Below are 57,671 nucleotides of genomic sequence, written 5' to 3' on the forward strand. Positions count from 1 at the left end.
GAGAAGTCTTTTTACGACACGGTGGCGCGCGGCGCGAAACCAGCCATAGAACCCAAGACGCTGCAGGATGAGCACGGCGAGGTGAAAATCTCCGCCATCCACACTTACGGCGAAACCATCCATACTTTTGTGGAGCGCAGCAACTACAACGGCCCATTTATGCCGGGTTATATAGCCAAAACATCAGCGCTGGAGGTAAAGCCGCTGGGCCTGAAATACGTGGACCACTGCGTGGGCAATGTGGAGCTGGGCCGCATGAACGAGTGGGTGGCGTTTTATGAGAAAGTGATGGGCTTTAACCTGCTGATTACGTTTGATGATAAAGACATCAGTACCGAATACACGGCCCTCATGTCGAAGGTGGTGTCGAACGGCAACGGCTACGTAAAGTTCCCGATCAACGAGCCGGCCAAGGGCAAGAAGAAGTCGCAGATAGACGAGTACCTGGAGTTTTACCGTGGGGCCGGTGTGCAGCACATCGCCATCGCCACCGACGACATTTTATATACCGTGGCGGAGTTGCGCCGCCGTGGCGTCGAGTTTTTATACGTGCCGGAAACTTACTACGAAACGCTGTTCGACCGCGTAGGCAAAATCGACGAGGAGATGGAGGCCCTGAAGGCGCAGAACATACTGGTAGACCGCGACGAGGAAGGCTACCTGCTGCAGATTTTCACAAAGCCCGTAGAAGACAGGCCAACAGTATTTTATGAGATCATCCAGCGCAAGGGAGCCAAATCGTTTGGGAAGGGAAATTTCAAGGCACTGTTCGAATCCATTGAGCGGGAGCAGGCGCTGCGAGGCAACCTTTGAGCAGAAAATGAAGTAAATGCGCGAGTAAAACGGCTTAAATTGCTTTATTTTGATATTGCTATACGTCACACCAGTTCTTTCATTGTACCTCGGGTGTAAAAGAGCTGGTGTGATGCATTTTATATAAAACTCACCAGTACATTTACAAGCATTAAAACTATGATAGACCAATCTATACAAACCAAAATTGACCAGTGGCTGTCCGGCAGCTACGACGAGGCCACGAAAGCAGAAATAAAAGACTTGCAGGCGCGCGGGGAGCAGGACGCGCTGGCGGACGCCTTTTACAGGAACCTGGAGTTTGGCACCGGCGGCCTCCGCGGCATTATGGGCGCGGGCAGCAACCGCATGAACCGGTACACGCTCGGCATGGCCACGCAGGGCCTCTGCAATTACCTGAAGCAGAACTTCCCTAATCAGTCCATAAGCGTCGCCATCGCCCACGACAGCCGTAACAACTCCGACAAGTTTGCCCGCGAGACGGCTGCCATTTTCTCTGCCAACGACATCAAGGTATACCTGTTCGAGGCGCTGCGCCCAACCCCGGAGCTGTCGTTTGCCATCCGCCACCTGGGCTGCCAGAGCGGCGTGGTGATCACGGCCTCGCACAACCCGAAAGAATACAATGGCTACAAAGCCTATTGGAACGACGGTGGGCAGGTAACGGCCCCGCATGACAAGAACATCATTGCGGAAGTAAATAAAATTACCTCTATTGATGAGGTGAAGTTTGAGGCGAAGCCGGAGAACATCCAGATGATCGGCGCGGAAGTGGACGAGGCCTATATGAAGGCGGTGCTGGGACTTTCCATCTCGCAGGAGGCCATTCAGCGCCAGCACGACCTGAAGATCGTTTTCACGCCGATTCACGGCACCGGCATCACACTGGTGCCTGAAATCCTGAAGCGCTACGGCTTCACGAATGTGCACGTGGTAGAAGAGCAGGCAGAGCCAAACGGTAACTTCCCGACGGTGGTGTACCCAAACCCGGAGGAGAAAGATGCCATGACGCTGGCAATACAGAAAGCCGAGGTAATTGACGGCGACCTCGTGCTGGCCACCGACCCCGACGCCGACCGCGTGGGCATTGCGGTGAAAAACCTGAAGGGCGAGTTTGTGCTCCTGAACGGAAACCAGACCGGATCGCTGCTCATCAACTACCTGCTGCAGGCGTGGCAGAAAGCCGGCAAACTGACAGGCAAAGAGTTCGTGGTGAAAACCATCGTGACCACCGACCTGATCAAGAAGATTGCAGACAGCTACAACGTGACGATGTACGAAACCCTGACAGGCTTTAAGTATATAGCCGAGGTGATCCGGGAGTTGGAGGGCAAGGAAACCTATATAGCCGGCGGCGAGGAAAGCTACGGCTACCTGGCCGGCGACTTCGTGCGCGACAAAGACGCCATCTCGTCCTGCGCCCTGATAGCTGAAATGGCGGCGGTGGCCAAAGACAACGGCCAGAGCCTGTTTGAGATGATGGTGGAGATGTACACCAAATACGGCTTCTACAAAGAAGAACTGGTGTCTATCACGAAGAAGGGCATGCGCGGCGCGGAGGAGATTCAGCAGATGATGGCGGAGATGCGCAGCAACCCACCGCAGACCATCGCGGGCTCAAAAGTAGTGGAAGTGCGTGATTACAAGTCCGGCACCCGCAAAAACCTGCTGACGGGCGAAGAGGGCAAGTTGAACCTGGAAAGCTCAAACGTGCTGCAGTACCTCACCGAAGACGGCAGCAAGATCTCTGCCCGTCCGTCCGGCACCGAGCCTAAAATCAAGTTTTACGTGAGCGTGAACGAGCCGCTGCCTTCCAAGGCGGACTATGATGCCACGGCCCAAAAACTGAATCAGAAGATACAGCAGACTTTGACTGACCTGAAGCTGAAATAGGCAAAGCCTCTAAACCAAAAAAACCAGCTTAAGAAATTAAGCTGGCTTTTTTATGCCTCCTTCAGTCGTTGCTCAAGCTTTGAGAGCACATTTAGAAAACGGTCGGATTGCATCTCGATGCTTTTGAGCCCGTCGTGCGCCGCGTCTATCTTGCCGCCCTTGTAGAGCCTGTACAGGTCCAGCGTGGTGGCCTCCAGTTCCCGGTGTACTTTTGCCAGTTCCGCCAGTTCAAACTCGTTTGCATAGCGCTTGGAGCCAATGGTACTGAACCATATGCCAATGGGGCCGGAACGGGAGAAGAAAACCTCATCAAAGGCTCCGCCATATAGCATAGAGCGCACCTTCGATTTGTAGAGGATGTGCTTAATCCGGAGTTGTTGGAAGTCTATCTGGGCTACATTCATATATCGCCGTGCCCCCTACTGAGGTAAGTTTGCGCTTTCATGTTACGCCTGGCCCAGTTGCTGCAGCTTCATCCGGAAAAGCACCTGCTGTGTCACATCGTAGGCGAACACCAGTATACCCGCCACCTGTTCCGCCTCATATAGCGGCTGGTATATAAAGTTGAGGTATACATCCTGCAGTTGCCCGTTGTCCTGGCGGTCAAGCCTGATGAGCACCTCTTCTGCAATAAACTCCTTGCCGGTGCTGTATACATTGTCCAGCAGTTGCACAAAGCCCTGTTCAATTACTTCGGGCAGTGCCTCTACTACGGTCAGGCCCTGCAACTGCCTCTTCGGGAACAGTTGCTGGTATTGGGTATTCACCAGTTCAAAGCGATGCTCCGGCCCTTTTAGAATACAAAACATGGCAGGAGCCTGCATGATCAGCCGCTCCAGCTTTTTGCGCTCATTTTCTGCCTTCATATAGGCCACCTGCACCTGGTCCGACAGGGCGGACATCTGCTCATTGGCCTCCAGCAGTTCCTGCACCATGATCCTGGTGTCGTGAATATCCGTGGAGCTTCCCACCCACATCAGAATGTTGCCCTTCTCATCTTTCATCGGAAGGGTGCGGCAAAGGTGCCACCGGTATACGCCGTCTTTGTCGCGCTTGCGCAACTCTAACTGCATGTCGGTGCCCTTCTCAAAGCTTTCCTCCCACTTAGCTGCCACTATCGGCATGTCTTCCGGGTGAATGACATCCTGCCACCCGTCTTTCAGAAGCTCTTCTATCGGAATGCCCGTGAAGCTTTCCCACCGCTTGTTCAGGTATGTGAGTTTGCCTGTGGCATCTGTCGTGAAGATGAGCTGCGGCATGGCCTCAGCCATAAACCTGAATTTCTCTTCGCTCTCCGAAAGGGCAAGCTTAGCCAGTTCCCGCTCCGTTACATCCGAGGTATGCTGAATCAGAAACTCTACGTTGCCTTCCTCATCCAGCACAGGGGTATGGGAGGCTTCCCAATACCGCACATCGTAACCGCCTCCCGCTGATTCCGGTTTGGGCAAATCGTACCGGATCACGTCAAGGTATTCCACCTTTTTGCTTTGCAACGCTTTATCCAGGGACACCCTTACCGGATTCTCCTCATAAGAGAGTTCCTTGTCCGGAAACGCCTCGAGCAGGAAATGCTTCCCTAAGATCTGCGCTCTTGTTCGCATGGTTATCTGCAGGTAAGCTTCAGTGGCAGCCAGTATCTTGTAGTCCGGAGACAGTACCACCATGGCAGCGGGGATATGGCTGAAAAATTTTTTGTAGTCCATTATCTGTTGGGGCAGAATCAGCGTTTTAGAATTAAATCAAAGATAAGCGTATTCGAATATCTTTCCTCTTTCAGATGAGGTGGTTTCTGAACATCCTATCGCTTGTAAGCTGAAATTAACTGTTACTATACTTAAAAGCACAGTATTGTGTTAACCTTAAGTTATTTATCCCGGGGTTGATTATTTTTGGCCTATATACCCCTTGCGGCGCACTTAAAGCCGTAGCGGGAGAGAAAAACCATACATAAAACCGACGATATTTTACATGAACGATCCATTCTCAGCCATACAGGAAGTCATCCAAAACAGGAGAACCGTGAAGCCGGCGCAAATGAACGGGCAGCAGGTGCCAGACGAGCAGGTAAAGCAAGTCATCGCCTTAGTTGACTGGGCCCCGACACATGGCCACACCGAGCCGTGGCGCTTCCGGGTATATGCCAACGATAAGGTAAAATCATTTTGCCTGGCGCATGCTCGGCTATATAAAGCGCATACAGCACCCGAGAAATTCCTGCAGGAGAAATACGACAAGCTACTGCATATGGGCGACCTGGCCTCTCACCTAATCGTGGCCATCATGCAGCGAGGTAATCTCCCCAAAATACCTGCTCTCGAGGAAATTGCCGCCACCTCCTCCGCGGTACAGAACCTGCTGCTGGGTGCCACGGCCTTGGGCATCGCCAGCTACTGGGGCTCCGGCGGCATGGCCTACCACCCTGCCATGAAAGAAATGCTGCAGCTTCGGGAAGAGGACCTGGTGCTGGGGATTCTATATCTTGGCTACACCGACAAGCCTGTTCTAGAAGGCAAGCGCGTGATACCGCTGGAGGAGAAAGTGGAGTGGAACGGATGAATTTTTAACAGGATGTTATGCAAACCCTTTTACAGCCTCATATATTAAAGACTATGGTGGAAGGTATTGATGGTCAATCAAACTCATCATATGTAACTATATAGCTACATGATTGAGATTGTATAGCTATAAACTTGATGCAAGAAAGAAGAAGGAGTAAGAAAACTCCCCTCCCTGTAAAAGAGGGACCAGGGGTGGTTGGATCGGGTAGATCGAAAGCAATAAATTTTACCAAAGCGAATTCCAGTTACTCGCTGTTGCGTATTATCGTCAGAAATAAGAAAAGCCGCTGGTTAATGACGCAGCGGCTAATCCTCCTTTGGCTTATCTTCTTTCTCTTTCAGGTTCCTTAAAACGGCGGCTCTTCATCAAAGTTGGATGACGGGAAGCCCCCGCCGCCGTTTCCACCGTCGTTCATGCGGCTGCCCAAACGGATGGAACCAGGTGCATCCGCATCGAAGGTACTGTTAGGCAGCGCGTTGAAACCTCCCATGGAATCTCCGCTGTAGTCGTGATCCAGGTTCGTGAATTTTGTGTATTTACCAATAAATTTCAGTTGCACGTTCTCCAGTGAGCCGTTACGGTGCTTGGCAATAATCACTTCGCCTACGCCGGCGGTTGGGTTGCCCATCTCGTCTTCCGTGATGCCGTAATACTCCGGGCGGTACAGGAAGAGCACCATGTCGGCGTCCTGCTCGATCGAACCGGATTCACGAAGGTCAGACAGCTGCGGGCGCTTGTCGCCCCCGCGCGTTTCCACGGCACGGCTCAGCTGCGACAGCGCGATCACTGGCACGCTCAGCTCCTTGGCCAGCATCTTCAGGGCACGCGAAATGGAGGCAATCTCCTGCTCCCGGTTACCGCCACCCTTGCCGTCTGTGTTACCTGTCATCAGCTGCAGGTAGTCGATAATGATCATCTGGATATCGAACTGTGCCTTCAGGCGGCGGCACTTGGTGCGCAGTTCCCGGATGGAAAGGCCCGGCGTATCGTCGATGAAGATGGGGGCCTCGGTCAGCTTGGATATCTTATGGTTGAGCTGCGCCCACTCATGGTCCACCAGGTTGCCCTTTTTGATTTTCTCTGAATCCAGCTCCGCCTCTGAAGAGATCAGGCGGTTCACGAGCTGCAGCGACGACATCTCCAGTGAGAAAATGGCCACTCCCTTTTTGAAATCGACGGCGGCGTTGCGCATGCACGAAAGCACGAAAGCCGTTTTACCCATCGCAGGGCGGGCTGCCAAGATCACCAGGTCAGACTTCTGCCAGCCGGAGGTCACGCGGTCCAGGGCGGCGAGCCCGCTCGGTACCCCTGTCAAACCATCCGCCTGCTTGCGCTTCTCCTCCAGTTCCTTGATAGCCGAATGCATCAGCGAGCGCATGTCGTCAAAGTTCTTGCGGATGTTGGATTCCGACACTTCATATAGCCGGGCCTCGGTCTTGTCGAGCAGGTCGAATACGTCGGTGGTGTCTTCGAAGGCGCTGGAGAGCACTTCGGAGGAGATAGAGATCAGGTCTCTTTTGATGGAGTTCTCCGTGATGATACGGGCGTGGTACTCGATGTTAGCCGCGGAGTTCACGCGCGTGGTCAGCTGCGTGACGTAGTAGGCGCCGCCTGCCAGCTCCAGTTCCCCGTGCTCGCGCAGCTCGTGCGTTACCGTCAGAATATCGATCGGCTCCGATTTATCGAACAGGCCGATGATGGCCTTGAAAATGCGCTGGTGCGCTTCTTTGTAAAAACTCTGGGGCCGCAGAATATCGATCACAGACGTCAGGGCATCCTTCTCCAACATCAGCGCGCCCAGCACAGCTTCCTCTAGATCAAGGGCTTGTGGTGGTTTTTTACCCAACTCCGAAACGGCTGGGGCTTTCTTCTGCCAGCTGTTTCGATTGCCCGCAGGCCGCACGTTCATTTTCATCTCCTCCATAGTCACAAATTTAAAAAACCTGATAGGCAAGTAATCCACATACGTGGGTGAGTAATCCACAATCATCTATTAGATATCAACATATTAGGAGGCGCCTATTTTATATTTGGGAAGGTCTTCTAACTTTGCCTGATGGCAATCTTATTGCTGAGCATATGGAGAAGAAGGAATTACAATACATACACCTGATTGCGGTTGGCGGAAGCATCATGCACAACCTGGCCCTGGCGCTGCACGACAAACGCCTGATGGTCACGGGCTCGGACGACGAAATCTTTGAGCCGGCCAAGAGCAGGCTGGCAGCCGCCGGCCTCCTGCCCGAAAAGGAAGGCTGGTTCCCGGAGAAGATCAACGCCGGGCTGGATGCCGTGATCCTGGGCATGCACGCCCGCCCCGACAACCCGGAGCTGAAGCGCGCGCAGGAGCTGAACATCCCGATCTACTCCTTCCCCGAGTTTATATATGAGCAGAGCCGCGATAAGCAGCGCATCGTGATCGGCGGGAGCCACGGCAAGACATCCATCACCTCCATCATCATGCACGTGCTGCAGCATGTCGGGCGCAAGTTCGATTATGCCGTCGGCGCGCAGCTGGAGGGCTTTGACCGCATGGTGAAACTCACGGATGACGCGCCCATTATCATCATTGAGGGGGATGAGTACCTCTCCGACCCGATCAAGCGCATCCCGAAGTTCCACCTGTACCACCACCACATCGCTGTGATCAGCGGCATCAGCTGGGACCATATCAACGTGTTCCCGGACCCGGAAATGTACCGCGAGCAGTTCCGCATTTTCGCGGAGATGACGCCCAAAGCGGGCACGCTCATATATAACCAGGACGATGAGCAGGTGCAGTTGGTGGCAGTGCCGCGCAACCCCGCTGACATTGCCTATGTGGGATACAGCGTGCATGACCACAGCATCCGCAACGGCAAAACCATCCTGCACACCAAGAAAGACGGCGACGTGGAGATTCCGCTGTTCGGGGAGCACAACCTGCGCAACATCAGCGCGGCGAAGGAAGTGTGCAAGCAGATCGGGGTGAAGGCGCACGATTTCTACGAGGCGCTGCAAACGTTTAAAGGGGCCGCCAAGCGCCTGGAGAAGATCGGGGAATCGGGCGACAGCATTGTTTTCCGCGACTTCGCCCACGCCCCCTCCAAAGTAAAAGCCACGACGAAGGCCGTGAAGTCCCAGTACCCGCAGCGGGAGCTGGTGGCCGTTTTGGAGCTGCACACCTTCAGCAGCCTGAACCGGAATTTCCTGCCGCAGTACGCTGGCGCCCTGGACAAAGCCGACGAGGCCATCGTGTATTTCAACCCCAAAACGGTGGAGCACAAGAAGATGGAGATGCTGACGGAGGCGGAACTGAAGGAGGCTTTCGCTAACCCGAAGCTGCAGGTATATACGGACGCGGAGGCGCTGGAGCAGCATCTTACCAATCGGAGCTGGAAAAACGCCAACCTATTGCTGATGAGCTCGGGCAACTATAACAACATGAACCTGGAGGCGCTAACGAAGGCGGTTCTTTAAATTAACTTATAAACCCTGGCCATGAAGCTGAACCTGAAGCGCCCCATCGTCTTTTTTGACCTTGAAACCACCGGCACCGACATTTGTAAAGACCGGATTGTAGAGTATAGCCTGCTGAAGGTGATGCCCGACGGCGAGGAGATCCTCCGCACGCGCCGGATCAACCCAACCATTCCGATTCCGCTGGAGTCGAGCCTGATCCACAAGATATATGACGTGGACGTGAAGGACTGTTCTACCTTTAAGCAGGTGGCCCGGGACCTGGAGCAGTTCCTAAAAGGCTGTGACCTGGGAGGCTACAACCTGCTGCGCTTCGACATTCCGCTGCTGGCGGAGGAGTTCCTGCGCTGCGACATCGACTTCGACATCGACAACCGGAACGTGATCGACGCCTGCCGCATTTTCCACCAGATGGAGCAACGCACCTTGTCTGCGGCATATAAATACTACTGTGATAAGAAGCTGGAGAACGCCCACAGCGCCGAGGCCGACACCGTCGCCACGTACCACATTCTGATGGCCCAGCTGGACCGTTACCAACATACACCAATCGAAATATCGGAAGGCGTGGAGGAATACCCGGTGCAGAACGACATGGAGCAACTGCACAAGTTCACGGTGCAGAAAACGGCCGACTTATCAGGCCGGATCGTCTATAACAATGCGGGGCAGGAAGTATTCAATTTCGGGAAGCACAAGAACGTGCCGGTGGAGGAAGTGCTGCAGAAAGAGCCCGGCTATTACGACTGGATGATGAAAAGCGAGTTCCCGCTCCAGACGAAAAAAGTGCTTACCCGCATCCGCCTGCGTAAGGTTCAGCTGTTTTAGCTGTTATTATTGTACATTATACCTTATTCCATTTGCCATATATAAATGTCAATCATTCTGGTAGTCTCTACTCGACGGCAGTGGTCAAGCCTCCTGACACTAAAGGCAGGGATTAACAAGCCTCCTCCTCTATTTCACCTTTTCTCGTCCCGGGGCTGGTTGCGCAGCTGCACGTCTTTCAGCAGGTTGTTGCCTTCCGAGAACTTGTGGGAGCAGTTGTTTCCAGTCGATCGCGAGCCGCACTCGCACCCGGTGATCTCGTTGCCGGAGAAGGTGAAAAAGCAGAAGTTACAGCCTGCCGAGGCCTGGCATATATGCTTCGCCCCTTTGCTGCTCAGGTACAGGCTGTTGTCCGCCGCCAAATCCAGGCTTAAAGCCATCGAGCGGAAGGCGCCGTTCCGGATGCCTAAACCCACCAGGTAATAAGCCGGCTTATCCTCTTTTGTCTCCTGCACTTTCCGGATCATGATCTTGTCTACCACAGTTCCGTCGCCGAACTCGCGTATAAAGGGCTGCATCAGTTCCTGGTGGGGCATGATGTATTCTACGGTGTCGAAAATAACCTGCGCCAGCAGTTTGCCGTCATAAGCCGCTACGGGCACCTCCTCTAACCCCTCTTCCATTCCCATGTCGCTCTCTTCGCTGATCACCTCGCGGCCTGAGCAGGCGCCTGCAAGAAACAGGATGAATATAAAAGCACTTGTAACTTTAACTTTCCTGAGAACGCTGGAAAGGAAGCGGGCATAAGAGGTATAGGTCATAGATTAGGGTTGGTTTATTTTCCTTTATAGTACTGCAGCGCCTCCGGCATCCACTTCTGCAGATCGCTCTGGCGTGTGCCTGCGCTTGGGTGGGTTGAGAGAAACTCAGGAGGAGCCTGCCCGCCGCCCTGCGCTTCCATGCGCTTCCAGAATGGCACGGCCGCCTGCGGGTCATAGCCTGCCATGGCCATAAAGATCAAGCCGAGCCGGTCTGCCTCCGACTCCTGGTTGCGGCCATACTTTAACATGCCCAACTGCGAGCCCACCCCATAAACAGACATGATCAGGCTGGAGGCAGCGCCCGGCTGTGCGCCCGCAAGCGCAGAAAGCGTCTGGCCACCGAACTGCTGCGCCAGCGCCTGGCTCATCCGCTCGTTACCATGCTTGGCAATGGCGTGGGCAATCTCGTGCCCCATTACCACGGCAAGTCCTGTCTCGTTCTGCGCAACAGGCAAAATACCGCTGTACACCACCGTTTTTCCGCCCGCCATCGCAAAGGCATTCACCTGTTCGTCCTGCACAAGGTTAAATTCCCAATCAAACCCCGCCAGTTCCTGCTGCATGTTGTTGGCCGCCATATATTGCTCCACGGCGCGCTGAATCCGCTGCCCTACCCTTTTTACCATGGCCGTAGCCTGGGCATCCCTGGATAGTTTGTGTTCGCTCAGAAACTGATCGTAGGCAGCGTAGCTCTGCTGCTGCATCTCAGCGTCAGATACCAAACTGAGTTGTCGGCGACCGGTAATGGGTACCGTCGTACAGGCCACCATCATCACGGAGGCAATTGCGAAAGCAGTTATTTTCTTATACATCTTCTTAAAGTTAAGGTGGATTCTAAGCCGGTTCAAATTTTGAACCATTCTTGTTAAAACCCGGGATAATTTACACTAAAATTAGCAAAGCACTATATATTAACGGCAGCAATAAAAAATTGTTTTTCGCCTCGCCGTCACCTTTGTTTAGTTGCACGGCTTATACGTCAGCCATCCATTGATTTGTTTTACAGCCGAAAATATAATATCAGGGCTTTAAGTGCAGTTGTTTTGAGGGGGAAGAGGCATTGCCGGCTTGGCTCATGCCACACACCAAATGCGTAATATTTCCAGATTTTTTACTGGACCGCAATGTTAGAACCCCTATTTTTGACAATCAGAACATCTATTCGTAAATTACATGAAGATAGTAGCCATCGGTAGAAACTACGCTGCGCATATCGCCGAATTAAAAAACGAGGTGCCGGACGAGCCGGTCATTTTCTTTAAGCCTGACACGGCGGTACTCCGCAACAACGAGCCGTTCTACTATCCCGATTACACCACCGATGTGCATTACGAGGCAGAGCTTATCCTGCGCATCGGGCGGGAGGGCAAGAACATCGACCGGAAGTTCGCACACAAGTATTTCGACGCCATCGGCCTGGGAATCGATTTCACGGCACGCGACTTGCAGTCAAAAGCGAAGGCAAAGGGCCTGCCCTGGGCGTTGGCTAAAGGCTTCAACGGCTCCGCTCCTATCTCGGAGTTTCTGCCTTTAGACCAGTTCCCCGACCTGCAGCATATTAATTTCAGGCTGGAGGTGAACGGGGAGACGAAGCAACAGGGCAACTCAGAAATGATGCTGCACAAGTTTGACGACATCATCGCCTACATCTCCCGTTTTGTCACGTTAAAAACAGGAGACATTATTTTCACCGGCACCCCGGAGGGTGTTGGTCCAGTACAGATAGGAGACAGATTAGTAGGGTATGTTGAAGATAGAAAATTACTTGACTTCGAAGTTAAATAAGAAGCGGCTTTCGCTTGCAGTGCTTGCGTTTGTCACCTCTTTTGGTGCAGCCGCGCAAATGGCCCCGGAGCCTATAGATTTCCTGTTTCCGATAAAGCCGGGGGAGCGGAACTACCTGTCAGGAACCATGGGAGAGATACGCTCCAACCATTTTCATGGGGGGCTGGATATAAAAACCGACCAGCGCGAGGGCTTGCAGGTGTATGCCGCCGCGGATGGGTATATCTCGCGGGTAAAGCAGTCTACCTACGGTTACGGCAACATCATATTTGTAACGCACCCCAACGGGTTGGTCACCACTTACGCGCACCTCTCTGCTTTCGGGCAACCGCTGACGGATTATATACTGAAGCAGCAGTACGAGAAAAAAAGCTTTGAGCTGGAGCTTTTCCCGGAAAAGGGGATGTTCCCTGTGAAGCGCGGGGAAGTGATCGGTTTGTCGGGCAATACCGGAGGCTCGGGGGGACCGCACCTGCATTTCGAGATCAGGGATGGAAACGACCGCCTCTACAACCCGCTGAAGTATAAGTTCCAGGAGGTGATAGACACTACCCCGCCGGAGATATTCACTTTGGGCATCACGCCGCTGCGCATCCAGTCCCGGGTGAACAATGAGTTCCGGAGGGCGGAATACCGCACCACGCAGAAAGGCAACACTTACACCATTACCGACACGGTATACGCCAATGGCCTGCTGGGGCTGGAACTGCAGACGATCGATAAGCTTGACGGTGCCGCCAACAAGAACGGCACGCAGGAAGTGACGCTGCTTGTCAACGGCAAGCAGGTATATAACCATTACATCGACCAGGTGCCGTTTGAGCTTTCCAGGCAGGTGTCGCAGCACATCAACTACAACATATACAAGCGCGAAGGACGCACCTTTCAGAAAGCCTACGTGGACAACGGCAACGACCTGCCCCTGTACAATGCCACCAACGGGCGCCAGGGCCGCATCAACGTGCACCCCGACTCCACCTACCGGGTACAGCTTGTGGCGCGCGACTCCTATAACAACGCCTCTACCCTCAGCTTTGTGGTGAAGGGGGAGCAGCCCACTTTCACAAAGACGCTGGCCAAGTCCGTCAAAAAGACGTCGCTTGATTATGAGCTGATCGGCAATATCCTCAAGATCATGGCCACCGACACCAGCAGCACCCCGCAGAACATCGAGTTGCTGAAGGGCGGCAAATCCCTGGTGCTGGTGCCGAGCTATATGAAGAACTCCCAGTCGGTAGGCCTTTTCGACCTGCGTGCCGGGTTACCGGACTCTGTGCGGTTCTGTGGCGTTACCGTGCCGTTTCATTTTGAAAAGCTGGTTCCGGCCGGGCAGGAAATGGCTTTCGCGAACAGCTACCTGAAAGTGCTCTTCGACAAGCGCTCCCTGTATGACACCCTGTACTTGCAGACGAAACTGGAGGACAACGTATTCACCGTCGGCGACTTTTTTACGCCGTTGCTGCAGCCTATCAAAGTCACCATCAAACCGGATATGACCGCCGTAAAGGACAAGTCGAAGGCGGCCGTGTACTTCCTGGGTACCGGGCGCGGCAGGGGCTTCATGGGCGGCACCTGGGGCGAGGACAACACCATTACCTTCAGCACCAAAAACATGGGTAAATTTAAGGTGCTGGAAGACACCAAAGCGCCCACTATACGCTTATTGAGCAAGAGCCGCGAACAGATCAGCTTCAGGATCGGCGACGACCTCTCGGGCCTTAACTCCTATAACGCCTATATAAACGGGGAATGGCTCCTGATGAAGTACGAGCACAAAAAGGCGACCATCTGGTCCGAAAAGTTAAATAAAGACCTACCTTTGTCCGGTGAAGTTGTATTGAAGGTGAAGGACAATGCAGGCAACGAAGCCACCTATACCACCACCATCTGACAAAACGCATGGAATTGAATATTGGAGACAAAGCCCCTGATTTCGAAGGCAAAGACCAGCACGGCAACACCATCAGGCTAAGCGACTACCGGGGCAAAAAAGTGATCCTCTACTTTTACCCGAAGGACAACACATCCGGCTGCACCGCCCAGGCCTGCAACCTCCGCGACAATTACAGCGATCTGTTCCAGAAAGGCTTCGAAGTTATCGGCGTTAGCACCGACAGCGAGAAGTCACACCAGAACTTCATCAGCAAGTACGACCTGCCCTTTACGCTGATTGCAGATACTGAGAAGCAGATAGTGGAGCAATACGGGGTGTGGCAGGAGAAATCGATGTATGGCCGCAAGTATATGGGCACCATGCGGTACACCTTTGTGATTGATGAACAAGGAGTGATCCGGGACATCATCAAAAAGGTAAAAACTGCTGACCATTCCAGCCAGATTCTGACAAATTAGACTATAAACGCAGCTGCCCGCAAAGCAGCTGCGTTTATACTTTTAAGCCGGAGAAAGATTTTATATCACTTTCTGTTTCTCTTTCTCATAATAAGTGTTTATTTTACATTTATATAGAGGTCTCTGCATCTCACCCTATACAGCATTCTTCCAGGCTGGCTATTAAGGGGGTTGATGTTTGCGGCAAAACAGATTAATTGCGTATTATTACTGAAATTGATAACTCATAACCAGATTAAAGTGAATCCACACAACAAGAGCATTGAAGAGCTGAAGCAAATAGCGGCACAGGTACGCCGGGATATCGTGCGCATGGTGCATGCCGTAAACTCCGGCCATCCGGGCGGCTCCCTCGGCTGCACCGACTATTTCGTGTCGCTGTACTTTAAAGTGATGAACTACAGCACCGACTTTGACATGAACGGCGAAGGCGAAGACCTGTTCTTCCTGTCGAACGGTCATATATCCCCGGTATTTTACAGCACGTTGGCCCGTGCAGGCTTTTTTGAAGTGAAAGAGCTGGCTACTTTCCGTAAGCTGAACTCGCGGCTACAGGGGCACCCAGCCACCGAAGAGGGCTTGCCCGGCATTCGTGTGGCCTCGGGTTCGCTCGGCCAGGGCCTGTCAGTTGCCATCGGGGCCGCGCAGGCAAAGAAGCTTAACAAGGACAAGAGCCTTATCTATGTGCTGATGGGTGACGGCGAACTGGAGGAAGGTCAGGTTTGGGAAGCCACCATGTACGCCGGTGCCAAAAAAGTAGACAACCTGATTGCCACTGTTGACCGGAACGGACAACAGATAGACGGCTCCACCGAGGAAGTTATGCCGCTGGGCGACCTGCGCGCTAAGTTCGAAGCGTTTGGATGGCACGTGATGGAGGCAGACGGCAACAACTTCGAGACACTGCTGCCTGCCCTGGACCAGGCAAAAGCCGCCACCGGCAAAGGCAAGCCTGTGATGATCCTGATGGATACGCAGATGGGGTATGGCGTGGACTTTATGATGGGATCACACAAATGGCACGGCGTGGCACCGAACGACGAGCAGCTTCAGATTGCGCTGCAACAGCTGGCCGTTCAGAAGGCTGCTGATTACTAAGACATCCCCAACCGCACCAGGCAGACGCTGCAGGGGGCGGCAGGTTTATAGATAGGTTTGGCTTTAGCACCTTTGCATGCTACCCTGGAGCAAATTATTCGCGGCAATTTCCCTGTTGCTGATACTCTCAGCAACAGGGTCTGCCTTGGGCCAGGGAGAGCAGAAAGCAAAGCCTAAGACACGTATCCTTTTTCTGCTGGATGCTTCGGGCAGCATGCTGGCCAAGTGGGAAAAAAGCGACCGCATATCGGTGGCAAAAGACCTGCTGGCCCACCTCGTGGACTCGTTGGAGCGCCACGAGAACGTGGAAGTCGCCTTGCGGGTATACGGGCACCAGTTTGGACGCGAGCGCAACGACTGCAAAGACACGCGGCTGGAGGTGCCCTTTTCCGGCAACAGCACAGACGCCATCAAAAAGAAGCTGGCGGAGATTGTGCCGCGTGGCAACACGCCTATTACGTACTCGCTGCAGCAGGCGGCGGGAGACTTTCCGGAGGAAAAGACGCGAAACGTGATCATCCTGATAACTGACGGGCTGGAGTCCTGCGGCGGCGATCCCTGTGCCATGTCGCTGGCGCTGCAGAAGAAGCGCATCTTCCTTCGCCCCTTCGTTATCGGCATCGGCATTGAGCCGGAGCATGAGAAACAGCTCAGCTGCATCGGTGAGTATTACAATGCCGCCGATGTGGAGACATTCCAGTCGGTGCTGACGGAGATCGTGACGCAAGCGCTGAGCCAGACCACGGTGAGCGTGGAGCTGCTGAATGACCAGGGCAAGCCGGTGGAGACGAACGTGAACATGACCTTCCTCAACGCCCTGACGGGCCAGCCGGAATACAACTATGTGCACTACCAGAGCACGGAGGGGAAACCCGACATGCTGGACATCGACGCCCTGCTTTCTTACGACCTGGTGGTGAATACTGTACCGGCTGTCGTGGAGCGGAACATCAGCATAAAGCCGGGCATGCACAACGTGATCAGGGTAAAGGCGCCGCAGGGCATTTTGCACCTGCGCCAGGACGGCCCCTCCCCTTACGGCACCTTAGCTGCGCTTGTAAGGCGGCAGGGTTCTCCACAGACGCTGCATGTGCAGGTGTTCGGGGAGCAGCAGAAGTACCTGGCCGGTATATACGACCTAGAGGTGCTGACGGTGCCGCGCATATACCTGCAGGATGTGGAGATAAAACAGGGGCAGACGAACGCCATTGCCATTCCGCCACCGGGGCAGGTGGCCATTTCATCGCAGATGAAAGGCTACGGGAGTATCTACCTGATGGAGGAAGGCGGCGGGCAGCGCTGGCTCAGCAATTTGCCAGAGGAAAACAGCAAAATAACCATGGCCCTGCAGCCAGGGAATTACAGATTGGTTTACCGCATCAAAAATGCCCAGGCGAGTAAATTCACTGAAGTAAAGGATTTTAATATTAAATCGGGCGCAACTACAACCGTAAAAATTTTCAACAGATAGATGAAAGAGTACACGTATACCGAGAAAAAAGACACACGTTCCGGCTTTGGTGCCGGCCTGCTGGAGCTTGGCCGCACAAACCCCAATGTAGTAGCCCTTTGTGCCGACCTCGTCGGCTCGCTGAAGATGGGGGATTTTATCAAAGAGAACCCGGAGCGCTTTTTCCAGATAGGCATTGCCGAGGCCAACATGATGGGCATTGCCGCCGGCCTGACCATTGGCGGTAAGATACCGTTCACTGGTACGTTTGCCAATTTCTCGACAGGCCGCGTCTATGACCAGATCCGACAGTCCATTGCCTACTCGGGTAAGAACGTGAAGATATGTGCCTCACACGCAGGCGTTACACTGGGCGAGGACGGTGCCACGCATCAGATTCTCGAAGACATCGGCATGATGAAAATGCTGCCGCACATGACCGTCATCAACCCGTGCGACTACAACCAGACCAAGGCCGCCACCATCGCCATCGCTGAGCACGAAGGCCCGGTGTACCTGCGCTTTGGTCGCCCGGTTATCCCTGTTTTCACGGACCCGAACCAGAAGTTTGAGATCGGGAAAGCCTGGATGGTGAACGAAGGGACGGATGTCAGCATCTTTGCTACCGGCCACCTCGTTTGGAAAGCCATCTTAGCGGGCCATATACTGGCAGAGAAAGGTATTTCTGCCGAGATCATCAACATCCACACCATCAAACCGCTGGATGAAGAAGCGATCCTGAAGTCAGTGGCGAAGACAAAATGCGTGGTGAGCGCCGAAGAGCACAACCGCCTCGGTGGCCTGGGCGACAGCATTGCGCAGCTGCTCGTGAAGACGAATCCGCTGCCCATGGAATACGTGGCGGTAGACGACTCTTTTGGCGAGTCCGGCACACCGGAGGAACTGATGGAGAAGTACGGCCTGTCTGAGAACGACATTGTGGCTGCCGCTCAGCGCGTCATCAGCAGAAAGCAGCAGTAGACCGAATTTAACAGATTATATATGGAAGGGGCTGTGCGCATGTAGTACAGCCTCTTTATATTAACCCCTTCATGCACCTGCCTTCGGCTCCCTGAAAACTGTGAAGTGGAAGACAAAGAGCTTTTAGAAAAATTCTCCCAGCCTGAGAGCCGAAACCTGGCCTTTAACCAGCTTGTCCGGAAGTACCAGCAGAAAGTGTACTGGCATATCCGCAAAATGGTGATCGACCACGACGATGCTGACGACCTCACCCAGGAGGTTTTCATCAAGATATGGAAGAACCTCGAAAACTTCCGGAAAGATGCCCAGCTCTACACCTGGATCTACCGCATCGCCACCAATGAGTGCCTCTCTTTCCTGTCCAGCAAAAAGAGGAAATTCTTCCTGCCCATACACGACATCACCTCCGAACTGACGGAAAAGCTTGTCTCCTCCCCCGACATTGCCGGCGATGAGGTGCAGCTGAAACTGCAGAAGGCCATCCTGCGCCTGCCCGACAAGCAGCGCCTGGTGTTCAACATGAAATATTTCGACGAGCTTAAGTACGAGGAAATGTCCGAAATACTGGGAACTTCCGTAGGGGCATTAAAAGCGTCCTATCATATAGCCGCTAAAAAAATCGAAGAATATCTGCAACAGGATTAAACTATAGCACGGGTATTGCATCTAACCTAAAGAAGACGAGGAACATGAAGAAGGAACTTAGAATCAGCGACATTCCGAAGCACAATGTGCACCGGGTACCCGAGGGATACTTCGACCGGCTGCCCATGCGCATCATGGAACGCACCGCAGCCCGGGAGCATATCGCCTCCACTCCGTGGCAGGCACGGCTTTGGCGGCCGGTTCGTTATGCCATGGCTCCGCTCCTGCTGCTGCTCCTTTTTGCCGGCACCTTCTTATTCAGCATGCAACAGGCTCCCCAACAGGAAAAGCTGACGGTCGCGACGCTCTCTGACCAGGAAATCATGAACTACCTGAACGCCTACGCGCAGATGGAGACAGCTGACCTGGAGGAATACCTGGCCGCTGACCAGGAACTTGCCGCTGACTTCCTGAATGTAAGTCCAACAGCTGCTGAAGAAGAGCTGCTTTATTATAAACTCGACGATTTAGACTATTAAACCACCCATGAAGCATTACGCTCTATTAGTACTTCTATTCTGTGCCTTCACCCTTAGCGGCACAGCTGCCCTTGCGCAGGACAGACACAGTCACGAACGAAAGGAAAACGTAGAAGCCGCGAAAGTTGCTTACCTGACCGATAAGATGGGCCTTACCCCCGAGCAGGCGCAGAAATTCTGGCCGATCTATAACGAGCATGAGGCCAAGCGCCGCGAACTGGTAAAGGGGTACCGCATCGACTTCCGGCAGGATGTAGATGCCCTCACTGACGAGCAGGTACAGGCCCGCGTCGATAAGATTTTTGACCTGAAAGCAAAGGAACTGGCCCTGGACAAGGAGTATTCCTACAAATACCAGAAGGTCATATCCGTAAAGCAGCTCGTTAAGCTATACCGCGGCGAACGCGCCTTCACCAAGCTCCTGCTACGCAGGTTGGATGATAAGAAGATAAACCAGTAGATCAAGTTTAGCTGAATTAAAAAAGCGCTACCGTTATGGTAGCGCTTTTTTTGTGATATAGACTATAGGCCAGGGCTATGCAAGCAATAATAGGAGAAAGAGAACAAGGCAGGACAAAGCCCATTACCTGACGGCTTTCTTTTGCAGGTTCATTCATGGTAAAGACCAGTAAGCTAACAATCGATTTATATATAAATCTCGGTATCCTATAAGTCATCATCCGCTCTCTCAATACGCCTCCAGCAGAAAGTTGATATCATCGCCAGGGGCAAACTCCATCGGCTTCTCCCCTTGCAGGAATATACGCGCCGTAAGCGGGCCTTTTAGTGTTATATGATCCCCTTGCACACGCAGCATGCTTCCTTCCCGCAGGCCCACCACCGGCTGGCGGTTGTGGTGATGGAATTCAGCGATGCGTGTTTCACGAGTTTCGCCCATATGGGTGGAGTGTTCTACCGGGTCCTGGTAATGCGGGTTGATGTTAAACGGCACCAACTGTAGCGCATCAAAGGTTTTGACGTGCACGATCGGCATGTCGTTGGTGGTGCCGATGGTTTTGCCGGCCACGTTGGTGCCTGCGCTGGTCCCCATATAGGGCATGCCCTTGAGCACCCGCTGCTGCAATGGAGCCACCAGCTTATTCGCATAAAGATTGCGTAGCAGCACAAAAGTGTTGCCTCCACCAATAAACACGGCCTCCGCCTCATGCACCGCCTTCACCGGGTCATCGGATGCATGCACCCCGGTTACGTTTATGTCCCATTTCGCAAAGGCCTCGCGCACGGTGGCGGTGTAGTCGCTATGCGAGATGCCGCCCGGGCGGGCATAAGGTATAAACAAAAGATTTTTCTTCCCTTCTAAGAGTGCTCTGACTTCCTCCGCTGCATGTTCCAGATAGCCGGTGCCGTGTGTGGTGGAGGTGCTGATCAATAGTAGATTTCTGCTCATGCACGAAAATATGAATTTTGAATGAGGGGATAAGCAAGGGACTTCAGCTTAACCCAAAATAGGCTCACATGCCGTATAGAAACGCGATTTTCCATACACATACCAGCAAGCCCCAGACTCAGGAAACTACTCTTTGTTAATCAGGGCCAGCTTTAGTTTGATGGTATCGAGGTAGGGCTCCAGATGCGCGTAGTCGGTGAGGGCACGTACAAGCCCGATGCTTTTCAGGTCATATAGAAACCACAGCTCCACGTAAAAATCATGCAGCCAGTACAGGTCTATCTTGCACCAGCCCCGGATGCGGTGATGCAGGTAATGACCCTGCTCCAGCACCAGCTCGGCCTGCAGGTGCGGCGGCAATTCGTTAAATTCTTCTGCACGTATCATATCCATCAGGCACTTACTAACACAATATAGCAAAAAAAAGGCTGCACGCGGCAGCCTTGTAAATTAAACGATCTTTTCCTGATTTTGGTCTAATTCAGGTGAAGGGTATACATTTCGAAGCGCGTGGAAGCAAAGCTCCAGTGCGATGGAGATGGGTGAATTTCAACGCCGTCCTCGTCCATAATCGTGACAGCAAACCCTTCGCCCTGGTTCAAAGGTTCCGTGAAATGCTTCACAGGATACACCTTTCCTTCCTCTATCCACTCTTCCGGATCAAAGGCAGGCATGGTCGCGTCCACACATTTCGCATAAACGGCCATATAGCTGGGGGGTATAAATAGATTAACCATAATAGAATAACTTTCCAGTTAGATAAAAGATTCCTGTCGCTCAGGAAATCATGCCAACCCAAATTTTACAGGGCCACATGCAAGGTTCCAAATAACATGCCTTAGATAAATAACAGCAAAAATCGGCAGACATAAAACAACAACCGCCAAAAAATATTAAAGTTTAGGATTCTATGGATTCGGGCAGCCTCTTTAACGTGTACCTCGTAGTTAAAAAGCTGAATCTGTTCCTAAAAAATAATCCCATCTCATATGGAAGCATCTAAACCCAAATATTACGCCGGCAAAAGAGAAACCTTTGCTGTGGCGCCCCGGGTATGGGGGCTGAAAACAATCTTCGTAAATTTATTTTTCATTGCTAACCCCGACGGGTCGTGGGTGCTGGTGGATGCGGGCGTGCCGGGTTCCACGGCAAAGATCCGACGGGCGGCAGACGCGTTGTTCGGCGACGAATCCAGGCCTAAGGCCATCCTGCTCACACACGGGCACTTCGATCATATCGGCGCTGTGAAGGACTTGGCCCAGGAGTGGGATGTGCCGGTATATGCCCACCCGATGGAACTGCCTTACCTCACCGGACTCTCCAGCTACCCACCACCCGACTCAAGCGTGGGCGGCGGCGGAATGGCCTATATGGCCTTTGCCTATCCTAAAAAACCGATCAACATCAGAAATCATATCGAGTTATTGCCCGGGGATGGCTCTGTGCCTGGCCTGGAAGGCTGGCGCTGGCTACACACGCCGGGCCATACCGCCGGCCACGTTTCATTTTTCAGGGAGGAGGACCGTGTGCTGGTGTTGGGCGATGCCTTTACCACACGCGATGCTGAGTCGGCGATTGCGGTGATGACAGAGAAGCGCGAAGTGCATGGGCCACCTTCCTACTTCACCCCGGATTGGGCGGCCGCCCACCGTTCTGTTGAGATCCTGGCGGACCTCAACCCTGAAGTGGCGGCGTCCGGGCACGGCATGCCGATGGTGGGCCATGAGCTCCGCCGGCAGTTAGATGACCTGGTGAAGAACTTCTGGGTGGTGGCCGTGCCCAACAAAGGGCGCTATGTACACGAGCCGGCCATTACGGATGAACGCGGCGTGGTGTCGGTGCCGCCTCCGGTGGGCAACTCGGTGCCCAAGATCGTAGCGATAGCGGGGGCGGTGGCACTGGTAGGCATGGCGCTTTCAGTTTTGGGCAAGCGCAGTTCCGACAAGTCCGCCCGGCGGAAAAGCAAAAGGCCTTATTCGCACAACAGGGTCGCTTCCGGCTTGCACCCTACCGTAGATCCGGACCACGACGACCCGAACGGACACACAAACAACTATCCTTAAAATCAAAAACGGCCAGCTGAGTATGTCAGCTGGCCGTTTTTTTTAGAGGCTATTTTCCCTTGTGGTTGGCCCTTCCGGAGCCGCTCTTTTTGCCCCCGCCATCCTGCATGTTCACGGTGGCCCAGGCCCTTTTCTCAGCTTCTTCCGGACTCACACCTCGATCCTCATAGCTCTCTTCTATATGCTGCGCTTTGCGCTTCTGCTTGTCTGTGTAAGCAGATTTATCTCCTTGTGGCATATTTCCTCCTTCTGGTTTTGGTGAAACATATATGGCCCCTGGCCCAGCTCATTTTACGGCGCAGCCTACTCTGAGTATCGATCAGCCCCCGTATTTTTTCGTGCCGCAACCGATCGCAGAGGTGACAGCAGGCTATGGTTGGACGCCTTTAATTGTGTAAATTAACGGCAGCACCCGCTTTAGCCAAGCCCGCTCTGTTATTCCGCTTGATTTTTTAGGTGGCAGCATATCGTTGCCAGCTATTTCTTTTCCCTTTACAGGTATATAAAAAAGTTTTAACCACTTAATTAATTGTTTTGCAACCATGAGAAAAATACTGCTACTTGGACTAAGCTGTATCCTGCTTTCGGCCTGCGATCAAAAACCTAATCGCTCAGCCACCTTGCAGGAGAGCCCTGCTTCAGGTTTGCCGGCCGAAGCGGGGATCCAGCGCATTGTGTGTTTTAAGTTTAAGCCCGGTACGACCCCGGAAGCTATTCAGCAGCACATGCGTGGCTTTGCCAACCTAAAGGATAGCATCTCCTACATCTTGTCTTACCATGCCGGTCCCACGGTAATGGGAGACCTGACCACGGCGCCGGAGTACGATGTCATGCATTACACCACTTACCGGAACGAGGAAGAAATAAAGCTTTATTCGGTTCACCCCGTGCACCAGCGCTTTATAGCAGAGAACAAAGCCATATGGGATAAGGTGCTTGTCATCAACTCCAGGGTGCGCCCCTGAGGCCGGCCATCAAATCCCGAATCCAGCCATTCATAAAGAAGCGCAGCAGCCCCGTGGCTGCTGCGCTTCTTTATGCTGAGCATGCCCCCTGCTTTCCCTGCTGTTCGCCTCAGGCTGCCCCTGATCCTGCTGCTGCAAACCTCGTACATCAGAATACACAACAGCAGATATAAACCTTAATCAGAATCAAAAGATGAAGCAGCGAAGAATTGGCCAAAGTGACTTATATGTTTTCCCGATCGGGCTGGGCGCCATGGGCATGTCTGACTTTTACGGGCAGCCAGACGAGCAGGAATCCATCAGGACTTTACACACAGCCCTGGAGCACGGGGTGAATTTTATTGATACCGCCGATATGTACGGCGTGGGCCGGAACGAAGAGCTCCTGCAAAAGGCCTTGCACGACCGCTGGGACCAGGTGGTGCTGGCCACCAAGTTCGGAATTGTCCGGGAGCCCGGCTCCACACGGTCCAGCGGCATCAGCGGCAAGCCGGACTATGTAAAGAAAGCGTGCGAAGCCAGCCTGAAGCGCCTGGGCCGCGACAGGATCGACCTCTACTACCTCCACCGCGTGGACCCCGAAACGCCCATCGAAGAAACGGTGCAGGCGATGGCCGAACTGGTACAGGAAGGCAAAGTGCGCTATATCGGCATTTCAGAAGCCTCCGGCGAAACCTTAAAAAGGGCGCACGCCATCCACCCGATAACGGCCATCCAAAGCGAATATTCACTCTGGAGCCAGGATGTGGAGGAAACGACGCTGCCCGCCTGCCGCGAACTGGGCGTCGGTTTTGTAGCCTACAGTCCGCTGGGCCGTGGGTTCCTGACAGGCAGCATCAAAAGCTTCGATGACCTGGACCCCAACGACTACCGCCGCACCTCGCCGCGTTTCATGGGTGATAACTTTCAGAAGAACCTGGATTTGGTGAAGAAAGTGGAGCAGATAGCCGAGGCCAAGCAATGCACGCCTTCTCAACTGGCCCTTGCCTGGCTGCTGTACCAGGGGGAGGACATCATCCCCATCCCCGGAACGACGAAGGTAAAGCATCTGCTCACTAACATTGAAGCCGTAAACGTGGCGCTTTCGGAAGAAGATCTCCTGGAAATAGGTCAGGTTATGAAAAATATCCACGGAAGCCGCTACGACGAAAAAGGCATGCGCCTCGTCAATGCCTGAGATATATATCCCTGCTTCTGTATGTTCTATAAACCCGGAGGCAGGGATATATAACTGCCTGTCCTGGCCATCACTTTCAGGCGCTGTTCTTCCCCCGCTTCAGTGTTGATCGGGTTCCTGACTTAACTCAAGTTGCGCTATATAGAATTGTTTGGGATTTTATGGCAGAGAACCCACCCCCAACCCCTCCGTTAACATGGGGTTGGGGGTGAGTCTTGTTTCAACAGGGAAAATAAATCGCACCTTTGGTTACTTATATTAACTTTCTATATATCAAATTTTTATATATGTGAAGAAGATAGATAGATAATAATTTTTCATATTTTAATTCAATTTGCTAAACTATATATAAAAGAATAAGTATCTTTCAGTAGCGCCTTGCTGTTGCTGCAGCCAACGATGCGCAAACCGAAACTTACAAATTCTTTGTACATGAAAAAGCTCCTTTGCGCCCTCCTGCTGATTGGCGGCACTGCTACCTCCGGCTACACCCAGACAAGCCCGCTTGAAGACCAGATCAACCAAGGCATTTTGCTCTATGAGGAAGGGGACTACAAGGCCGCGCTGGAGCACTACCAGCAGGTGCTGCAACAGAACCGGCGAAGCCCGGAGCTGAACTACGAACTCTCGCTCACTTACTTCGCCCTGCACGACATGCCCAATACGATTAGGTACAGCACAGCGGCGATTAAGTCGATTAACGCCAGCCCTGAACTGAAAGCGCAGGCGCACGTGAACCGGGGCAGTGCGCTCGATTTAACGGGCAAACCGGAGCAGGCCATCAAAGAATATAAGAAAGCCATGAAGCTGGACCCGGCTTACCATATGGCATATTACAACATGGGGCTGACGCTCTATAATCAGGAGAAGTTCAGCGAGGCGGAGCAGGCACTCGTGCAGGCGGTGCAATTAAAGCCGGGGCATAGCAGCAGCCATTTGCTGTTAGGTTATATCAAGCAGGCGCAGCACCAGCGCGTGCAGAGTCTGCTCGCATTTTATAACTTCCTGCTGCTGGAGCCGAAGACAGAACGGGCCGCCGGCGCGTTTAAAACACTGCAGCAAATGCAGCAGGAGGGCGTTTCGAAAGGAGAAGGCAACACTGTCAACATTTTAGTGAGCGCTGATAAAATGGAGGACAACCCGTTTTCAGCTGCAGAGCTGATGCTTTCGATGATGCAGGCCTCAAACCAAATCGAGGCAAAGGAAGGCAAAACTCCGGAACAGCTTTTCTTCGAGAATACGCAGTCTTTCTTTAACATTTTAGGCGAGCTGAGGGAAGACCGGCAGGACTTCTGGTGGCGCTACTATGTGGAGTTCTTCCACGAAATGTCGCTGGATAAGAATGTGGAGGCCTTCAGTTACTCCATCCTCCAGAGCAAGGCCTCTGAAAGCTGGTTAAGCGAGCACCCTGCCCAGGTAGAGCAACTCGCCAAGTGGTACCAGAACTACAAACGCTAGCGCTGTTGCAGGCAGGGTAACAGAGGCACCGGAAGTGCAGAAACAGAAGGCCACCCGCATTCTTTCAGTGCTAATTGTTACCTTTGCAGCATGATTTCACAGAGGCAATTGTTCCTGCAGCACGTAGCGCAGACATCTGACTTCCCGTTGCTGATTGAGGTGGAGAAGGCTGAGGGAGTATATATGTACGGGCGGGAAGGCCGGCGCTACCTCGACCTGATTTCGGGTATTGGCGTAAGCAATGTGGGCCACCGCCATCCGCGTGTGCTGGAGGCCATATATGGGCAACTGGATAAATACATGCACCTGATGGTATACGGGGAGTTTGTGCAGGCCCCGCAGGCGCAGTTGGCCCACGCCTTGAGCAAGACCTTGCCTCCGCGCCTCAACAATACGTACTTCCTGAACTCCGGCACAGAAGCGGTGGAGGGCGCCATGAAACTGGCCAAGCGCCACACCGGCCGCACTGAGCTGATCTCCTGCTACAACGCCTACCACGGCTCCACCCAGGGCGCCCTCTCCATGAACGGCAGCGAGGGCTTCAAAAACGCCTTTCGCCCGCTGCTGCCCGACGTGCGCCATATCCTGTACAATAGCTTCGATGACCTGCAGTATATAACGGAGCGGACCGCCGCCGTGCTCATCGAAACGGTGCAGGGCGAAGCGGGGGTGCGTGTACCGGAAAACGATTACCTGCGCCACCTCCGCGCCCGCTGCACCCAGACCGGCACCCTGCTGATCCTGGACGAGATACAGTGCGGTTTTGGCCGAACCGGCACTTTCTGGGCGTTTGAGCAGTTCGGGATAGAGCCCGATATCCTGGTATGTGCCAAAGGCATGGGCGGCGGTATGCCGATCGGGGCTTTCATCGCGCCGCAGGAAATCATGGCCGCCTTCAAAACCGACCCTATCCTTGGCCACTGCACCACCTTTGGCGGGCACCCCGTAAGCTGCGCCGCCTCGCTGGCGACCGTGCAGGTGATACAGGAAGAAAACCTGACGGCGGGCGTGCAGCAGAAAGCTGCGCTTTTCCGGCAACTGCTGGTGCATCCCCGCATCAAAGAAATCCGCAATTGCGGCCTGCTGATGGCAGCGGAGTTTGAGTCGTTTGAGGTGCTGAAGGCTGTGATAGATCGTGCGATACTAAACGGCGTGCTCACCGACTGGTTCCTGTTCTGCGACAACTCCATGCGCATCGCGCCGCCTCTCGTCATCACCGAGGAGCAGATCAGGGCGGCGTGCGAGGTTATTCTGCGCTCCATTGATGAGGCCGTAGGCGCCTGAAAAGGTTGAGACCCGGGACATCCAAGTGGCTGCTTCTCCGCCTTTTCCCAATTTAAGGCGCAAAAAGTGGCTATATGGCCGTAAATTTTAAGTAGGATTTACCACCCTCCGGTGGCACTTGCACGTAAAAGGCCGAAGCTGCGCCTTAAGCCAAAGGTTGCAAAATCAGGATTTTTATGGAAATAGCCCTTGTGCTCACGCTGCTGGTGATTGCCGTAGTGCTTTTCGCGACAGAGAAACTCCCGGTTGAGATCGTGACGCTCATCATGCTCATCATTCTGGCAAGCGTGCGCATCATTACCCCCGAAGAGGCTTTTGCGGGCTTCAGCAGCGACTTTATCATCATCATTGCCTCTATCTTTATACTGAGTGCGGCACTGCAGGAAACGGGCATTCTCGACTTTGCCGTCATCAGGCTCGTGCGGCTGGCGCACAAGAGCTCTAACCTGATGTTGTTCGTCGTGATGGTCGTCACGGGCATTGTTTCGGCGTTCATGAACAACACCACCGTCACGGCCATGTTTGTAACACCGCTTGTAGGTTTGTCACGGCGCATCAACAAAAGCCCCTCCAAGCTGTTGATGCCGCTCGCTTTTGCGGCAATACTAGGAGGCACCGGCACGCTCATCGGCACTTCTACCAACGTGGCTGTAAGCGGCTATATCGCCAAAACCGGGCTTCCGCCCATCGGCCTTTTCGAGATATCCGGCATTGGCTTCGCAATTTTCCTGGTGGGCGTGCTTTATATGATGACCATCGGGCAGCGCATGCTGCCCGACCACAACGACCAGGAGCTGACAGAGGAATATAAACTCCAGAAATACCTGACCGAGATTGTGGTCCTGCCTGACTCACCGCTGGTTGGGCAGCTGGTATTCGCCTCCGACCTCACCTCGCTCAACTTCAGGATTCTGAACGTGATCCGGGGCGAAGACAACTTCCTCCCAGATTTCCGGACCCGCATCATGGCAAAAGACGTGCTGCTGGTGGAGGGAGACCTCGACAACCTGATGAAGGTGAAGGAGACGAAGGGAATCCAGATCATGGCCGACGTGATCCTGGAGAAAGACCTGCAGACGGAAGTCATACGGCTGGCCGAGTTGCTTGTGCTGCGGCAATCCACCCTCATCGGAAATACCGTAAAGGAGGTGAATTTCCTGCAGCGTTACGGCCTGGTGGTGATCGCGATCTCGCGCCATGGCGAAACCCTGCGCAGCAAGATCGGCAGCATACAGCTGCAGCTCGGCGACCTGTTGCTGGTGCAGGGCTCATCCGAAAGGCTGAACCAGTTGCGCAACTCCAACAATGTGGCTGTGCTGGATGAGTTCGAGCCTGTCCTGTTTAAAAAGCGAAAGGGTATCATCGCCATCGCCTGCTTCGGGGTGGCGATTCTGCTGGGCACGCTCAAACTGCTGCCCCTCTCCATTGCCTTCCTGCTGGCTGCCATCTGCAGCATTTTATTCCGCTGCATCAGCACCGACAAGGCTTACCGCGCCATCGATTTCCGGCTACTGATCCTGATCGGGGGTATGACGGCGTTCGGCACGGCCATGGAGCACTCCGGCGCTGCCGACTTCCTGGCGCAGGGCATCGTGGACTTGATGGGCCCCATGGGAAAAATGGGCGTATTGGCCGGCTTTGTGGTCTTAACTGTGCTGCTGACGCAACCTATGTCGAACGCGGCTGCGGCGCTGGTGGTGGTGCCGGTGGCCTTGCGGGCAGCGACAGAAATGGGCGCCGACCCGCGCGCCTTCGCCATTGCCATCATGCTGGCGGCCTCTGTATCGCTTGTCACACCTTTCGAGCCTGCCTGTATCCTCGTATATAGCCCCGGCAAGTACCGGTTCTGGGACTTTATCCGGATTGGCAGCCCGCTCACATTGCTGCTGATCATCGTCATCCTGCTGCTTGTGCCTGTATTCTGGCCGATGTAACTGCTTCGCCCCCGCAGCAGTAAGCATATACGTGATAAACAATTATACTATGAAAAAGAAGCTTTGCCTGCTGGGGCTGCTCGGGATAGCCGTTGCCTGCAGCCCGAAAAACGAGGAAGTGCAGGATGAGCAGGTAACTGTGGCGCCGCCCACAGAGGCCCTGGACTCCATAGCGAACACAAAGAAAGACGGTGTAAAAACGGACGAAAACGACACAGACCCAACCATGCCAATGCCGCCACCCGTCATGCAGTTGCTGACAGAGCAGTACCCGGGCTGGGAGAAACCGACGCTGACGGAAGAGGCCAGGGAGCAGACAGAGGGCGATTTGCAGGGACCCACGCTGGTACGGGGCGACTTTAACGGCGACACCCTACAGGACCTGGCGTTACAGTTGCAGCAAGATAAAGACCTGGTGGTTGTGGCGGCAATGCAGGAGCAGGAAAATCTGTACAGGCTTTATGAGATTAAACGCGACATCTTGTTTAACGAGCGCGGAAACCTTAAAAGCCTTTACTACCTGTATCTGGTGGAGCAGGGGGAGCCGCTGCAAACAGAGGACGCGAATGAAGATGTGGAGGCCGTGCACGATGCCTTAGCCATTGGCATTGAGGGAGAGGAAAATATTTATATATATGAGAACGGCTCGTTTACACCATACAGCCTGAACAGATAAGAATGGGGCGAAACGCTGCCACCCCTCTATAAATGAAAGGCAGCTAGATGGACAGCTGTTTATCTGAGGAAAACGGTATAAAGCAAGAGAAAGAATATGACTGCCGCCCCCGCTCCTATGCTGAAGGCATACTTACCCGCCTGAATGGCATAGCTCCGCTCCACCGCCGGAATCTGCAGCTGGTAACGCTGCACGTACCACAGGAAAACCGAAAACGTAAAGACAAAACTAACAAACCAGAAGGCGCAGAAGCGAAACAGAAACTGCAGGGGCAGCCTTTGCTGCAGGAAGTGCAGCAGGTAATCCTCGCGGGCGAGGAAGTAAAAACTCATAAACAACAGCAAAGCGGCATGCAGCATCAGGAGGCAGAAGCTGTAGTACCGGGAATTCTGCACCATAGATCAATAGTTCAGGAAAGACTGTGCATCCCTTTTTATGTTAGCGCGGCTCAGCCCGTCCTTCACTCCCATCGAAATCTTTCGCACCAGCACGCCCACAATTGTCTTTTTGAAGCCGAGCCGTGCAGCCATGTTAATACAAAAATCCATTTCGTTCTCGTCCACAATGCCGTCTGCCAGCATCATCTCCACAAGGTCATATATCTGGTCAAACCGCTCCGAGTCGTTGGCGGGAAGCTGAGGTTCTATGTTAGCCACGTTTGCAACCAGGTGTCGCACCTCGTCTGCCTTCATGCCATGTTTCTGACCGATCGAAACGATGTAGTTCATTTCGGTCGGGTCCAGATGCCCGTCAATTTTTGCAAGAGCACCTAAATTGGTGATGTGGCTCTTTAATCTCTTTGTTTCTTCGCTCTCAAAAAAACCGAACATAGGCTGACTCTAAATTTAGATTAATTAATTGGTCTCTTATTGTGCTATAACTTTACTTTCTGCTAAATTTGCGATCTTACGCACACCGTGTAAGGACAATGTAACACGCACCGCAGAAAGTAAAGAGTGGTGTTTTGGTATTGCATACGATTTTCCATATTTAAAGTCGTGCTTTCAAGGCTTTTTTTAAAGGCTTCGAATGGCGCCGCTTCAACGGAAATTGCCCCTCCCTCACAAAGCGTAAATTAAGAACGACACGCTTGAAAAACAATAGAAGAAACTTTAACCTAACACATCACTCCTCCATGAAAAAAATTGGCGTATTTACTTCCGGCGGTGATGCTCCGGGCATGAATGCCTGCATTAGAGCAATTGTGAGAGCTGCTGTATATCATGGTATAGAAGTATACGGAATCAGACGCGGTTACAACGGCATGATCAAGGGCGAGATATCTAAACTAGAATCCTACTCTGTCAGCAACATCATACAGAAGGGCGGCACAATCCTGCGCTCGGCGCGCAGCAAGGATTTTACCACCAAAGAAGGCCGTAAAATAGCCTATGACCAGCTTCAGAGCCTGGGCATCGAAGGCTTGGTGGCCATTGGCGGCGACGGCACCTTTACAGGGGCCAACATCTTTTTTGAGGAATACGGTATCCCCACCATCGGCGCGCCCGGCACCATCGACAACGACCTGTACGGCACCGACTACACCATCGGTTACGACACTGCCGTGAACACTGCGCTCGATGCCATCGACAAGATCCGCGACACAGCCGATAGCCACGACCGGGTTTTCTTCATCGAGGTAATGGGCCGTGACTCAGGCTATATAGCCATCCCCTGTGCCATTGGCGGCGGTGCCGAGATTGTGATGATACCTGAGACGGATACCAGCATCGACTACGTGGTGGATACCCTTCGCACCGGCTGGAGCCGCTCCAAGACTTCCTTTATCGTGATTATTGCGGAGGGAGGCGAAGAAGGCAGTGCCACCGAGGTGGCCGCCAAGGTACAGACCGCCCTGCCGCACATGGATGCCCGCGTGACCATACTGGGACACGTGCAGCGCGGCGGCTCCCCCACGGCAGCAGACCGTATGTTGGCCAGCCAGTTGGGCATCGCCTGCGTGGAAGGGCTGCTGACCGGTCGGAAGAACGAGATGGCCGGTATTATCAATGGGGAACTGGTTTACACGCCTTTCATCGACACCATCACAAAAGACAAGCCGATCAACCCGGAGTTCATCAATATGGTGAATATCCTGTCCAGCTGATCTGCCCCGGTTTTCACACTTTACCATATATAAAATAACTTATTTTACGGCCTCCCCGGCCATTGATTTTATACTTCTGTGGCGTTAAGCCCAGGAGTATAAAATACACCTTTCCCCCTCCTCTTGGACCCTGCTCCTGGCCAGGCAAATTGTTTTTTCTGCCCTGTTCCCACATTAAAGTTATATAACAGCTATCCATCTCAAGGTATTTCCGTAAAAGCAGAGCGAACTAATATTGCAATTCTATCGCTTCTGCCAAACATATCGGGAAAATCGCCCTAAAAATAATACTATGGCCTCTTGCCGTTATAGTAGGGCTGCTTATACTCATCATCATCGCGCTGCAATTTCAGGCAGTGCAGAACTACCTTGCCACACAAGGGGAGAACTACCTGGAAAACACCCTGGGCACCCGGGTAGACATCGGCGGTTTTACAACCGACTGGCGCAACACCATCGTGCTGAAGGAGGTGTACGTGGAGGATCAGCAGCAGGACACGCTCTGGTATTCCGAGCGCCTGGGCGTTGATATGGCGATCTTCTCGCTGCTAAAAGGAGTGGTTAACATCAGCAAGGTAGACCTCGACAACGCCACGCTGAAACTGCACATCCGTGAGGACAGCACCACCAACTTTGACTATATCATGGAGGCCTTCGCCACCGACACCTCCGCGGTAGCCGCCCAACCCGCTGACACAACGGCCGCGCCGATGGAAATCACGCTCGGGACCATCAACCTCGACAACGTGTATGTGGTGTTCCGGGATGAGGCCGGGGGAAACTTCATCAAAACACGCGTGGGCGACCTGACCACAACCATGGAGGAGCTGAACCTGGAGGAGCAGCGCTACCTGGTGGATGAGATAGAACTGGCCAACACATGGGTAAAATACGAGCAGACGAAACTACCGCCGCCGGACACCGCCGCCCCCGAACCGCTTGAAATGGACTTTGGCCTGAACCGCGTGGCCCTGGAGAACATCCGGGTCAGTTACCTCAGCCGGCCCGCTGACCAGCGCATTGAGCTAGCCCTTGGAGCGTCTGAAATGGTAGCCGACAACATCGACCTGAAGGGTGCGCAGATAGACCTGGAAAGCTTTATGCTGCGCGACACCGACGTGAAGTATATACAGGAGAAATACAAGCCGGTGGATTCCCTGGCTGTGAACCCCGCCAGGATAGCCGAGAATATGGATCAGTCTGTGGAGGAGACTTCCGGACAGCCGATGAACTGGGTGGTCACACTCGGAGAACTGGACGTGGCAAACCTCGATGTGCTGTTCAATAACTTCAATGCCCCGGAGCAACCAGCCGGCATGGACTACGACCACCTGCTTTTCTCGGACATTGTGCTGGATGCCGAGGATATACTATATAGTCTGAACCGTATACGGGTAGACCTGAATCAGCTCACCCTGCAGGAGCAAAGCGGGTTCGAGATAAATAACTTCAACGCCAACATCGTTTTAGACTCCACCAGCGCCAGCCTGACGAACCTGGACCTGAAAACAGGAAACAGCCAGCTACAGAATGACCTCACCATGACGTATCCTTCCCTGGATGCGATCACAGAGAACCCGTCGCAGGTGGGCCTTAACCTGGATATCAACAACAGCTATGTCGGCATGAAAGATGTACTGTACTTCATGCCTGATATGGCTGATAACCCCTCCTTTAAAAGCATTGCCAACGCTACCATAAAAGTGGAAGCTGCGGCAGAGGGGCAGCTGGACAACGTGCGCATCAGCAACCTGCAACTGGAGGGCCTGAAAGACACCTATGTGGATGTGAGCGGCGTGGTGCGGAACGCCATGGATCCTGACAACCTGTACCTCGACCTGAATATCGACCGCTTTGCCACCACCCGCACAGATATACTCGCCCTCACTCCTCCCGGCACTATCCCCCCCGACTTCAGGCTGCCAGGCCAGCTAAGCATGGAGGGAAACTACCGGGGCACCCTGACAGCGTTCGATGCCAAAGCGGATTTGCGGAGCTCCTTCGGTAACGTGGCGGCAGTTGTGGACATGGGGGCAAACGAAAGATTTTCAGCCACCGTTCGCTCCGGTGGCTTTGACCTGGGGCAGCTCTTTACCGACGACAGCCTGGGCCTGGGGAAGGTGGCGCTGGTAGCCGAGGCAAGCGGCACAGGGCTGACGCCTGAAACCATGCGCGCCAACGTGAAGGCGTCGGTGCAGCGCTTTGACTACAACGACTACACCTACAACGACATCGACCTTGCAGCGCACATCGACCGCAGCCTCTATTCAGTGAAGGCCACCGCCGAAGACCAGAACCTGGCCTTCGACCTGACCGGCGATTTTAACCTGCGCGATACCCTGCAGCCCTCCTATGACTTTAACCTGGCGCTGGAAAAGGCAGACCTGCAGGCCCTTAATTTCTACCCGGAGCCACTGGCAGTGCAGGGGCAGCTAAAGGGAACGTTCACCGGTGCCGATGCCGCCTCTATCAGCGGCCAGCTGGCAGGCGATGAGCTGGTGATCAACTACAACGACAAGATCTACCCGATCGATACCCTCCGCATGACGCTGGAGCAGGAGGGCGAGAGGGCCGAGATCTTGCTGCAGTCGGATATAGCGGATGCGGACATGAAATTCAAGAACTCGCTTGCTACCCTGCCAACGGCGCTGCAAAAACATTTCTCGAATTACATCGACCTGCAGCCTGATCCACCTTACCCTGCCAACCTGAACCTCGAGGATTTTACAGCCACCGTGGACCTGAAAGACACCGAGCTGATCAAGGCCTTTGTACCGGGCCTGGAGCAACTGCAGCCAGCCACCCCGATCACAGCCACCTATGATGGCGAGACACAGCAACTGCGGGTAGACGGGCAGATCAGCAAGATCGTTTACACGGACTACACCCTGCAGAACCTCAACCTACAGGTCAGGGGCAACAAAGAGCGGCTGGCATATGACGTAAGGCTGCAGCAGCTGCTATCGCCTTCCCTGAACGCGCAAAATATCAGTATCGAGGGTGCCGCCCGTGATGACGAGTTGGCCGTGAAGCTGGCAATTGCCGGCGATACCACCGAGGCTGCCCGTTTTGTTTTTGGCGGCGTTCTGAACAGCCTGGGCACCGGCTACCGCTTCTCCATTAACCCTGACCAGCTGGTGATCAACGGTGATGACTGGGACGTGCCGCAGGACAATTACCTGCAGTTCGACACCAACCTGCTATATGCAAACAACATCAGGCTGCAGCACAACGACCAGGCCATCGCGCTGAACAGCACCGGACCGGTTGCGCCCGGAGCGCCATTGAATGTTTCATTCGATAACCTGAGCATCGGATACCTGATGCGCACCGTGCAGGAATCGCAGGACAGCCTGATCGCCGGAATCATCAACGGGGAGGCGACCCTGAACGATATCATGGGCGACAACCTCTCCTTCACCTCCGACCTGACGGTGACAGACTTCACCTATGAGGGAGTACCGGTAGGAGACCTGGCCCTCGATGCCAGCAGCGCCGGGGCAAACCGCTACAACATCGACGCCAGGCTTACCGACAACGGGAACCAGGTGCTGGTGAACGGCTTTGTGGAAACGCAACCGAACGCCACCCTCCTGAACCTCGATGCCAATGTGGCCAACCTGAACATTGGCTCCCTTGCTGGGTTCACGGCAGGCATGGTGGAGCAACTGGATGGCACCGCGAACGGCAAGCTCCGCATCACGGGCACCGTGGAGAAGCCTTCCATTCTGGGGGAGCTTAACTTTAACAAAGCACAATTTAACCTTACCATGTTCGGTTCCCTGTTTACCCTGGAGAATGAGCGCCTGGTGTTTAATGAACAGGGAATAAGGTTCCCTGACTTTACCGTTACCGACTCCCTTGGGAACGACCTGGTGGTGAACGGCATGATCGAGACGCAAACCTATACCGACTTTCAGTTTGACCTGGGGGTGGAGACTGACAGGTTCCTTGCCCTGAACTCGACCGCCGCTAACAACGAGTTGTTTTACGGCACGCTGTACGTGGGCGCAGACGCCACCATCACCGGAAACATGGCCATACCCGTCGTGCAGGTGAATGTCCGGGTATTGGACGGATCCAACTTCACCACAGTGATACCGGCTGAATCGGTGGGGGCGGCCGAACGGGACGGGATTGTCGAGTTCGTCAACCTAAGCCCTGCTCTGGACAGCATTCTCCGGGAGCAGGAGCAAGACTCAGCGGAGGTCATCACGGGTTTTGTCGGCGCTGAGGTAGAGGCCGAGATCACGGTGACGGACGCCACTCCCATCACCATCGTGATAGACCCCATCACCGGCGACCAGCTGACAGTGAGAGGCACCGCAGATCCGCTGTTCATTGGCATGCGGCCCAGCGGAGAAATCAACATGACAGGCCGCTACACGATCACCGAAGGGCGGTACAGCATGGATTTCTACGACCTGGCCTCCCGGGAGCTGGACATAGCGGAGGGCAGCTACATCAATTGGCTGGGCGACCCGCTGCAGGCCACCATGGACATCACAGCCATATATACCGTGGAGACCGCCCCTCGCGAACTGGTGGCCTCACAGGCCGCCGGGGTGGAGGACCCTGCCCTGCAGAACCAGGTGGAGTTTGAGGTGCTGGTGTACGTGCGGGGCGACCTGCTGACACCGGAGATCAGCTTTGACATACAACTGCCGGAGGAGGAACAGGGAGAAGTGCCGGAGCAGGTGATCTCGAGCCTCGGCAACCTTCGTCAGGACGAGTCGGCGCTGAACAAGCAGGTATTCGCTCTCCTGGTACTGAACCGCTTCCTGGCACCGGACCCACTGGCCAGCTCCGGCGGCGGCTTTGAGTCAACCGCCCGCAACAGCTTAAGCGGCGCCCTGACGGATCAGCTCAACCAGCTTACGAACCGCTATGCCGGGGGGCTGGGCCTCGAGCTTGGCGTGGACTCCTACCAGGACTACTCCTCCGGCTCAGCACAGGGCCGTACGGACCTGAATGTGGCCCTGAAGCAGCAGTTCCTCGACGACCGGCTCACCGTGCGGGTGGGCACTGACATTGGCCTGGAAGGAGGCAACCAGTCTGACCAAACCATGAGCGGCTTTGGCGGCGACGTTTCGGTGGAGTATTCCATCACGGAGGATGGACGCCTGCGCGTGCGTGGCTTCCAGCGCAGCCAATACGAGGGTGTGCTGGAGGGGGGCGATGTACGTGCCACCGGCGTGTCCCTGATCTATGTGCGCGAGTATGATGATTTCGCTGACCTGTTCCGCAGTATCGAGGCAGTACAGAGAAAGCAGGAAGAACGCAAGCTGGAGGAGGCGCAGATAACGAGGGAGGAGCAAAAGGAAATCAAAAAAGAAGAACAGGAACTTAAAGAAGAGGGGATAGAGCAATAATTTATGTTAATCACAAAACCCGTGTTACGCCCTAAGGGCATCTATATACTACTGCTACTGCTCGTGCTCTCCTCAGGTTGCAGCGTCACAAAGGTGGTACCCGAGGGGAAGGCATTGTTCTGGGGCTACGATGTGAAGGTAAAAGGCGAGAACGACAGCAGCAAACGGGCCTCCGACATGGAGGCAGAGTTGAGCGCAACGGTGCGTCCACAGCCAAATGCCTCCATACTTGGCCTGCGCCCCAAGCTGGCCATATATAACGCTTTCTACACAGAAAAGGAAAAGGGCCTGAAACACTGGATCATGACGAAGCTGGGAGAGCCGCCTGTTCTCTTTTCGGAGGTGGACACAGCCAGCATCAGCCAGATTATGAGCAACCGACTGCACAACAGGGGGTATTTCAACAACACCGTGGGCAGCACGGCGACCATAAAAGGCAAAAAAGCCACCATAGACTGGACGGCCAATATCGGGGAGCCATACCGCATCCGCAAAATAGAATATACCTTGCATGACTCCCTGCCTGTGCACCGCGACCTTGAGCAGACCAGGGCAGAGTCGCTGCTGAAGACCGGAGACCCTTACGACCTGGAGACGCTGAGCGCTGAGCGCGTTCGGGTGGACGGCAAACTCAAAAACGAGGGCTACTACTTCTTCAGCCCCGACCTGCTGATATACAGCGCCGACACCACAGTGGGTGACCGGAAAGTGGATGTGCTGCTACGTGTAAAGAATATCGCCTCTGCCAAAGCGCTTCAGCCTTACACGTTGGATGATATCTTTATTTTCGCGAATTACTCCGTCGGCGACAGCCTGGCCACGCGAGACACGATTGACTTTCAAGGCTATCACTACATCCCGAACGAGAACTACGTGCGCGCGAAGCACCTGCTGCGGGGCGTGTTTCTTGAGCAGGACAGCCTTTATACACGCGAGGAGCACCTGCTTACCACCAAGCGCCTGGCAGCGTACTCTGCCTACAAATTTGTGAACATCGAGTACAAGGTGGACACCGTGGAGGATAATTCGCTGGACGCATTTATATACCTGACACCCGCCCTGAAGAAAACGCTCCGGGCAGAGGCGCAGATGGTCAGCAAGTCGAATGGATTTACCGGCCCGGGCATCAATGTCTCGTTTCAGAACAAAAATGCGTTTAAAGGGTCCGAGCTACTGAACGTGGAGTTCTCCGGCACTTTCGAGTCCTACGTCGGGGGCAGAGGGTCGGGGGAAGTGCCGGAGGGCGTGGAGCAGGAAGGAAACGCCAACCTGACATCGTACGAACTGAGCGCCAAGGCATCGCTGAGCATCCCGCGGATTATGTCGCCGTTCAAGCTTCGGAATCTTCGCACGGAGTTTGCGCCTCAAACGCGCATCGGGGCCGGGTTCAGCTTCCTGAACCGGGTAGGCTTCTTCCAAATGAACTCCTACAGCGCCACGTATGGCTACAACTGGCGCCCCACGCAGACGGTGACACTTGACGCAACCCCGATTAACCTGCAGTATGTGCAGCTAAGCAATACCACAGAGGCTTTTGACAGGTACCTGGTTCAGAACCCGTACCTGCAGCGCAGTTTTGAAAACCAGTTTATCATCGGCTCCATCTATCAGCTTACCTACAGCACCCAGGTATACGAAGACAGAACGAACCAATTCTTCGATAAGGTGATCCTTGACCTGTCGGGGAACCTGCTGAACGGCATTCAGTCAGTTACTGGTTTCCCCCCGCCAACGGACGAGGAGCCCCGGACCATCATTGGAAACCGGTTTTCGCAATACGTGTTGCTTGACAACGACTTCCGCCACTACCTGAACTTCGGGAAGGAAAGCCAACTGGTGACGCGCCTTGTGGCAGGCGCCGGCTATGCCTACGGCAACTCTGTCTCTCTGCCTTATGTCAAGCAGTTCTCGGTTGGCGGGCCAAACAGCATCCGTGCTTTCAGGGCCCGCAGCGTGGGCCCCGGCACTTACGCCCCCCCCGAGGAGACAACCTTTTCCTATTTCGACCAGACCGGTGACATCAGACTGCTCGGTAACATCGAGTACCGTTTCCCGATCTTCGGCTTTTTCAAAGGGGCGGTGTTTGTGGATGCGGGCAATATCTGGTCTTTCAAGGAGGAGTTTGACGACAATGGCGAGATTTTAAGGGAGGGCGGCGTGTTCGACTCCAAAAATTTCCTGAACGACCTGGCCGTGGGCACCGGTTTCGGCCTGCGGGTGGATGTGGAGTTCTTCGTGCTGCGCCTGGACATAGGAATACCGGTGCAGGTGCCTTCCCTGCCAGAAGGCGAGCGGAACGTGCTGCGGGACTTTAAGGGCAGCTTCAGCGGGGAAAATAGCATGGTGCTGAACATTGCTATCGGGTATCCTTTCTGATTTATATAGCAAATGCAGGTTTATATATGGCAATGGCTCGCTGTGGAGATAGTATGACAGACATTCACACAACACGTTAATGCACACGCTCTTTTATAAAAGCCACGATTTCCTCCCACTGCCGGGGATGGAACCACGTATACTCCCCGGGGTTCTTGTTAAACCACGTCAGCTGCCGCTTGGCATAGCGCCGGCTGTTGCGCTTCAGCAGGCGCACAGCTTCCTCCCAGCCATAGGCACCTTCTATATAATCGAAAATCTCTTTATAGCCAACCGTCTGCAGCGCGTTATGGGCACGGTTTGGGTATAACCGGGAGGCCTCCTCTTGCAGTCCCTGCTCCAGCATCTGGTCCATGCGCTGGTCGATGCGCTGGTAAAGCTCGTGCCGGTCGCGGGTGAGGCCTATCTTGATAATGTTAAAAGGCCGCTCCTGCCGCTCACTTTTCCGGAACGAAGAGTACGGCATGCCGCTTGAGACACTCACTTCCAACGCCCGGATCACCCGCTGCGGGTTGGCTTTGTCTACCTGGGCAAAATAGACGTGGTCCAGTTGCTGCAGTCTCTCCAGCAGCGGCCGGAGTCCCTCCGCTTCGTATTGGCGGGTAAGGTCTTCCCGCAGTTCCATGTCCGTTTCCGGCATCTCATCCATGCCCTCGCACACCGCCCGTATATAGAGTCCGGAGCCGCCCGTCATCAGCACGACATCCTTCTCCCCGAAAAGCCGCTGCAACAGCAACAGCACATCCTGCTCATAGGCCCCGGCGTTGTATTCTTCTGTGATGCTGTGCGAGTTGATGAAATAATGCGGAACACCCTGCTGCTCCTCTTCTGTGGGCTTGGCTGTGCCAATGGTCATCTCCCTGAAGAACTGACGGGAGTCGGCGGAGATAATCGCGGTGCGGAAGTGCCTGGCCAACCGCACGCTTAGGTCTGTCTTGCCCACCGCTGTTGGCCCCGCCACCACCACCAGGTGCTTTTGTTTCTTTGTCGCCATGGTTGTTCTTCAATTTTCCTGTAGCTCGCCCCCCTGCTCTCTGTGCTGCACTTCTATTAAAGCTATATATAGCACCATCTATAAAATATCGCCTAAAGCCCGGGGCTAGATAGAAAGCCGTAGGCTATATATAAATAATTTCATAGCTCCCAGTGAACGGTTGCGCTATGCGAATGGTTTAAGGCAGTAGTAGCCGCAAATAGCCAATTTATATATAACTGCTATCGCCAGTTAATTAATGGTAAAACACAATTGCCTTCTTGTGCGGCACGATTAAATAGTACAAGGATAGAGAGAGACGCTTTTATTTGCTAATTTAAGGCTAAATTTATATACTGACCCTAGAAGCCGTTGCCGCTGCCATAAACCCGCAGCATAGTTTACTTAGCTTTAAGAATACGATGCCGTTTACGCCGAACCGGGAAATTAACGCCCCGCTTACCAAACTTGCCGATGCCCTGCTGCAGGTGCTGGTACAACTTTCCAAGCCATTCCATGGCGTGGCTGTTGCTGCTATCAGCGGAAAGCTGCTGGCTGCAAACGCACAGGCAGCCAATTTCACGGAAGCAGGTTCTGACACGTCGGGACTTGGTTCTGTACAGGAACTGCTGCGCCTGTCGCAGGAGGAATACGAAAGTTTGATGGCTACGCTGCATCAGCACCGTAGTGCCTCGGGAACGCTAAAGCATGACGGCGTCCTATCAAAGATAGCTCATACCTTCAACTGCCGCCTGGTCGACTACGAGGAGGAGGTTTTTATGGTGCTGGAGTTGTCAGAAGCCGGCATGCCGACCGCTCTAGAGCCAGCGCAGGATGCCGGCTACCACCATGTGTTCGACGACAGCACAGAGCCCCTTTTCCTGCTCGATGCCGAAGGCTGCTTTCTGGATATAAACCAGAGCGCCCTCGCCCTCATGAAGCAGCAGAAAGAAGCTCTGGTGGGCCACTCCATCTACCGAAGCTTCGGCCTGAACCTTTTTGAACGCGTTTCATTGAAAAAGCAGATAAAAAAGGCCTTGCAGGGGGAAAAGCAGAAGTTTGAGTGGTGGCTTCAGGGGAACGGCCACGATGACCTGCTCCCAGTGGAGATCATCCTCCGGAAAGGCGCCTTCTCGGGCCGGGATGTCATCTACGGGTCAGCCAGGAACCTGAACGAAATGATCGGGTCGGAGCAGGACGTGCGTTTCCGAAACCATCAACTGGAGTTCGTCAATCAGCTGATCACCAACATCTCTACCTCCGACAGCCAATACGAAGTGCTGCAGTTCACGCTGGACGAGCTGCTGGACAAAAGCGACATGACAGGTGGCTGCGTATATACCTGCCTGCCCGCTGAAGGCAAAGCAAGCCTTTCATATACCGCCGGCCATATAGTGGAGCAACACACGCCGGAAGAACTGGTCCTGGATCAGGAACTCATGGCACTGCTGCCCACCCGGGAAAAGCGTAGCGCGCTTGTGCAGCTCCAGGAACAGCTGCAACCGCTGCTGCACCGCAAGCTCACCCTCGTGCCTGTTACAACGGAGAAGGAGGTAATCGCCCTGCTGATGCTTTGGCAACACGGCGGCGATATCCGCCTGAACCGCTCTTTTGTGGCGCTGCTCGACTTTATTGGCACCACCATCGGCAGTTATATCGCCCGGCACCAGTTGCAGCAGCAGCTTCGCCTTTCAGAAGACAAGTACAGGCTGCTGTTTGAGTCTTCCTACGATGCCATCCTGCTTTTCAAAGATGGCAAGGTGGTGGAATGCAATGAGAAGGCCATTGAGTTTTTCCGTTGCACGCGCGAAGAGCTGATCGGCCACAGCCCTACCGAGTTCTCGCCTGAGCTGCAACCGGATGGCACCAACTCAACCGCTAAGGCTGAGCGCCTGATGCGGGAGGTGCTGGAAACCGGGAAGTCGATCACCTTTGAGTGGAAGAACCGCCGCAAAGACGGAACTCTGTTTGATGTGGAGATCAACATAAACCGCCTGATCATTGATGGGGAGGCCTATATACAGGCCTTCAAACGCGATATAACCCAACGCAAACAAGCGCAGTTGGCGAGACGGCGTGAAGAGGTGCTGCGCGAGTCGATGGACCAGTTCCGCAGCTTCCTCGATAAAGTGAACCTGATTTACTACAGCCTCGACACGCAAGGCACCATCACCCACTCCAACAACTTTTTTCTGAAGTACGTGGAGTATACGCGGGAAGAGCTCATCGGGCAGAACTACTTTGATCTGCTGGTGCCGGAGCCGGAACGGGAGCAGCGGAAGCTCGATTTCCATAAGGCGCTGGAGTCCGGCGAACTGAGCGCGTACTACGAGCGCGATGTCCTCACTAAGTCGGGACAGCTGAAAACCCTGCGCTGGAACGCGATGTTTGACCACAACACCGAAGGCGAAGTGACAGGCGTCACGGGCGTGGGCAAGGACATGACGGACAAGCGCATCGCGATGGAGGCCCTGAAGGACAACAAGATCCGCCTGCAGGACCTGTTCGACAACGCCCATGACCTCATCCAGAACACCTCGATCGACAACAAGTTCATCTTTGTGAACAAGGCGTGGAAAGACCGCCTCGGCTATAACGACCAGGACATTGAAACCCTGACCCTGAACGACATTGTGCACCCTTACTACAAGGCGAAGCTCATCTACCAGCTGCGCAACCTATACAAGGGCGAGAATGTGAACAAGATGGAGACCGTTTTCCTGACAAAGGCGGGGAAACCCGTGCACCTGATCGGCAGTATCACCTGCAGCCTGCAGGACGGACAGCCGGTGGCCACACGCGCCATCCTGCACGACATCACGGACCGTATAAAGGCGGAGCGGCTGCAGAAGGTGTATTACAGCATTGCCAACCTGGCCATCAGCAGCAAAGACCTTAATTCGCTTTACTCGGCCATTCACCGGGAGCTGAGCAAGATCATAGAGACACGCAACATCTATATAGCGCTTGTAGACGGGGAGCCCAAGCACCTGAACTTCGTTTACCTGGTGGACCAGTTCATAGACAAGGCCAACAAAACGAACATGCGCCGGCCTTTCTCGGTGGGGCTGTCGGAGTACATTATTGAGACGGGCAAGCCGCTGTATATGCAGAAAAACGACCTGATGGAACTGGCGGAGCGGGAAGGGATCAGCCCGTTCGGGGCCATTCCGGAGGTGATGCTCTGCTCTCCGCTGGCCATCGGCGACCGCATCATTGGCGTGATCACGCTGCAGGACTACCAGAACCCGGATGCCTACGTGCACACCGACATAGAAATCCTGCACTTTATTTCGAACCAGGTCGCCCTGGCGATTGAACGGAAGCGGAACGAGGAGCAGATCAACAACCAGAACGCCCGGTTAAACGCCATTTTCGAAAGCGGCACCCACCATATGTGGTCGCTCAACCGCAACTACGAGCTCACCTCCTTTAACCGCAACTTTGCATCCAGCTTCGAGCGGCGCAGCGGCCGGCCGCTCAAAACCTTCATGCGCATTGACGACAGCAGCATTGTGGAGGTGCACGAAAATTCCTATACCTTCTGGGAAGAAAAGTACAAGCAGGCCTTTAACGGGCACCCGCAGCACTTTGAGCTGTATGCGCAGGAAAGCGGCATCTGGCGCGAAGTCTACCTGAGCCCTATTTACCTCGAGGACGGGACGTTCGAGGAGGTATCGGGCATGGGCCTGGACATTACAGACAAAAAAAGATCGCAGCTGGAACTGGCGCAAAGCGAGGAGAAGTTCCGCAGCATATTCGAGTCTTTCCAGGATGTGTACTACCGCATCACCATGGAGGGCGACCTGAAGCTGGTGAGCCCGTCGGTAGCGCAGCTGATCGGGTACCGGGAAGAAGAGGTGCTCGGGCAAAACATCGGCCGCTTCTACGCCCACCCCGGGGACGTGGAAATGCTGCGCAGGCGCGTGGTCCAGGAACAAAGCGTGCGGGATATTGAGGTGGAGATGGTGACCAAGCAGGGCGTGCACAAAACCGTTATCATAGACTCCCGCCTAGTCTATAACCCCGAAGGGAAGGCAATCGCCATGGAAGGGGTTGCCCGCGACGTGTCGGAGCTGAAGCGGACGCAGAAAGCGCTGCTGAAGGCGAAAGAAGAGGCCGAGAACCTGCTGAAGGTGAAAACACAGTTCCTGGCCAATATGAGCCACGAGCTGCGCACCCCGATGAACGGTATTATCGGTATGATCGACCTGCTGCACCAGATTACCACCGACCCGGAGCAGAGCGAGTATATAGACACTCTTCGCAAATCGTCGGACGCGCTGCTGGCCATCCTGAACGACATTCTGGACCTGAGCAAGATACAGGCCGGCAAGCTGGTGCTGCATGAAACCGGCGTGGACCTGTACGAGACGCTGGACAAGATCCATTCGCTTTTCGTGAACCGGGCACAGCAAAAAGACCTGACATTTACCTACTCCATTTCGCCCAACACGCCGCGCCATATATATACCGACGAAACGCGCCTGTTGCAGATCCTGTCTAACCTCACCTCCAACGCCATCAAGTTCACGAATGCGGGCAGGGTGAGCATCCACGTGGATGCCGAAAACACCGACGGAGAAAACATACGGCTGCATGTGCGCGTGAAAGACTCGGGCATAGGTATTTCGCAGGAAGACCAGCAACTGCTCTTCAACGATTTCACGCAGCTGGATAACTCCTCCACGAAAACGTTCGGGGGCACAGGCCTGGGGCTTGCAATATCCCGGCAACTGACGCATTTGCTGGGCGGCGACATCGGCGTGGAGTCTGATGGTGACGTGGGCAGCGTGTTCTGGTTCAACATCCTGGTGCGCGAGGCAAGCCCAGCGGAGGTGGCCGAGCAACAGCAGCGGCAGCAGCAGCACAACAACGAGATGGAGGCCTTGCAGAACCACCCCTACGTGCTGCTCGTGGACGACAACCAGATCAACCAAAAGGTGGCGCAGAAGCTGCTGGAACGGCTTGGCTGCATCACCGACATTGCCTCCAATGGGTACGAGGCCATCGAACTGGCCACCACCAACAGGTACAACATGGTTTTTATGGACATCCAAATGCCCGAGATGGACGGTGTGACGGCGACCAATATCATCAAAGAGCGCCTGGTGGACAACTGCCCCCCTATTGTGGCCATGACGGCGTACTCCATGAAGGACGACGCAGAGAAGTTCATGAGCCAGGGACTGGACGACTATGTGTCGAAGCCGGTGAAGAGCGTGGACCTGCACACCGTTATCGTAAAGTGGGAGCAGCAGCAGCGCTACAACCACGCCCTTCCGGCGGGCATGCCAGCGCTAAGCGCACCGCAGGAAGAGCAAGCCAAAACCAGCCCTATCATTGATCTGGAGGTGGTGGAACAGCTCAAGCAGATCGGGGGGGCTGACTTTGTGATACAACTTTACATTGAGTTCGAGGAAGAAGCGGCCCTTCTGATAGAAGAGGTCAAAAAAGATTTGGAGGCCCAACATTACATGTCTATATTGAGTACATTGCATCAGCTAAAGGGCACCGGGTTCACGCTCGGCATCATTTCGCTCGCAGAACTGGCCAAACAACTGGAGCATGATATTAAAGAAAACGATTTGGAGCATGTAGATAAAAATTTCTCCAAATTGCAGTCTCAGTACGAAAACTATAGGAAATCATATAAAGAAATTATACTCTGTTAGCACATGGCTGAAAGCAAAACTATTTTGATCGCTGAGGATAGCTCCGTTATCCTCAACCTGACAAAGAAAATCCTGGAACTCCAGAAATACAGGATCCTGACTGCCAAAAACGGCGGCGAGGTGATCAAGCAGGTGGAAAACAACAAGATCGATGCAATTCTGATGGACCTGAACATACCCGTGAAGAACGGGATGGACTGCACCCGGGAAATCCGTGCGCACGAGAATAAGGAGATCGCCAGCATTCCGATTATCGCGGTGACGGGCAACGCCAACAACTACAGCATGGAAGACTTCAAGGAGGCCGGCATCAACGATTACCTGCCCAAGCCGCTGGACTTCGATGCGTTGGTGCTCACAGTGAAAAAGTACACAGCATCGTAAATGGAGTTAAAGTACACGCGGCCATTCTTGAGCAAGCTGGAGGACATCTTTGCGGAGTCTGATTTTGTGCTGCGCTACGAAAAAGGGAATTTTAAGGCGGGTTACTGCCTGCTGAAGGATATGAAGGTGGCCGTAGTGAACAAGTACTACAGCCTGGAAGGCAAGATTAACTGCCTCTACGATATCCTCCGCACCATTGCAGTAGACGAAAGCAGGCTCAGCGACAAGAACAGGCGGCTTTACCACGAGATTCGCAACCAGGAAAACGCCACTTGAGAATAACTTTACTAGGCACCGGCACCTCGCAGGGAGTACCCGTTATCGGGTGCACCTGCGAGGTCTGCCGCTCTGTTGACTACCGCGACAAGCGCCTCCGCGTGTCGGTGCACCTGCAGGTGGATGGCAAGAGCATCATCATTGACACGGGCCCTGATTTCCGGCAGCAGGTTCTGCGCGAGCGCATTAAAACGCTGGATGCGCTGGTGTTCACGCACGAGCACAAAGACCACACCGCCGGCCTCGACGACATCCGCGCCTATAATTTCTCGCAGCACAAAGACATGCCCATATACGCCGAGGAGCGCGTGCTGGAACAGTTAAAGAAAGAGTTCTCCTACATCTTCGCTGACTACAAATACCCCGGCATCCCGCAGGTGCAGCTGCACACGGTCCGGAACGAGCCTTTCGAGGTGGAGGGCGTGTCCTTCACGCCCATCCGGGTGATGCATTATAAGCTGCCTGTGTTCGGCTACCGCGTCGGCGACTTCACCTATATCACCGACGCCAATTTTATTTCCGAAGCGGAAAAAGAGAAGGTGAAGGGCTCGAAGGTGGTGGTGCTGAACGCGCTGCGCCAGGAGCCGCATATCTCCCACTTCTCGCTGCAGGAGGCCGTAAACCTATTGGAGGAGCTTCAGCCGGAGCAGGCATACCTGACCCACATCAGCCATCTGCTGGGGCAGCACCGCGAGGTGGAGCCGCAACTCCCGGATTTTATACGGTTAGGCTACGACGGCCTGCAGTTAGAACTATAAGTGCACCAGAACTACTATTTTTTAAAACAACTGACGCAGGCGCTGCGCCCCGTGCTGCAGGGCATGGAGGCGGTTACGGCCTTCAGCCAAAACAAGGACGAGCTGATCCTGGGTTTCGCCAAAGCGAAAGAGGAATTTTACATACGCGCCCTGCTTACCTCCCACTTCTCCTCCCTTTCCTTCCCCACCGGGTTCAGGAGGGCGCGTGCCAACACGGTGGAGCTGCTGCAGGCCCTGCAGGGCCAAACGGTAGAGGACGTGGTGCAGCACCTGAACGAACGCAGCTTTTATCTGAAGTTTACAGGCGGTTATATCCTGCTCTTTAAGCTGTTCGGCAACAGGTCTAACCTTATTTTATACCGGGATGGCCTCCCGCTGGAGCTGTTCCACAACAAGTTCAGCGCAGACGCCGAACTGAACCCGCTGGAGATGGACCGCCCGCTGCCGCAGCACTTCGACGCGTTTGCCGCCGCCCAGGGAAACCTGCGCAGCCTCTATCCCACCTTCGGCGACTTGCCGGCGGCCTACCTCCACGAACGGAACTACAGCCAGCAACCGCTGGCACAGCAGTGGGAGTTGGTGCAGGAGATGCTGGAACTGCTGGAGGCTCCAACGCAGTATTATATCATCCGGTTGGCGGGGAAGCTGCGCCTCTCGCTGCTTCAAGTCGGCGAGGTGCTGCATATATACCCCGGCCCGGTGGAGGCGCTTGATGCCTACACCCGGCTCTATCTATCTGAAACCGGCTATGAGCGGCAGTATGCACAGGCAAAGCAACAGTTGGAGCGCAAGCGGCATATAACCCACACCGTATTGGAGCAGTCGGAGCAGAAGCTGCAGGAACTGCGCCACGACCGCTCCTATGCCCAGACAGCCGACGTGATCATGGCCAACCTGACGAACATTCCGCCACGCGCCACCGAGGTGGAGCTATATGATTTTTACACCGACCAGCAGCGCGTTTATAAACTGAAGCAGAGTGAGACGCCGCAGAAGATGGCCGAGCGGCTGTACCGCAAAGCGAAAAACCAGCATGTGGAGGTAAAGCAACTGGAGGAAAAGACCGAGCGGAAACTGGAGGAGCTGATCGTGCTGGAGGATGCCCTGCAGGCGCTGGCTGACGTGCAGGAATACCGGCAACTCAAGAGCTTTTTGCGCGATTACAGCCACCTGCTGTCCACCAAACAGCAGGAGCAGCAGGAAATCCCTTTCCGGTTGTTCGAGGCGGAGGGCTTCCGGATACTGGTGGGCAAGAGCGCGAAGAACAACGATGAACTGACGCAGCGCCATACCTACAAAGAGGATATATGGCTGCACGCCAAAGATGTGTCCGGCTCCCACGTGGTCATCAAGCACCAGGCGGGCAAAGCCGTGCCTGCCACGGTCCTGGAGAAAGCGGCACAACTGGCCGCATACTACAGCAAGCGCAAAAACGACTCGCTGTGCCCGGTTCTATATACCCCCAAAAAATGGGTGCGCAAACCAAAAGGCTCCGCTCCCGGCGCTGTGGTGGTGGAGCGGGAGAAGGTGCTGCTGGTGAAACCGGAAAACCCATTCGAGAAAAACCGGTAGCTTTTTATTTTGTGCGTCTCTATACCTGCTTTAGAAAGCGCCTGTTGTTTTCACATCTGGAAGAGGCACAAAATTGTTCAGATAAATCAAACAGCTTGAATGGGCGGGATATAAAAGCAAAAAGCAGCGCGCGCTGCTTTTTGCTTTTAACTGATGAGGATTCAGTTCTTATGAAGTGCGCGCGGGGAGATTCGAACTCCCACACCCGAAGGCACCACCCCCTCAAGATGGCGTGTCTACCAGTTTCACCACGTGCGCAGGCTAATTGTGGTTGCAAAAGTAAACAGCCGCATGGACATTTGCAACGTCCTTTCTGAAAATTTGGCCCTTAATTCCTATCATAAGCGAAATATATCCGCCGGCGAACTTTATAGCCGCAACCGTGTTCTATATTATACAGAAACTGGTCCGGCTTAGTATAGCTACAAGTATAAACATTACAAGAACCTGCTCCTCCCGTTGTAGGACAATAATTGCTTTATGCTTAAATTTATACCCGTGCAGCACTGCAGGGCCGGCACATGGATTTTGAGCAGACAACTCGCACCATAAGCATATGAGCATAGAGATAAGCGGATTATCAAAGGCATTTGGAAAAAAGCATGTACTGAAAGACCTTGATGTAACCATAGACACCGGCCAGTGTTACTGCCTGCTGGGGAAAAACGGGGTGGGCAAGAGCACTTTCCTCAATTGCATTCTGGATCTGATTCAGCCTGATGCGGGCACCATCTCCCTTTTTGACAAAACCTATATGCTGGACCCGATCGCGGTGAAGCAAAACCTGGGTGCCCTTTGCGAGGATAATCCGCTCATCGAGGAGTTCACCGGTCTGGAGTATCTTAATTTCGTGTCCAGGCTCTACCGCCTTGCTCCAGAAGAGGCCGCACAGCGCATTGCCAGCCTAACCAACTACTTCTTCACAGACAGGGAATCACTCCATAAGAACATTGCCGGATACTCTACGGGCATGAAGAAGAAGGTGGGCATTGCCGCTGCCATTCTGCACAAGCCGCAGGCGCTCATCCTGGACGAGCCCTTCACGGGCCTTGACCCGATAGCCGCCCAGTTGCTGGTAAACCTGATCCGCAGCTACCGCAACGCAAACCGTGTGATCCTGATCTCATCGCACGACCTGAACTACGTGGAGAAAGTGGCCACGCATATTGGTGTGCTGAACGACGGGCAGCTGATGTACAACGGGTCGGTGCAGGAGTTTACCATGAACGGCGCCAATCTCATCGACCAGGCGCTGTTCCAGTTGCTGCTGCCGCACCACAACGCCGAGACGAATATGGATTGGATGCTTACTTAGTGAAAAGTTTAAAGTTAAGAGATAAAACCTCATTTACAGATTAACTCCTAATTCATAACTTATAACTCTTAGCTAACCTATATGGATGTATTGATTTTCTCCTGCCGTGCAAGGGTGGCCGGTTTTTTCCGCCAGAAGAAGGAACTGCGGGTACTGCTGCTGGCGGTGGGCATTGTGCTGGCGGGGGTATATAGCTGGCTGTTTTCTTACCTGTTGAAACTGGCGCATGACGGCGGCACCATTACCCAGAGCCCAGGCCAGGTGCTGGAATATGCGAACCTCCTGCTGCTGGCGGTCATTATCCTCAAAGGGTTTTTCCCGGCCTACGTACCAAAAGCCGAAGTAATACAACGCATCTACCCGATCCGGCCGCTGCAAAAATTCTGGACGGAGCTTATTGTGGAACTGGTCTCGCCGTTTTACTTTATCGTCCTTAATTTCCTTTTCCTGCTGTTCCTGATGGCCCCCGAGTATACGCTCGCGCATTTGCTGCAAAGCGTGCTGGTGCTTCTGACGGCACACGTCACCCTACGCACCCTACAGGTGTTTGTAGAGCGGAAAGTGCGCTGGCACCACAGCTATTTCTATATGGCGGCAGTAATGGCCGCTTCATTTGTGGCGCTGCAGGCGCGCGTGCCCATGTTCCGGCCCAGCAGTGAGTGGCTGCTGCTGGTGGTGCACATGGCCGCGCTGGGGTTCTTCATCACAGCCAATTATTTTTTAGAGCGTGCCGCCAACGAACCGCGCCGCAAGGTAGTGAGTTACAGCAGCACCGCCCGGCGCAGCCTGAGCTGGCGCCTCTTCAAAAACCACCAGTTGGCCAAGCAAATGCTCCTTTTCGGGTTGGTTTTCAAAGCCATTATATTGGCACTGGACGCCACCGCGTATATGAGAAAAGGGGAGCATATCTTTGACCAGATCCTCTCGCTATGGATGTTTGTTGGGCCGCTTGTCGTGTTTTCTTATGTATTCAACAACGTGTGGGGCTTTTACCGCAACCTGTGGCTCACGATCGAGCGCAGTAGCGGCAGTTACAAGGACTTTATCAAGGCGAGCCTGATGCCGCTGCGCGTGCCCCTGCTGATGGATGCCGTTCTGACCTTTTTATATGTCACCTTCTTTAACCACGAAAGCGCCTTGTTTATTGTGCTGATGTACATTGCCGCCATCCTTCTGCTGACCCCGATCGGCATCATCGCCTCTATCGTCAGCCCGAAGGCGGTGAAAGGCGGTATTTTCAGCTTCAGCGCCAAGACGTCTTACCTCTACAGTTTCATTTCGATAGCCCTGTTCAGCATGCTGTTTCTGCCCCGCATTCACCCGCTGCTGTACCTGCTCTATCCTTTGCTGATCGGTGGGGCCCTGTTTGCGCTGGTTGCTGTCCTGAAGGAATACCCTACCTACAAACACAAGCTTTTTGAGGCGCTATATAAAGTAGAAGCATAGCCGCTTTGGGAACATCCTGTATAAATCCTTTTATATGTCTTTTTATTTTAATGGGGACTGGTTGAAGAACTGATTTTCCGCACTTCTGGTCCAAGCACCTTCTTAACAGTTTCACGCCCAAGGAAGTCAATGCCACCCGACAAGCCCATCTTCCTGAACGTGGATGCCATGAAAATCCTGCAGGTGATGAACAACCTTGTTTCAAACGCAATTAAATTCACCCAAGACAACGGGTACATTACGGTATCGGTGGAAGAAGAGGAGGCACATGTCCTGCTGACGGTGGCTGACAACGGCATCGGTATACCAGCAAACGTGCAGCCCTACCTGTTCGATAGGTTCACCGTAGCCCGGAGAGCGGGCTTAAGAGGCGAGAAAACCACAGGGCTTGGCATGTCCATCATCAAAACCATCGTGGAGTTACATAACGAAGAGATCACGTTTGAGAGTGAAGAGGGGGTCGGCACTTCTTCCTATATAAAAATACCCAAAGAATAGCGCTCATGCATCACCCTAGGATGCGCAGCAACTCGTCTTTTTCCAGGGGCTTGTGCAGAAACGACACTACACGATACTTTTTAGCCCTTTCCATCTCCCAGAGATTATGGGAACTGCTGAGCAGGACAATCCTGGTTTCGCTTAAATCCACAGTTTCGAGTTTCCCCAACTCCTCCAGGAAAGCGAAGCCGTCCATCACGGGCATTTTTATATCCAACAGCACCAGTTGCGGAGGCTGCCCTTTCTCTACTGCGCCCTTGAAAAGACGAAGCCCCTCCCGCCCGTTTGGCGCGGTTAGGATCGCGTTGCCGATGCCCGTCTTTTTAAGCACACGCTTCGTCAAGAAGATGCTGATCTCGTCATCATCAATTACTAAAACCCTCTCTATCTGCTTCATTCAATCTGTGCGGAGCATTGTTGATGCCGTCTTGATTGCATAGCATACGCATAATGGCTGATTTAGACGTAAAATGCGGCGGTTTTGCCGTACAAATTCCTGACAGATGAATCAGTAGCCATCTGAAGCTGAAGGGAAAGAGAAATGCATGTTGCAGCTATATATAGTAAGAACAAGAAAGGCTGTCTACCTTGCGTAAACAGCCTTTCTTGTTCTTACTATTGATTGGTGTGATCCCGCTGGGATTCGAACCCAGGACCCATACATTAAAAGTGTATTGCTCTACCAGCTGAGCTACAGAATCAGTTAAATTCCCTTTGTATGGGAGTGCAAAAATAGGCGCTTAATTTTTAAAAACCAAAATTAATTTCCCTTTCTCACGCTTGCCTGGTGGCAGCAAGTGTGAATGAAAAAGCCTTCTCGCACTGAAAAGGCTTTTTCGTTTTGGTGATCCCGCTGGGATTCGAACCCAGGACCCATACATTAAAAGTGTATTGCTCTACCAGCTGAGCTACAGAATCTTTTTATTAACTTGCATATACAAGGGCGTTTCCCTGAATTGCGATGCAAAACTAACAGCTAAGTTTTTAAATGCAAAATCTTTGGTTCAAAATAAGTGCCTTTTTGGTTATTATTTCAGCCCTCTTCGCAAAACCGGCTTACGCTCAGGCAGATAATGCCACCCTTGCCACAGCAGATTCTTTGTTCCTGAACCAACACTACACCGAAGCGCTCCCCGTGTATGAGCAGATCCTGAAGGAGCGGCAGCTTTACTCGCCCCAGATGCTCCTGAAGATGGCCTATATCAAGGAAGGGCTGCGCGACTACACCGGCGCCATGTATTACCTGCATCTTTTTTATACGAAAGAACCCAGCCGGTCAGTTCTACGGAAGATGGAAGAGTTGGCGCAGACCCACCGTCTGCAGGGATACGAATACAACGACCTGCAGTTTTTCAAAACGCAGCTCAGCAAGCATTATATGCGCATCCTGGAGCTGATGCTGCTGGCGGCAGTGGTCACGGCCACCGTCATGTTTTTCAGCTGGCGCAAGGGCCACCAGTTCACAAACCTCTTCAAGGTCGGATTTACGCTGTACCTGCTGTTTATCTTATACTACATCAACTTCCTCGACTTAGGCGACGCGGGCATCATCCGCAACAACCACGTAGCCATTATGTCGGCACCCTCTGCTGGCGGCTCCTGGCTTGCAACCGCCACCGAAGGCCACAAAGTGCCCATCCGGGGCGAACAGGACATCTGGTACGAGATAGAGTGGAAAGGCCAGAAAGCCTACATCCGCAAAAGCAACGTGCTGGAATTGCCTTGATCCGTATTTCGTTTATCGTGGCTCGTTTTTCGGGAAGAGAAAAACGACACACGATAAACCAAAAACTATTTTCTCAGCGGCGAGTCCTTCTCCTTTGCCATCACATTATATACCAGCTTGTCGGTGAGCCCGGGCAGCCACTTGTTCAGGAACACAGTGAGCTTCCCCTGAAACGTCATCACCAGGTCCCGCTTGCGCTGGATGGTTGCTCTCAGGATACGCGCCGCCACTTCTTCGGCGCTCATCATATCCCCCTCCTCGCGCGGCGACTCGCCCTGCTGCTGCCCGTTGGCCGCCAGCGCGGTATTGCGGATATTGGAGGCTGTGAAACCCGGGCAGGCCACCATTACGTGCACACCCTTGTGCAGCAGCTCGGTGCGCAGCGTCTCTAAAAAACCGTGCATGGCAAACTTGGAGGCCGAGTAGCCCGTGCGGGCAGGAAGGCCCCGGTAACCCGCAATAGACGAGATCCCGATAATGGACCCTTTGCGCTCCAGGATATGGGGCAGCGCGTATTTGGTGCTGTACACCGTGCCCCAGAAGTTTATATCCATCACTTTCCGGATCACCTCCAGGTCCACCTCCTCGAAAAGGGCGCGCATCGAGATACCGGCGTTGTTGATCAGCACATCCAGGCGGCCGTATTTGGTAACGGCCTGCTGCACCATCTGGGCACACTGCTCCTCCACGCTCACATCCGCCTGTATCGCCAGGTTGTCAACCCCGGCTGCTGATAGCTCCTGCGAGGTCAGGGCGAGCCCCTGCGGATTGCGGCCAGAAAAAGCCACCTTCGCCCCTGCCCCGCCAAACGAAAAAGCCAGCGCTTTGCCTATTCCCGATGTTCCCCCGGTGATGAGTACTACTTTATCTTTCATGATGCTGAAGTCCCTTGATTAGCGCTGCAAAGATAAATTAATTGTTGGTTGCTGGTTGTTCGGATGGCGAAACTCTGCAGCTGCGGCAACCGGCTAGCGGGACAATTCTTCGATTCTTGCCAACTCACCTTTCCTATATAGAAACTGCCTCTTTATCTGCTGCATTCAAGAACGACGCACGGTTAAAACCGGAAGTGAACACAATCCCCGCTCCTACTCCCGTTTCTCCCCAAATTTGCCTAATTTTGCACCACCGTGAGAAACAAGCATAAGAAAAAGAAATTTGAGCTACTCGAGAACATCCGGATCGAGGAGATGGTGGCGGAGGGGAAATGCCTGGCGCGCCATAACAACATGGTTATATTCGTGGCTGGCGTGGCCCCCGGCGACGTGGTGGACCTGCGCATTACGCGCCAGAAGAAGAGCTATCTGGAGGCACAGCCTGTGGCTTTCCGCGAGTACTCTGCCTTGCGCGTACAGCCTTTCTGCGAGCACTTCGGGGTGTGTGGCGGCTGTAAGTGGCAGCACATCAGCTACGACACCCAGCTGCACTACAAGCAGAAGCAGGTAAAGGACAACCTGGAACGCATCGGCAAGGTGCCGCTGCCGCCCTTCGAACCGATTCTGGGGTCTGCCAAAACACGGTATTACCGCAACAAGCTGGAGTTTACCTTTTCCGGCAACGGCTGGCTTACCAACGAGCAAATCAAGTCCGGGGAGGAGTTTGACCGCAACGCCCTGGGTTTCCATATACCCGGCCGCTTCGACAAGATCCTGGACATCCGGCACTGCTACCTGCAGCCCGACCCGTCGAACGCCATCCGGCTGGCGGTGCGGGCATATGGACGGTCGCACGGGCTGGACTTTTTCGACGTGGTGAAGCAGCAGGGCTTCCTGCGCAACCTCATCATCCGCACCGCCAATACTGGTGAGCTAATGGTGATTCTGCAGGTGTTCCGCAACGACAAAGAAGCCATTGAGGGCATCATGCGCCACCTGCAGGAAACATTCCCTGAGATCACCTCGCTGCAGTACGTGGTGAACGCCAAAGGCAACGAGACCTACCACGACCTGGACGTGGTGTGCTTCCACGGCCTGCCCTATATACACGAGGAGATGGAAGGCATCCGGTTCCGGGTGGGGCCGAAATCCTTTTACCAGACCAACGCCGACCAGGCGTACGAGCTTTACCGCCTGGCGCGGGAGTTCGCCGGCCTGACGGGAAACGAGCTGGTGTATGATTTATATACCGGCGCCGGCACCATCGCCAATTTTGTGGCCAGGCAGTGCCGCGAGGTGATCGGGATCGAATACGTGCCCAGCGCCATCGAAGACGCCAAAATCAACTCCCAAATCAACAACATCACCAACACCACCTTCTATGCCGGGGATATGAAAGACATCTTATCGGATGAACTGGTAGCGCAGCACGGCAGGCCCGATGTGGTGATCACGGACCCGCCGCGCGCCGGTATGCACGAGGATGTGGTGGAAAAGCTGCTGCAGGTGCACCCCGACCGTATTGTGTACGTAAGCTGTAATCCGGCTACACAGGCGCGCGACCTGGAACTGCTCTCCGTTAAATATGACGTGGCCCGCGTACAGCCCGTGGACATGTTCCCGCAGACGCACCACGTAGAGAACATTGTACTGTTAACAGCGAAACAAGACGCAGGACGTTAGACACAAGATATAAGAATTACTTAGTTACTGCATTGGCTGGCAAGTAAAATATGATACGTCATCAGAAACTACTACATGAAGAAAGTCCTGTGTCTTATGTCTTGATACTTGAGTCCTAAAGAAAAAATATGGAAAACGATCCGGAATTAAATGGCAAATACCTCGGCACCATCTCCCAGGATTTTGTGGTAGTGGCCGAGACTCTGCGGGAGGCATCGTACCAGGTGCGCAAGCGCAAGATCTCTGATTACCCGATCTTCGTGTTCAGCCGGACACAGGTGCCGGTGGGGTCTCCGTTTCTGGCAAAAGAAGAGGCAGCGCTGGAATGGCATATCAACGCTTCTTATTTAGAGGATTTCGTGCAGCGGCAGCTGGTGATGGAAGACAAGATAGAGGACTTCAAAGCGGCCTACAAAGACCCGGACGAATACTGTTGCCTCTTCGTGGTAGACGAGGACTTCCAGAACTTTGTGTTCATACCGTTTCCAGAGGACTGATCTCCTGGCAGCAAAGGTTATAGCCCATATATAAAAAGGGAAGCTGAACGGCTTCCCTTTTTATATATAA

The 57,671-nt window shown here is 53.9% G+C and carries 49 protein-coding genes and 3 tRNA genes (1 of these 52 cut by a window edge); 35 read left to right on the top strand and 17 right to left on the bottom strand.

All coding sequences use genetic code 11. The annotated features are described in order from the left end of the window. On the top strand, positions 1-813 hold the 3' portion of the coding sequence (gene hppD, locus ABD920_RS03430; protein WP_345156783.1) for a 4-hydroxyphenylpyruvate dioxygenase. 282 nt of this gene lie to the left of the window's left edge; the window shows 813 of its 1,095 coding nt (coding positions 283-1,095); its start codon lies off the left edge, out of view; its stop codon occupies positions 811-813. 159 nt (positions 814-972) lie between these two features. Continuing rightward, the gene (locus ABD920_RS03435) at positions 973-2,706 is read left to right on the top strand and encodes a phospho-sugar mutase (RefSeq protein ID WP_345156784.1); all 1,734 of its coding nucleotides are present in this window, start codon (positions 973-975) and stop codon (positions 2,704-2,706) included. A gap of 50 nt (positions 2,707-2,756) precedes the next feature. On the opposite strand, the gene ABD920_RS03440 is transcribed toward ABD920_RS03435, so the two are convergent. Together ABD920_RS03440 and ABD920_RS03445 are read right to left on the bottom strand one after the other, a co-directional pair. Further along, the gene (locus ABD920_RS03440; protein ID WP_345156785.1) at positions 2,757-3,110 is read right to left on the bottom strand and encodes a histidine kinase; all 354 of its coding nucleotides are present in this window, start codon (positions 3,108-3,110) and stop codon (positions 2,757-2,759) included. Between the two features lie 42 nt (positions 3,111-3,152). Next, positions 3,153-4,409, bottom strand: a complete 1,257-nt coding sequence (locus ABD920_RS03445) for a PAS domain-containing protein (protein WP_345156787.1) — start codon at positions 4,407-4,409, stop codon at positions 3,153-3,155. Between the two features lie 265 nt (positions 4,410-4,674). On the opposite strand from ABD920_RS03445, the gene ABD920_RS03450 reads away from it, so the two are divergent. Next, the gene (locus tag ABD920_RS03450) at positions 4,675-5,262 is read left to right on the top strand and encodes a nitroreductase family protein (RefSeq protein ID WP_345156788.1); all 588 of its coding nucleotides are present in this window, start codon (positions 4,675-4,677) and stop codon (positions 5,260-5,262) included. Positions 5,263-5,611: 349 nt separating this feature from the next. Here ABD920_RS03450 and dnaB read toward each other — a convergent pair whose 3' ends face one another. Beyond that, on the bottom strand, positions 5,612-7,189 hold the full coding sequence (gene dnaB, locus ABD920_RS03455) for a replicative DNA helicase (RefSeq protein ID WP_345156789.1): 1,578 nt from the start codon (positions 7,187-7,189) through the stop codon (positions 5,612-5,614). Between the two features lie 155 nt (positions 7,190-7,344). Between dnaB and ABD920_RS03460 the strand changes: the two genes are divergently transcribed. Together ABD920_RS03460 and ABD920_RS03465 are read left to right on the top strand one after the other, a co-directional pair. Then, the gene (locus ABD920_RS03460; protein WP_345156790.1) at positions 7,345-8,724 is read left to right on the top strand and encodes a UDP-N-acetylmuramate--L-alanine ligase; all 1,380 of its coding nucleotides are present in this window, start codon (positions 7,345-7,347) and stop codon (positions 8,722-8,724) included. Positions 8,725-8,745: 21 nt separating this feature from the next. Next, positions 8,746-9,552, top strand: coding sequence for an exonuclease domain-containing protein (locus ABD920_RS03465; RefSeq protein WP_345156791.1), 807 nt, complete (start codon positions 8,746-8,748; stop codon positions 9,550-9,552). A gap of 134 nt (positions 9,553-9,686) precedes the next feature. On the opposite strand, the gene ABD920_RS03470 is transcribed toward ABD920_RS03465, so the two are convergent. Together ABD920_RS03470 and ABD920_RS03475 are read right to left on the bottom strand one after the other, a co-directional pair. Next, on the bottom strand, positions 9,687-10,313 hold the full coding sequence (locus ABD920_RS03470) for a hypothetical protein (RefSeq protein ID WP_345156792.1): 627 nt from the start codon (positions 10,311-10,313) through the stop codon (positions 9,687-9,689). A gap of 14 nt (positions 10,314-10,327) precedes the next feature. After that, complete coding sequence (locus tag ABD920_RS03475) at positions 10,328-11,125, bottom strand: M48 family metallopeptidase (protein ID WP_345156793.1); 798 nt, start codon at positions 11,123-11,125, stop codon at positions 10,328-10,330. 361 nt (positions 11,126-11,486) lie between these two features. On the opposite strand from ABD920_RS03475, the gene ABD920_RS03480 reads away from it, so the two are divergent. From ABD920_RS03480 to ABD920_RS03520, 9 genes are all read left to right on the top strand, one after another. Further along, a complete protein-coding gene (locus ABD920_RS03480) occupies positions 11,487-12,098 on the top strand; it encodes a fumarylacetoacetate hydrolase family protein (protein ID WP_345156794.1) in 612 nt (203 codons plus the stop codon). Further along, positions 12,079-13,989: a M23 family metallopeptidase gene (locus tag ABD920_RS03485; protein ID WP_345156795.1), complete on the top strand. Its 1,911-nt coding sequence runs from the start codon at positions 12,079-12,081 to the stop codon at positions 13,987-13,989. The genes ABD920_RS03480 and ABD920_RS03485 overlap by 20 nt, the downstream gene beginning before the upstream one ends. Before the next feature lie 8 nt (positions 13,990-13,997). Then, complete coding sequence (bcp, locus tag ABD920_RS03490) at positions 13,998-14,450, top strand: thioredoxin-dependent thiol peroxidase (RefSeq protein WP_345156796.1); 453 nt, start codon at positions 13,998-14,000, stop codon at positions 14,448-14,450. A gap of 240 nt (positions 14,451-14,690) precedes the next feature. Next, positions 14,691-15,548: a transketolase gene (locus tag ABD920_RS03495; protein ID WP_345156797.1), complete on the top strand. Its 858-nt coding sequence runs from the start codon at positions 14,691-14,693 to the stop codon at positions 15,546-15,548. A gap of 76 nt (positions 15,549-15,624) precedes the next feature. Next, positions 15,625-17,019, top strand: coding sequence for a vWA domain-containing protein (locus ABD920_RS03500; protein WP_345156798.1), 1,395 nt, complete (start codon positions 15,625-15,627; stop codon positions 17,017-17,019). Next, on the top strand, positions 17,020-17,979 hold the full coding sequence (locus ABD920_RS03505) for a transketolase family protein (RefSeq protein WP_345156799.1): 960 nt from the start codon (positions 17,020-17,022) through the stop codon (positions 17,977-17,979). Between the two features lie 105 nt (positions 17,980-18,084). Beyond that, on the top strand, positions 18,085-18,624 hold the full coding sequence (locus ABD920_RS03510; protein ID WP_345156800.1) for an RNA polymerase sigma factor: 540 nt from the start codon (positions 18,085-18,087) through the stop codon (positions 18,622-18,624). A 44-nt stretch (positions 18,625-18,668) separates the two neighbouring features. Beyond that, positions 18,669-19,103, top strand: a complete 435-nt coding sequence (locus tag ABD920_RS03515; RefSeq protein WP_345156801.1) for a hypothetical protein — start codon at positions 18,669-18,671, stop codon at positions 19,101-19,103. 7 nt (positions 19,104-19,110) lie between these two features. Further along, positions 19,111-19,563 (top strand): Spy/CpxP family protein refolding chaperone, encoded by a 453-nt coding sequence (locus ABD920_RS03520; protein WP_345156802.1) that lies wholly within the window; start codon positions 19,111-19,113, stop codon positions 19,561-19,563. Positions 19,564-19,791: 228 nt separating this feature from the next. Here the strand turns inward: ABD920_RS03520 and pepE are convergent, their stop codons facing one another. The 3 genes from pepE to ABD920_RS03535 all read right to left on the bottom strand — a co-directional run bounded on the left by pepE (position 19,792) and on the right by ABD920_RS03535 (position 21,218). Further along, positions 19,792-20,511: a dipeptidase PepE gene (gene pepE / locus ABD920_RS03525; RefSeq protein ID WP_345156804.1), complete on the bottom strand. Its 720-nt coding sequence runs from the start codon at positions 20,509-20,511 to the stop codon at positions 19,792-19,794. A gap of 126 nt (positions 20,512-20,637) precedes the next feature. Then, positions 20,638-20,898: a hypothetical protein gene (locus ABD920_RS03530; protein ID WP_345156806.1), complete on the bottom strand. Its 261-nt coding sequence runs from the start codon at positions 20,896-20,898 to the stop codon at positions 20,638-20,640. Positions 20,899-20,987: 89 nt separating this feature from the next. Then, entirely contained in the window at positions 20,988-21,218 is a 231-nt protein-coding gene (locus tag ABD920_RS03535; RefSeq protein ID WP_345156808.1) for a hypothetical protein, read from the bottom strand. A gap of 282 nt (positions 21,219-21,500) precedes the next feature. Here ABD920_RS03535 and ABD920_RS03540 point away from each other — a divergent pair, with 282 nt between their 5' ends. Continuing rightward, on the top strand, positions 21,501-22,574 hold the full coding sequence (locus ABD920_RS03540) for an MBL fold metallo-hydrolase (protein WP_345156809.1): 1,074 nt from the start codon (positions 21,501-21,503) through the stop codon (positions 22,572-22,574). A gap of 49 nt (positions 22,575-22,623) precedes the next feature. On the opposite strand, the gene ABD920_RS03545 is transcribed toward ABD920_RS03540, so the two are convergent. Beyond that, positions 22,624-22,812 carry a hypothetical protein gene (locus ABD920_RS03545; RefSeq protein WP_345156810.1) on the bottom strand — a complete coding sequence of 63 codons (189 nt, stop codon included), beginning with the start codon at positions 22,810-22,812 and terminating at the stop codon, positions 22,624-22,626. Positions 22,813-23,116: 304 nt separating this feature from the next. On the opposite strand from ABD920_RS03545, the gene ABD920_RS03550 reads away from it, so the two are divergent. The 6 genes from ABD920_RS03550 (at position 23,117) to ABD920_RS03575 (ending at position 30,068) form a co-directional block, all read left to right on the top strand. Continuing rightward, positions 23,117-23,539 carry a Dabb family protein gene (locus ABD920_RS03550; protein ID WP_345156811.1) on the top strand — a complete coding sequence of 141 codons (423 nt, stop codon included), beginning with the start codon at positions 23,117-23,119 and terminating at the stop codon, positions 23,537-23,539. 193 nt (positions 23,540-23,732) lie between these two features. Next, complete coding sequence (locus tag ABD920_RS03555) at positions 23,733-24,716, top strand: aldo/keto reductase (protein WP_345156813.1); 984 nt, start codon at positions 23,733-23,735, stop codon at positions 24,714-24,716. Between the two features lie 432 nt (positions 24,717-25,148). Continuing rightward, on the top strand, positions 25,149-26,174 hold the full coding sequence (locus tag ABD920_RS03560) for a tetratricopeptide repeat protein (protein ID WP_345156814.1): 1,026 nt from the start codon (positions 25,149-25,151) through the stop codon (positions 26,172-26,174). A 93-nt stretch (positions 26,175-26,267) separates the two neighbouring features. Then, the gene (locus tag ABD920_RS03565; RefSeq protein ID WP_345156877.1) at positions 26,268-27,458 is read left to right on the top strand and encodes an aspartate aminotransferase family protein; all 1,191 of its coding nucleotides are present in this window, start codon (positions 26,268-26,270) and stop codon (positions 27,456-27,458) included. A gap of 176 nt (positions 27,459-27,634) precedes the next feature. Further along, positions 27,635-29,392, top strand: coding sequence for an SLC13 family permease (locus tag ABD920_RS03570; RefSeq protein WP_345156816.1), 1,758 nt, complete (start codon positions 27,635-27,637; stop codon positions 29,390-29,392). Between the two features lie 49 nt (positions 29,393-29,441). After that, a complete protein-coding gene (locus ABD920_RS03575) occupies positions 29,442-30,068 on the top strand; it encodes a hypothetical protein (protein WP_345156817.1) in 627 nt (208 codons plus the stop codon). A gap of 59 nt (positions 30,069-30,127) precedes the next feature. Here ABD920_RS03575 and ABD920_RS03580 read toward each other — a convergent pair whose 3' ends face one another. Together ABD920_RS03580 and ABD920_RS03585 are read right to left on the bottom strand one after the other, a co-directional pair. Continuing rightward, positions 30,128-30,466, bottom strand: coding sequence for a hypothetical protein (locus tag ABD920_RS03580; RefSeq protein ID WP_345156818.1), 339 nt, complete (start codon positions 30,464-30,466; stop codon positions 30,128-30,130). Positions 30,467-30,469: 3 nt separating this feature from the next. After that, positions 30,470-30,898 carry a tellurite resistance TerB family protein gene (locus ABD920_RS03585; RefSeq protein WP_345156819.1) on the bottom strand — a complete coding sequence of 143 codons (429 nt, stop codon included), beginning with the start codon at positions 30,896-30,898 and terminating at the stop codon, positions 30,470-30,472. Positions 30,899-31,203: 305 nt separating this feature from the next. On the opposite strand from ABD920_RS03585, the gene pfkA reads away from it, so the two are divergent. From pfkA to tamL, 3 genes are all read left to right on the top strand, one after another. Further along, positions 31,204-32,175, top strand: a complete 972-nt coding sequence (gene pfkA / locus ABD920_RS03590) for a 6-phosphofructokinase (protein WP_345156820.1) — start codon at positions 31,204-31,206, stop codon at positions 32,173-32,175. A gap of 272 nt (positions 32,176-32,447) precedes the next feature. After that, complete coding sequence (locus tag ABD920_RS03595) at positions 32,448-37,547, top strand: translocation/assembly module TamB domain-containing protein (RefSeq protein ID WP_486357927.1); 5,100 nt, start codon at positions 32,448-32,450, stop codon at positions 37,545-37,547. A gap of 21 nt (positions 37,548-37,568) precedes the next feature. Then, positions 37,569-39,923 (top strand): translocation and assembly module lipoprotein TamL, encoded by a 2,355-nt coding sequence (gene tamL, locus ABD920_RS03600; protein ID WP_345156821.1) that lies wholly within the window; start codon positions 37,569-37,571, stop codon positions 39,921-39,923. A 76-nt stretch (positions 39,924-39,999) separates the two neighbouring features. Here the strand turns inward: tamL and miaA are convergent, their stop codons facing one another. Beyond that, complete coding sequence (gene miaA / locus ABD920_RS03605) at positions 40,000-40,917, bottom strand: tRNA (adenosine(37)-N6)-dimethylallyltransferase MiaA (protein WP_345156822.1); 918 nt, start codon at positions 40,915-40,917, stop codon at positions 40,000-40,002. Between the two features lie 401 nt (positions 40,918-41,318). Here miaA and ABD920_RS03610 point away from each other — a divergent pair, with 401 nt between their 5' ends. From ABD920_RS03610 to ABD920_RS03630, 5 genes are read left to right on the top strand one after another with little or no spacing between them, the layout of a single operon-like run. Continuing rightward, entirely contained in the window at positions 41,319-46,571 is a 5,253-nt protein-coding gene (locus ABD920_RS03610) for a PAS domain S-box protein (protein ID WP_345156823.1), read from the top strand. 3 nt (positions 46,572-46,574) lie between these two features. Further along, positions 46,575-46,955 (top strand): response regulator, encoded by a 381-nt coding sequence (locus tag ABD920_RS03615; RefSeq protein ID WP_345156824.1) that lies wholly within the window; start codon positions 46,575-46,577, stop codon positions 46,953-46,955. Then, positions 46,956-47,231, top strand: coding sequence for a hypothetical protein (locus tag ABD920_RS03620; RefSeq protein WP_345156825.1), 276 nt, complete (start codon positions 46,956-46,958; stop codon positions 47,229-47,231). Further along, a complete protein-coding gene (locus tag ABD920_RS03625) occupies positions 47,228-47,989 on the top strand; it encodes an MBL fold metallo-hydrolase (protein WP_345156826.1) in 762 nt (253 codons plus the stop codon). Before ABD920_RS03620 ends, ABD920_RS03625 begins: the two co-directional genes overlap by 4 nt. After that, complete coding sequence (locus tag ABD920_RS03630) at positions 47,990-49,561, top strand: NFACT RNA binding domain-containing protein (RefSeq protein ID WP_345156828.1); 1,572 nt, start codon at positions 47,990-47,992, stop codon at positions 49,559-49,561. Between the two features lie 176 nt (positions 49,562-49,737). Here the strand turns inward: ABD920_RS03630 and ABD920_RS03635 are convergent. Next, positions 49,738-49,819 (bottom strand) — tRNA-Leu (locus tag ABD920_RS03635). 298 nt (positions 49,820-50,117) lie between these two features. Here ABD920_RS03635 and ABD920_RS03640 point away from each other — a divergent pair. The 3 genes from ABD920_RS03640 (at position 50,118) to ABD920_RS03650 (ending at position 52,820) form a co-directional block, all read left to right on the top strand. Next, positions 50,118-50,876 (top strand): ABC transporter ATP-binding protein, encoded by a 759-nt coding sequence (locus ABD920_RS03640; RefSeq protein ID WP_345156830.1) that lies wholly within the window; start codon positions 50,118-50,120, stop codon positions 50,874-50,876. 81 nt (positions 50,877-50,957) lie between these two features. Then, positions 50,958-52,322: a hypothetical protein gene (locus ABD920_RS03645; protein ID WP_345156832.1), complete on the top strand. Its 1,365-nt coding sequence runs from the start codon at positions 50,958-50,960 to the stop codon at positions 52,320-52,322. 129 nt (positions 52,323-52,451) lie between these two features. After that, positions 52,452-52,820, top strand: coding sequence for a sensor histidine kinase (locus ABD920_RS03650; protein WP_345156834.1), 369 nt, complete (start codon positions 52,452-52,454; stop codon positions 52,818-52,820). Between the two features lie 10 nt (positions 52,821-52,830). Here ABD920_RS03650 and ABD920_RS03655 read toward each other — a convergent pair whose 3' ends face one another. The 3 genes from ABD920_RS03655 to ABD920_RS03665 all read right to left on the bottom strand — a co-directional run bounded on the left by ABD920_RS03655 (position 52,831) and on the right by ABD920_RS03665 (position 53,738). Beyond that, entirely contained in the window at positions 52,831-53,217 is a 387-nt protein-coding gene (locus ABD920_RS03655) for a response regulator (RefSeq protein ID WP_345156836.1), read from the bottom strand. A gap of 231 nt (positions 53,218-53,448) precedes the next feature. Further along, a tRNA-Lys gene (locus tag ABD920_RS03660) sits at positions 53,449-53,521 on the bottom strand. 141 nt (positions 53,522-53,662) lie between these two features. After that, positions 53,663-53,738: transfer RNA gene (locus tag ABD920_RS03665), tRNA-Lys, on the bottom strand. A gap of 181 nt (positions 53,739-53,919) precedes the next feature. Between ABD920_RS03665 and ABD920_RS03670 the strand changes: the two genes are divergently transcribed. Further along, positions 53,920-54,546: an SH3 domain-containing protein gene (locus ABD920_RS03670; protein ID WP_345156837.1), complete on the top strand. Its 627-nt coding sequence runs from the start codon at positions 53,920-53,922 to the stop codon at positions 54,544-54,546. 65 nt (positions 54,547-54,611) lie between these two features. Here ABD920_RS03670 and ABD920_RS03675 read toward each other — a convergent pair whose 3' ends face one another. Then, positions 54,612-55,421 (bottom strand): SDR family oxidoreductase, encoded by an 810-nt coding sequence (locus ABD920_RS03675; protein ID WP_345156838.1) that lies wholly within the window; start codon positions 55,419-55,421, stop codon positions 54,612-54,614. A 255-nt stretch (positions 55,422-55,676) separates the two neighbouring features. On the opposite strand from ABD920_RS03675, the gene rlmD reads away from it, so the two are divergent. Continuing rightward, positions 55,677-57,104: a 23S rRNA (uracil(1939)-C(5))-methyltransferase RlmD gene (rlmD, locus tag ABD920_RS03680; RefSeq protein WP_345156840.1), complete on the top strand. Its 1,428-nt coding sequence runs from the start codon at positions 55,677-55,679 to the stop codon at positions 57,102-57,104. Between the two features lie 128 nt (positions 57,105-57,232). Further along, positions 57,233-57,601: a hypothetical protein gene (locus tag ABD920_RS03685; RefSeq protein ID WP_345156842.1), complete on the top strand. Its 369-nt coding sequence runs from the start codon at positions 57,233-57,235 to the stop codon at positions 57,599-57,601. Positions 57,602-57,671: the final 70 nt, after the last annotated feature.

Source organism: Pontibacter saemangeumensis, from assembly GCF_039541895.1.
Classification (GTDB): domain Bacteria; phylum Bacteroidota; class Bacteroidia; order Cytophagales; family Hymenobacteraceae; genus Pontibacter; species Pontibacter saemangeumensis.

What these genes read in the sequence shown, in the direction of transcription:
- ABD920_RS03640 (WP_345156830.1), top strand. Translation starts at nt 50,118, where the DNA reads ATGAGCATAGAGATAAGCGGATTATCAAAGGCATTTGGAAAAAAGCAT.
- ABD920_RS03540 (WP_345156809.1), top strand. Translation starts at nt 21,501, where the DNA reads ATGGAAGCATCTAAACCCAAATATTACGCCGGCAAAAGAGAAACCTTT.
- ABD920_RS03535 (WP_345156808.1), bottom strand. Translation starts at nt 21,218, where the DNA reads ATGGCCGTTTATGCGAAATGTGTGGACGCGACCATGCCTGCCTTTGAT.
- ABD920_RS03480 (WP_345156794.1), top strand. Translation starts at nt 11,487, where the DNA reads ATGAAGATAGTAGCCATCGGTAGAAACTACGCTGCGCATATCGCCGAA.
- dnaB (WP_345156789.1), bottom strand. Translation starts at nt 7,189, where the DNA reads ATGGAGGAGATGAAAATGAACGTGCGGCCTGCGGGCAATCGAAACAGC.
- ABD920_RS03580 (WP_345156818.1), bottom strand. Translation starts at nt 30,466, where the DNA reads ATGGTGCAGAATTCCCGGTACTACAGCTTCTGCCTCCTGATGCTGCAT.
- ABD920_RS03575 (WP_345156817.1), top strand. Translation starts at nt 29,442, where the DNA reads ATGAAAAAGAAGCTTTGCCTGCTGGGGCTGCTCGGGATAGCCGTTGCC.
- ABD920_RS03585 (WP_345156819.1), bottom strand. Translation starts at nt 30,898, where the DNA reads ATGTTCGGTTTTTTTGAGAGCGAAGAAACAAAGAGATTAAAGAGCCAC.
- miaA (WP_345156822.1), bottom strand. Translation starts at nt 40,917, where the DNA reads ATGGCGACAAAGAAACAAAAGCACCTGGTGGTGGTGGCGGGGCCAACA.
- ABD920_RS03505 (WP_345156799.1), top strand. Translation starts at nt 17,020, where the DNA reads ATGAAAGAGTACACGTATACCGAGAAAAAAGACACACGTTCCGGCTTT.
- ABD920_RS03475 (WP_345156793.1), bottom strand. Translation starts at nt 11,125, where the DNA reads ATGTATAAGAAAATAACTGCTTTCGCAATTGCCTCCGTGATGATGGTG.
- ABD920_RS03435 (WP_345156784.1), top strand. Translation starts at nt 973, where the DNA reads ATGATAGACCAATCTATACAAACCAAAATTGACCAGTGGCTGTCCGGC.
- ABD920_RS03550 (WP_345156811.1), top strand. Translation starts at nt 23,117, where the DNA reads ATGAGAAAAATACTGCTACTTGGACTAAGCTGTATCCTGCTTTCGGCC.
- ABD920_RS03570 (WP_345156816.1), top strand. Translation starts at nt 27,635, where the DNA reads ATGGAAATAGCCCTTGTGCTCACGCTGCTGGTGATTGCCGTAGTGCTT.
- ABD920_RS03615 (WP_345156824.1), top strand. Translation starts at nt 46,575, where the DNA reads ATGGCTGAAAGCAAAACTATTTTGATCGCTGAGGATAGCTCCGTTATC.
- bcp (WP_345156796.1), top strand. Translation starts at nt 13,998, where the DNA reads ATGGAATTGAATATTGGAGACAAAGCCCCTGATTTCGAAGGCAAAGAC.
- ABD920_RS03530 (WP_345156806.1), bottom strand. Translation starts at nt 20,898, where the DNA reads ATGATACGTGCAGAAGAATTTAACGAATTGCCGCCGCACCTGCAGGCC.
- ABD920_RS03560 (WP_345156814.1), top strand. Translation starts at nt 25,149, where the DNA reads ATGAAAAAGCTCCTTTGCGCCCTCCTGCTGATTGGCGGCACTGCTACC.
- ABD920_RS03520 (WP_345156802.1), top strand. Translation starts at nt 19,111, where the DNA reads ATGAAGCATTACGCTCTATTAGTACTTCTATTCTGTGCCTTCACCCTT.
- ABD920_RS03500 (WP_345156798.1), top strand. Translation starts at nt 15,625, where the DNA reads ATGCTACCCTGGAGCAAATTATTCGCGGCAATTTCCCTGTTGCTGATA.
- ABD920_RS03675 (WP_345156838.1), bottom strand. Translation starts at nt 55,421, where the DNA reads ATGAAAGATAAAGTAGTACTCATCACCGGGGGAACATCGGGAATAGGC.
- ABD920_RS03645 (WP_345156832.1), top strand. Translation starts at nt 50,958, where the DNA reads ATGGATGTATTGATTTTCTCCTGCCGTGCAAGGGTGGCCGGTTTTTTC.
- ABD920_RS03460 (WP_345156790.1), top strand. Translation starts at nt 7,345, where the DNA reads ATGGAGAAGAAGGAATTACAATACATACACCTGATTGCGGTTGGCGGA.
- ABD920_RS03620 (WP_345156825.1), top strand. Translation starts at nt 46,956, where the DNA reads ATGGAGTTAAAGTACACGCGGCCATTCTTGAGCAAGCTGGAGGACATC.
- ABD920_RS03440 (WP_345156785.1), bottom strand. Translation starts at nt 3,110, where the DNA reads ATGAATGTAGCCCAGATAGACTTCCAACAACTCCGGATTAAGCACATC.
- ABD920_RS03450 (WP_345156788.1), top strand. Translation starts at nt 4,675, where the DNA reads ATGAACGATCCATTCTCAGCCATACAGGAAGTCATCCAAAACAGGAGA.
- ABD920_RS03555 (WP_345156813.1), top strand. Translation starts at nt 23,733, where the DNA reads ATGAAGCAGCGAAGAATTGGCCAAAGTGACTTATATGTTTTCCCGATC.
- ABD920_RS03545 (WP_345156810.1), bottom strand. Translation starts at nt 22,812, where the DNA reads ATGCCACAAGGAGATAAATCTGCTTACACAGACAAGCAGAAGCGCAAA.
- ABD920_RS03685 (WP_345156842.1), top strand. Translation starts at nt 57,233, where the DNA reads ATGGAAAACGATCCGGAATTAAATGGCAAATACCTCGGCACCATCTCC.
- ABD920_RS03655 (WP_345156836.1), bottom strand. Translation starts at nt 53,217, where the DNA reads ATGAAGCAGATAGAGAGGGTTTTAGTAATTGATGATGACGAGATCAGC.
- pfkA (WP_345156820.1), top strand. Translation starts at nt 31,204, where the DNA reads ATGAAAAAAATTGGCGTATTTACTTCCGGCGGTGATGCTCCGGGCATG.
- ABD920_RS03445 (WP_345156787.1), bottom strand. Translation starts at nt 4,409, where the DNA reads ATGGACTACAAAAAATTTTTCAGCCATATCCCCGCTGCCATGGTGGTA.
- ABD920_RS03470 (WP_345156792.1), bottom strand. Translation starts at nt 10,313, where the DNA reads ATGACCTATACCTCTTATGCCCGCTTCCTTTCCAGCGTTCTCAGGAAA.
- ABD920_RS03650 (WP_345156834.1), top strand. Translation starts at nt 52,452, where the DNA reads ATGCCACCCGACAAGCCCATCTTCCTGAACGTGGATGCCATGAAAATC.
- ABD920_RS03515 (WP_345156801.1), top strand. Translation starts at nt 18,669, where the DNA reads ATGAAGAAGGAACTTAGAATCAGCGACATTCCGAAGCACAATGTGCAC.
- ABD920_RS03465 (WP_345156791.1), top strand. Translation starts at nt 8,746, where the DNA reads ATGAAGCTGAACCTGAAGCGCCCCATCGTCTTTTTTGACCTTGAAACC.
- pepE (WP_345156804.1), bottom strand. Translation starts at nt 20,511, where the DNA reads ATGAGCAGAAATCTACTATTGATCAGCACCTCCACCACACACGGCACC.
- ABD920_RS03610 (WP_345156823.1), top strand. Translation starts at nt 41,319, where the DNA reads ATGCCGTTTACGCCGAACCGGGAAATTAACGCCCCGCTTACCAAACTT.